This is a genomic window from Streptomyces monashensis (assembly GCF_001866665.1).
Lineage (GTDB): Bacteria > Actinomycetota > Actinomycetes > Streptomycetales > Streptomycetaceae > Streptomyces > Streptomyces monashensis.
Map to the genome: position 1 here is coordinate 1 of NZ_MLYO01000072.1, position 57,671 is coordinate 57,671.

At 73.1% G+C, this 57,671-nt stretch carries 47 protein-coding genes and 1 pseudogene (1 of these 48 running past the window's edge); 30 read left to right on the plus strand and 18 right to left on the minus strand.

Annotation, left to right across the window (positions count from 1 at the left end; translation table 11 throughout):
- The 10 genes and pseudogenes from BIV23_RS36170 to BIV23_RS36210 all read left to right on the plus strand — a co-directional run.
- Positions 1–598 (plus strand): alpha-glucosidase C-terminal domain-containing protein (locus BIV23_RS36170; protein WP_143079185.1); only part of this gene is annotated, 598 nt, incomplete at its 5' end.
- Positions 595–2,310 (plus strand): maltose alpha-D-glucosyltransferase, encoded by a 1,716-nt coding sequence (gene treS / locus BIV23_RS36175; protein WP_071385205.1) that lies wholly within the window; start codon positions 595–597, stop codon positions 2,308–2,310. The genes BIV23_RS36170 and treS, both read left to right, overlap by 4 nt.
- Positions 2,311–2,340: 30 nt before the next feature.
- Positions 2,341–3,705 carry a maltokinase N-terminal cap-like domain-containing protein gene (locus BIV23_RS36180; protein WP_071385206.1) on the plus strand — a complete coding sequence of 455 codons (1,365 nt, stop codon included), beginning with the start codon at positions 2,341–2,343 and terminating at the stop codon, positions 3,703–3,705.
- Between the two features lie 4 nt (positions 3,706–3,709).
- Positions 3,710–5,926, plus strand: coding sequence for a 1,4-alpha-glucan branching enzyme (gene glgB / locus BIV23_RS36185; RefSeq protein ID WP_071385207.1), 2,217 nt, complete (start codon positions 3,710–3,712; stop codon positions 5,924–5,926).
- A gap of 92 nt (positions 5,927–6,018) precedes the next feature.
- Complete coding sequence (locus tag BIV23_RS36190) at positions 6,019–7,107, plus strand: glutamate--cysteine ligase 2 (protein ID WP_071385208.1); 1,089 nt, start codon at positions 6,019–6,021, stop codon at positions 7,105–7,107.
- A gap of 202 nt (positions 7,108–7,309) precedes the next feature.
- On the plus strand, positions 7,310–9,208 hold the full coding sequence (locus BIV23_RS36195) for an AMP-dependent synthetase/ligase (protein WP_071385209.1): 1,899 nt from the start codon (positions 7,310–7,312) through the stop codon (positions 9,206–9,208).
- A 242-nt stretch (positions 9,209–9,450) separates the two neighbouring features.
- A complete protein-coding gene (locus BIV23_RS36200; protein ID WP_071385210.1) occupies positions 9,451–10,827 on the plus strand; it encodes an NAD(P)/FAD-dependent oxidoreductase in 1,377 nt (458 codons plus the stop codon).
- 15 nt (positions 10,828–10,842) lie between these two features.
- Positions 10,843–10,989, plus strand: a pseudogene (locus BIV23_RS47465) (DUF4287 domain-containing protein); the annotation flags it as partial.
- Positions 10,990–11,085: 96 nt separating this feature from the next.
- Positions 11,086–13,335, plus strand: a complete 2,250-nt coding sequence (locus tag BIV23_RS36205; protein WP_071385211.1) for an FUSC family protein — start codon at positions 11,086–11,088, stop codon at positions 13,333–13,335.
- Between the two features lie 281 nt (positions 13,336–13,616).
- Complete coding sequence (locus tag BIV23_RS36210; RefSeq protein ID WP_071385212.1) at positions 13,617–14,075, plus strand: cyclic nucleotide-binding domain-containing protein; 459 nt, start codon at positions 13,617–13,619, stop codon at positions 14,073–14,075.
- Positions 14,076–14,204: 129 nt separating this feature from the next.
- Here the strand turns inward: BIV23_RS36210 and BIV23_RS36215 are convergent, their stop codons facing one another.
- Positions 14,205–15,506: an MFS transporter gene (locus tag BIV23_RS36215; RefSeq protein ID WP_071385213.1), complete on the minus strand. Its 1,302-nt coding sequence runs from the start codon at positions 15,504–15,506 to the stop codon at positions 14,205–14,207.
- Between the two features lie 62 nt (positions 15,507–15,568).
- Between BIV23_RS36215 and BIV23_RS36220 the strand changes: the two genes are divergently transcribed.
- Both BIV23_RS36220 and BIV23_RS36225 read left to right on the plus strand, forming a co-directional pair.
- Positions 15,569–15,850, plus strand: coding sequence for an ArgP/LysG family DNA-binding transcriptional regulator (locus BIV23_RS36220; protein WP_071385214.1), 282 nt, complete (start codon positions 15,569–15,571; stop codon positions 15,848–15,850).
- 336 nt (positions 15,851–16,186) lie between these two features.
- Positions 16,187–16,438, plus strand: coding sequence for a WhiB family transcriptional regulator (locus BIV23_RS36225; RefSeq protein WP_071385215.1), 252 nt, complete (start codon positions 16,187–16,189; stop codon positions 16,436–16,438).
- A gap of 37 nt (positions 16,439–16,475) precedes the next feature.
- On the opposite strand, the gene BIV23_RS36230 is transcribed toward BIV23_RS36225, so the two are convergent.
- Genes BIV23_RS36230 through BIV23_RS36245 form a run of 4 tightly spaced genes read right to left on the minus strand, consistent with a single transcriptional unit; the run spans position 16,476 to position 21,300 of the window.
- Positions 16,476–18,314 carry an ATP-binding protein gene (locus BIV23_RS36230; RefSeq protein ID WP_071385216.1) on the minus strand — a complete coding sequence of 613 codons (1,839 nt, stop codon included), beginning with the start codon at positions 18,312–18,314 and terminating at the stop codon, positions 16,476–16,478.
- A 35-nt stretch (positions 18,315–18,349) separates the two neighbouring features.
- Positions 18,350–19,054, minus strand: coding sequence for a response regulator transcription factor (locus tag BIV23_RS36235; protein ID WP_071385217.1), 705 nt, complete (start codon positions 19,052–19,054; stop codon positions 18,350–18,352).
- Between the two features lie 29 nt (positions 19,055–19,083).
- Entirely contained in the window at positions 19,084–19,830 is a 747-nt protein-coding gene (locus BIV23_RS36240) for a L,D-transpeptidase family protein (RefSeq protein ID WP_071385375.1), read from the minus strand.
- 42 nt (positions 19,831–19,872) lie between these two features.
- Positions 19,873–21,300: a M1 family metallopeptidase gene (locus BIV23_RS36245; protein ID WP_071385218.1), complete on the minus strand. Its 1,428-nt coding sequence runs from the start codon at positions 21,298–21,300 to the stop codon at positions 19,873–19,875.
- Between the two features lie 166 nt (positions 21,301–21,466).
- Here BIV23_RS36245 and BIV23_RS36250 point away from each other — a divergent pair, with 166 nt between their 5' ends.
- Positions 21,467–21,766 carry a DUF488 domain-containing protein gene (locus BIV23_RS36250; RefSeq protein WP_071385219.1) on the plus strand — a complete coding sequence of 100 codons (300 nt, stop codon included), beginning with the start codon at positions 21,467–21,469 and terminating at the stop codon, positions 21,764–21,766.
- Between the two features lie 27 nt (positions 21,767–21,793).
- Here BIV23_RS36250 and BIV23_RS36255 read toward each other — a convergent pair whose 3' ends face one another.
- Together BIV23_RS36255 and BIV23_RS36260 are read right to left on the minus strand one after the other, a co-directional pair.
- Complete coding sequence (locus BIV23_RS36255; RefSeq protein ID WP_071385376.1) at positions 21,794–23,467, minus strand: FAD-binding dehydrogenase; 1,674 nt, start codon at positions 23,465–23,467, stop codon at positions 21,794–21,796.
- Positions 23,468–23,502: 35 nt separating this feature from the next.
- Positions 23,503–24,141: a TetR/AcrR family transcriptional regulator gene (locus tag BIV23_RS36260; protein WP_245790822.1), complete on the minus strand. Its 639-nt coding sequence runs from the start codon at positions 24,139–24,141 to the stop codon at positions 23,503–23,505.
- Between the two features lie 125 nt (positions 24,142–24,266).
- Between BIV23_RS36260 and BIV23_RS36265 the strand changes: the two genes are divergently transcribed.
- From BIV23_RS36265 to BIV23_RS36275, 3 genes are all read left to right on the plus strand, one after another.
- Positions 24,267–24,896 carry an alpha-ketoglutarate-dependent dioxygenase AlkB gene (locus BIV23_RS36265; protein ID WP_071385220.1) on the plus strand — a complete coding sequence of 210 codons (630 nt, stop codon included), beginning with the start codon at positions 24,267–24,269 and terminating at the stop codon, positions 24,894–24,896.
- 85 nt (positions 24,897–24,981) lie between these two features.
- The gene (locus BIV23_RS36270; RefSeq protein WP_071385221.1) at positions 24,982–25,728 is read left to right on the plus strand and encodes an MBL fold metallo-hydrolase; all 747 of its coding nucleotides are present in this window, start codon (positions 24,982–24,984) and stop codon (positions 25,726–25,728) included.
- 278 nt (positions 25,729–26,006) lie between these two features.
- The gene (locus BIV23_RS36275) at positions 26,007–27,242 is read left to right on the plus strand and encodes a DUF4032 domain-containing protein (protein ID WP_071385222.1); all 1,236 of its coding nucleotides are present in this window, start codon (positions 26,007–26,009) and stop codon (positions 27,240–27,242) included.
- A gap of 1 nt (position 27,243) precedes the next feature.
- Here the strand turns inward: BIV23_RS36275 and BIV23_RS36280 are convergent, their stop codons facing one another.
- Complete coding sequence (locus tag BIV23_RS36280; RefSeq protein ID WP_071385223.1) at positions 27,244–28,110, minus strand: universal stress protein; 867 nt, start codon at positions 28,108–28,110, stop codon at positions 27,244–27,246.
- Between the two features lie 352 nt (positions 28,111–28,462).
- On the opposite strand from BIV23_RS36280, the gene BIV23_RS36285 reads away from it, so the two are divergent.
- The 3 genes from BIV23_RS36285 to BIV23_RS36295 are packed head-to-tail and all read left to right on the plus strand — an operon-like array spanning position 28,463 to position 31,986.
- Positions 28,463–30,139 (plus strand): NAD(P)/FAD-dependent oxidoreductase, encoded by a 1,677-nt coding sequence (locus BIV23_RS36285; RefSeq protein ID WP_071385224.1) that lies wholly within the window; start codon positions 28,463–28,465, stop codon positions 30,137–30,139.
- A 36-nt stretch (positions 30,140–30,175) separates the two neighbouring features.
- Complete coding sequence (locus tag BIV23_RS36290) at positions 30,176–31,630, plus strand: ATP-binding protein (protein WP_071385225.1); 1,455 nt, start codon at positions 30,176–30,178, stop codon at positions 31,628–31,630.
- Positions 31,627–31,986, plus strand: a complete 360-nt coding sequence (locus tag BIV23_RS36295) for a UBP-type zinc finger domain-containing protein (RefSeq protein WP_071385226.1) — start codon at positions 31,627–31,629, stop codon at positions 31,984–31,986. Before BIV23_RS36290 ends, BIV23_RS36295 begins: the two co-directional genes overlap by 4 nt.
- Positions 31,987–32,008: 22 nt before the next feature.
- On the opposite strand, the gene BIV23_RS36300 is transcribed toward BIV23_RS36295, so the two are convergent.
- The 5 genes from BIV23_RS36300 to BIV23_RS36320 all read right to left on the minus strand — a co-directional run bounded on the left by BIV23_RS36300 (position 32,009) and on the right by BIV23_RS36320 (position 40,555).
- Positions 32,009–33,226 carry an SGNH/GDSL hydrolase family protein gene (locus BIV23_RS36300; RefSeq protein ID WP_071385227.1) on the minus strand — a complete coding sequence of 406 codons (1,218 nt, stop codon included), beginning with the start codon at positions 33,224–33,226 and terminating at the stop codon, positions 32,009–32,011.
- Positions 33,226–35,574: a glycosyl hydrolase family 95 catalytic domain-containing protein gene (locus BIV23_RS36305; RefSeq protein ID WP_071385228.1), complete on the minus strand. Its 2,349-nt coding sequence runs from the start codon at positions 35,572–35,574 to the stop codon at positions 33,226–33,228. Before BIV23_RS36305 ends, BIV23_RS36300 begins: the two co-directional genes overlap by 1 nt.
- 14 nt (positions 35,575–35,588) lie before the next feature.
- Positions 35,589–37,391 carry an alpha-galactosidase D gene (locus BIV23_RS36310; RefSeq protein ID WP_071385229.1) on the minus strand — a complete coding sequence of 601 codons (1,803 nt, stop codon included), beginning with the start codon at positions 37,389–37,391 and terminating at the stop codon, positions 35,589–35,591.
- 36 nt (positions 37,392–37,427) lie between these two features.
- Positions 37,428–38,615 carry an ROK family transcriptional regulator gene (locus BIV23_RS36315; protein ID WP_071385230.1) on the minus strand — a complete coding sequence of 396 codons (1,188 nt, stop codon included), beginning with the start codon at positions 38,613–38,615 and terminating at the stop codon, positions 37,428–37,430.
- A 161-nt stretch (positions 38,616–38,776) separates the two neighbouring features.
- Entirely contained in the window at positions 38,777–40,555 is a 1,779-nt protein-coding gene (locus BIV23_RS36320) for a M4 family metallopeptidase (protein WP_071385231.1), read from the minus strand.
- Between the two features lie 309 nt (positions 40,556–40,864).
- On the opposite strand from BIV23_RS36320, the gene BIV23_RS36325 reads away from it, so the two are divergent.
- From BIV23_RS36325 to BIV23_RS36365, 9 genes are all read left to right on the plus strand, one after another.
- Positions 40,865–42,046 (plus strand): serine hydrolase domain-containing protein, encoded by a 1,182-nt coding sequence (locus BIV23_RS36325; RefSeq protein WP_071385232.1) that lies wholly within the window; start codon positions 40,865–40,867, stop codon positions 42,044–42,046.
- A 66-nt stretch (positions 42,047–42,112) separates the two neighbouring features.
- Positions 42,113–43,534: a CAP domain-containing protein gene (locus tag BIV23_RS36330; RefSeq protein ID WP_071385233.1), complete on the plus strand. Its 1,422-nt coding sequence runs from the start codon at positions 42,113–42,115 to the stop codon at positions 43,532–43,534.
- Between the two features lie 56 nt (positions 43,535–43,590).
- Positions 43,591–44,268: an AIM24 family protein gene (locus BIV23_RS36335; RefSeq protein ID WP_071385378.1), complete on the plus strand. Its 678-nt coding sequence runs from the start codon at positions 43,591–43,593 to the stop codon at positions 44,266–44,268.
- A 181-nt stretch (positions 44,269–44,449) separates the two neighbouring features.
- Entirely contained in the window at positions 44,450–45,490 is a 1,041-nt protein-coding gene (locus BIV23_RS36340) for a tetratricopeptide repeat protein (protein ID WP_071385234.1), read from the plus strand.
- Positions 45,487–46,518 (plus strand): polyprenyl synthetase family protein, encoded by a 1,032-nt coding sequence (locus tag BIV23_RS36345; protein WP_079173630.1) that lies wholly within the window; start codon positions 45,487–45,489, stop codon positions 46,516–46,518. Before BIV23_RS36340 ends, BIV23_RS36345 begins: the two co-directional genes overlap by 4 nt.
- A gap of 104 nt (positions 46,519–46,622) precedes the next feature.
- Positions 46,623–47,591, plus strand: a complete 969-nt coding sequence (locus tag BIV23_RS36350) for a threonine/serine dehydratase family protein (RefSeq protein ID WP_071385235.1) — start codon at positions 46,623–46,625, stop codon at positions 47,589–47,591.
- Positions 47,592–47,737: 146 nt separating this feature from the next.
- Positions 47,738–49,312 carry a serine/threonine-protein kinase gene (locus BIV23_RS36355; protein WP_071385236.1) on the plus strand — a complete coding sequence of 525 codons (1,575 nt, stop codon included), beginning with the start codon at positions 47,738–47,740 and terminating at the stop codon, positions 49,310–49,312.
- A gap of 64 nt (positions 49,313–49,376) precedes the next feature.
- Positions 49,377–50,456, plus strand: coding sequence for a hypothetical protein (locus BIV23_RS36360; protein WP_425443563.1), 1,080 nt, complete (start codon positions 49,377–49,379; stop codon positions 50,454–50,456).
- Positions 50,457–50,659: 203 nt separating this feature from the next.
- A complete protein-coding gene (locus BIV23_RS36365) occupies positions 50,660–51,073 on the plus strand; it encodes a VOC family protein (RefSeq protein ID WP_071385237.1) in 414 nt (137 codons plus the stop codon).
- 16 nt (positions 51,074–51,089) lie between these two features.
- Here the strand turns inward: BIV23_RS36365 and BIV23_RS36370 are convergent, their stop codons facing one another.
- Together BIV23_RS36370 and BIV23_RS36375 are read right to left on the minus strand one after the other, a co-directional pair.
- Positions 51,090–51,644 carry a DUF6328 family protein gene (locus tag BIV23_RS36370; RefSeq protein ID WP_245790823.1) on the minus strand — a complete coding sequence of 185 codons (555 nt, stop codon included), beginning with the start codon at positions 51,642–51,644 and terminating at the stop codon, positions 51,090–51,092.
- Positions 51,645–51,699: 55 nt separating this feature from the next.
- Positions 51,700–52,683, minus strand: coding sequence for an aldo/keto reductase (locus BIV23_RS36375; protein WP_071385238.1), 984 nt, complete (start codon positions 52,681–52,683; stop codon positions 51,700–51,702).
- A gap of 148 nt (positions 52,684–52,831) precedes the next feature.
- On the opposite strand from BIV23_RS36375, the gene BIV23_RS36380 reads away from it, so the two are divergent.
- Both BIV23_RS36380 and BIV23_RS50795 read left to right on the plus strand, forming a co-directional pair.
- Positions 52,832–54,583, plus strand: a complete 1,752-nt coding sequence (locus BIV23_RS36380) for a cholesterol oxidase substrate-binding domain-containing protein (protein WP_071385239.1) — start codon at positions 52,832–52,834, stop codon at positions 54,581–54,583.
- A gap of 38 nt (positions 54,584–54,621) precedes the next feature.
- The gene (locus BIV23_RS50795; protein WP_177240159.1) at positions 54,622–54,792 is read left to right on the plus strand and encodes a hypothetical protein; all 171 of its coding nucleotides are present in this window, start codon (positions 54,622–54,624) and stop codon (positions 54,790–54,792) included.
- A gap of 193 nt (positions 54,793–54,985) precedes the next feature.
- Here the strand turns inward: BIV23_RS50795 and BIV23_RS36385 are convergent, their stop codons facing one another.
- From BIV23_RS36385 to BIV23_RS36395, 3 genes are all read right to left on the minus strand, one after another.
- Positions 54,986–55,579 (minus strand): TetR/AcrR family transcriptional regulator, encoded by a 594-nt coding sequence (locus tag BIV23_RS36385; protein WP_071385240.1) that lies wholly within the window; start codon positions 55,577–55,579, stop codon positions 54,986–54,988.
- A complete protein-coding gene (locus BIV23_RS36390; RefSeq protein ID WP_071385241.1) occupies positions 55,576–57,072 on the minus strand; it encodes an MFS transporter in 1,497 nt (498 codons plus the stop codon). The genes BIV23_RS36385 and BIV23_RS36390 overlap by 4 nt, the downstream gene beginning before the upstream one ends.
- Before the next feature lie 113 nt (positions 57,073–57,185).
- Positions 57,186–57,671: the 3' portion of a lipase family protein gene (locus BIV23_RS36395; RefSeq protein WP_177240160.1), read on the minus strand. It continues 336 nt past the right edge of the window; only the last 486 of its 822 coding nucleotides appear in the window; its start codon lies beyond the right edge, outside the window — the gene reads right to left on this strand; its stop codon occupies positions 57,186–57,188.

A 57,671-nucleotide genomic window follows, 5' to 3' on the forward strand; every position in this document is an offset into this window, starting at 1 on the left:
CAACACCCCGGACATCCTGCACGCCTACCTCCAGCACGGCGGCCGCCCCGCCTTCGAGGTCCGCGCCGTCCTCGCCGCCACCCTCTCCCCCGCCTGGGGCGTCTACAGCGGCTACGAACTGTGCGAGAACACCCCGCTCAAGGACGGCAGCGAGGAGTACCTCGACTCCGAGAAGTACCAACTCCGCCCCCGCGACTGGGAATCCGCCGAACGGCAGGGCCGCAGCATCGCCCCCCTCATCACCCGGCTCAACACCGTCCGGCGCCGGCACCCCGCGCTGCAGCGCCTGCGGAATCTGCGTTTCCACCCGACCGACAACGACGCCGTGCTCGCCTACAGCAAGAGCACGGGGACGGACACGGTCATCGTGGTCGTCAACCTCGACCCGCATCACACCCAGGAGGCCACGGTCTCGTTGGACATGCCGCAACTCGGCCTGGACTGGGACGCCGCCCTGTCCGTACACGACGAACTGACGGGCGAGACGTTCCACTGGGGCAGGACCAACTACGTGCGTCTCACGCCCGGCGGCGCGCCGGCGCACGTGCTCCACGTCGGGCGATCGACGCCCCAGATCGGAGGGCCCGCAGCGTCATGACCGTCAACGAACCCGTACCCGACACGTTCGAGGACACGCCCGCCAAGGACCGTGACCCGGACTGGTTCAAACGCGCCGTCTTCTACGAGGTCCTGGTCCGCTCCTTCCAGGACAGCAACGGCGACGGCATCGGCGACCTGAAGGGCCTGACGGCCAAGCTGGACTATCTGCAGTGGCTCGGCGTGGACTGCCTGTGGCTGCCACCGTTCTTCAAGTCCCCGCTGCGGGACGGCGGTTACGACGTCTCCGACTATACGGCCGTCCTGCCCGAGTTCGGCGACCTCGCCGACTTCGTGGAGTTCGTGGACGCCGCCCACCAGCGCGGCATGCGCGTCATCATCGACTTCGTCATGAACCACACCAGCGACCAGCACCCGTGGTTCCAGGAGTCCCGCAAGAATCCCGACGGCCCCTACGGCGACTACTACATGTGGGCCGACGACGACAAACAGTACGAGGACGCCCGGATCATCTTCGTCGACACCGAGGCCTCCAACTGGACGTACGACCCCGTACGCGGCCAGTACTACTTCCACCGCTTCTTCTCGCACCAGCCGGACCTCAACTACGAGAACCCCGCGGTGCAGGAGGAGGTCCTGGCGGCCCTGAAGTTCTGGCTCGACCTCGGCATCGACGGGTTCCGGCTCGACGCGGTCCCCTATCTCTACGCCGAGGAGGGCACCAACTGCGAGAACCTGCCCGCCACGCACACCTTCCTCAAGCGCGTCCGCCGGGAGATCGACGCGATGTACCCGGACACCGTGCTGCTGGCGGAGGCCAACCAGTGGCCCGAGGACGTGGTCGACTACTTCGGCGACTACGGCACCGGCGGCGACGAGTGCCACATGGCCTTCCACTTCCCCGTCATGCCGCGCATCTTCATGGCCGTACGCCGCGAATCGCGCTACCCGGTCTCGGAGATCCTCGCCAAGACCCCCGCCATCCCCTCGAAATGCCAGTGGGGCATCTTCCTGCGCAACCACGACGAGCTCACCCTCGAAATGGTCACCGACGAGGAACGCGACTACATGTGGGCCGAATACGCCAAGGACCCACGGATGCGCGCCAACATCGGCATCCGCCGCCGCCTCGCCCCCCTCCTCGACAACGACCGCAACCAGATCGAACTGTTCACCGCGCTCCTGCTCTCCCTGCCCGGCTCGCCGATCCTCTACTACGGCGACGAGATCGGCATGGGCGACAACATCTGGCTCGGCGACCGCGACGCCGTCCGCACCCCCATGCAGTGGACCCCCGACCGCAACGCCGGCTTCTCCAGGTCCGATCCGGGGCGCCTGTACCTGCCGACGATCATGGACCCGGTCTACGGCTACCAGGTCACCAACGTGGAAGCCGCGATGTCCTCGCCGTCGTCGCTGCTGCACTGGACCCGGCGCATGATCGAGATCCGCAAGCAGAACCCCGCCTTCGGACTCGGCTCGTTCACCGAGCTGCCGTCCTCCAACCCGGCGGTGCTCGCCTTCCTGCGCGAGTACGGCGACGACCTCGTGCTGTGCGTCCACAACTTCTCGCGCTTCGCCCAGCCGACCGAACTCGACCTGCGCGCCTACGACGGCCGGCATCCGGTCGAGCTGATCGGCGGGGTGCGGTTTCCCGCCATCGGTGAACTGCCGTACCTGCTCACGCTGCAGGGCCACGGCTTCTACTGGTTCCGGCTCACCCGGGTCGCATCCCGCATCGGCAGCCGCTGAACGCCCGACGCCGAGGAAAGGACGCGCGTCATGCCGAAGACCATCACTGTCGGACCGGGAACCGCGGCCGGTCGGGGCGGGCCGCCGGCCTCACTGGGCGGGCTGTTGCGCGAGTGGCTGCCGAGGCAGCGCTGGTTCGCGGGCAAGGACCGGCCCGTCACGGATCTGTCGGTGCTGCACGGGGCGGAGCTGTTCCCGGGGTGTCTGCATCTGCTGGTGCGCGCCTCGCACGCGCCGGTGCCCACGCCCGGCGGCACTCCCCCGCCCGGCGACTGCTACCAGCTGCTGCTGGCCTTGCGCGAGCAGCTCGCCCCGCGGCTGGAACAGGCGTTCCTCGGCCGCGCCGAGCAGGGACCTTTCGCCGGGCTCGCGGTGTACGACGCGCTGCACGACCCTCGCTCGGCACATCTGCTGCTGGAGCGGCTGCGGCACCCGGGCGCGGCGGGCCCGCTGCGGTTCGAGGCGGACCCGGCCGTCCAGGTGCCCGGCGGGCTGCCGCCGCGGCTGCTGGACGCCGAGCAGTCCAACACCTCGCTCGTGTACGGCGACGCGTACATCCTGAAGGTCTTCCGGCGCATCCAGCCGGGCGTCAATCCGGATCTGGAGGTGTCGGCCGCGCTGGCCGCGCAGGGGTGCACCCGGGTGCCGGCGCCGGTGGCCTGGTTCGGCACGAGCGCGCCGCAGCCGGCGACGCTCGGGGTGCTCCAGCCGTTCCTGCCGGACGCGACCGACGGCTGGACGCTGGCGCTGCGGGCGCTCGCCGCGGGCGAGGACTTCACGGCCGAGGCCTGGGAGCTGGGCCGGGCGATGGCCGAGGTGCATCTGGCGCTGGCCGAGGCGTTCGGTCCGGCCGGGCCGGGTGAGAACGACCGTACGGCGCAGGCGATGTCCGCGCGGCTGGACGCGGCCGCACACGCCGTACCGGGGCTGCGGCCGTTCGTGCCGGGGCTCCGGGCCGCGTTCGGGGCGCTCGCCACCTGTGACGCCGGGCCGCCCGCGCAGCGGGTGCACGGCGATCTGCATCTCGGGCAGGTGCTGCGGGCCGGCCGTGACTGGTTCGTCATCGACTTCGAGGGCGAGCCGTCCCGGCCGCTCGCCGAACGCAGGGCCCCGCAGTCCCCGGTGCGGGACGTGGCGGGGATGCTGCGCTCCTTCGACTACGCGGCCCGGCAGCGCCGCCCCTGGCGACCCGAATGGGCGCGCCGCTGCCGGGAGGCGTTCTGCGCGGGCTACGCGGCCCGCGCGGGCTGGGATCCACGCAAGAAGCACGCGCTGCTGCGCGCGCACGAGACGGACAGGGCGGTCTACGAGGTGCTGTACGAGGCGAGACACCGGCCGGACTGGCTGCCGGTACCGATGGCGGCGATCAAGCGGCTCGCCGTGTGGGGAGGCTGACGGCATGGCTCTGCGCGACACCTCGCTCCCCGAGGCCGCCGGTCCGACGCCGGTCACGGCCGTCCCCCTGGATCCGGCCGAGCGCGGCCGGCTGCTGGGCGGTGCCCATCACGATCCGCACGCCCTCCTGGGCGCCCATCCGGTGCCGGGCGGCACCCTGTTCCGGACGCTGCGCCCGAACGCCCGCGCGGTGAGCGTCGTCCTGGCCGACGGCACGCACCATCCGCTGGTGTCGGAGGGCGGCGGCCTGTTCGCGGCCGTGCTGCCGCTGCCGGAGATCCCGAAGGCGTACACGCTGCGGGTGGCGTACGACGACACCGAGCAGGAGGTGCACGATCCGTACCGCTTCCTGCCCGCGCTCGGCGAGTTGGACCTCCATCTGATCCGGGAGGGCCGGCACGAGCAGTTGTGGCAGGCGCTCGGCGCCGAGCCGATGACGCACCAGGGGGTGACCGGCACCCGCTTCACGGTGTGGGCGCCGAACGCCCAGGGGGTGCGGGTGGCCGGGGACTTCACGTACTGGGACGGCACCCAGTACCCGATGCGCTCGCTCGGCGCGTCCGGGGTGTGGGAGCTGTTCCTGCCCGGGATCGGCGAGGGCGCCCGGTACAAGTTCGAGATCACCTCCCGGCACGGCGACCGGTTCCTCAAGGCCGACCCGATGGCCCGGTGCACGGAAGTGCCGCCGGACACGGCGTCGGTCGTCACGGTGTCGCGCCACGAGTGGGGCGACGCGGAGTGGATGGCCCACCGGGGTGACACGCCCGTGCACCGGGCGCCGTTCTCGGTGTACGAGGTGCATCTCCCGTCCTGGCGGCCCGGTTTGACGTATCGCCAGTTGGCTGACGAACTTCCCGCATATGTCATGGAGTTGGGCTTCACGCACGTGGAGCTGATGCCGGTCGCCGGGCATCCCTTCAGCGGGTCCTGGGGGTACCAGGTCACCTCCTACTACGCGCCGACGCCCCGGCTCGGCTCGGCGGACGACTTCAAGTTCCTGGTGGACGCGCTGCACCGGGCCGGGATCGGCGTGATCATGGACTGGGTGCCGGCGCACTTCCCGAAGGACGACTGGGCGCTGGCCCGGTTCGACGGGGAGCCGCTGTACGAACCCGGGGACTGGCGGCGGGCGGAGCATCCGGACTGGGGTACCTACGAGTTCGACTTCGGCCGCACCGAGGTGCGCAACTTCCTCGTGGCCAACGCCGTGTACTGGTGCCAGGAGTTCCATATCGACGGGCTGCGCGTGGACGCCGTCGCGTCGATGCTGTACCTCGACTACTCACGGGACTCCGGCCAGTGGCAGCCGAACGTCTTCGGCGGGCGGGAGGACCTGGACGCGGTCGCCTTCCTGCAGGAGATGAACGCCACGGTCTACCGGCGGTGTCCGGGCGTGGTGACGATCGCGGAGGAGTCCACGGCCTGGGACGGGGTGACCCGGCCGACGGACGGCGGCGGGCTCGGCTTCGGGCTGAAGTGGAACATGGGCTGGATGCACGACTCGCTCCAGTACGTCCAGAAGGAGCCCGTGCACCGCAAGTACCACCACCACGAGATGACCTTCTCGATGGTGTACGCCTACAGCGAGAACTACGTCCTGCCGATCTCCCACGACGAGGTCGTGCACGGCAAGCAGGCACTGGTGTCGAAGATGCCCGGCGACTGGTGGCAGCGCCGCGCCAACCACCGGGCCTACCTGGGCTTCATGTGGGCCCACCCCGGCAAGCAACTCCTCTTCATGGGCCAGGAGTTCGCGCAGGGCGCCGAGTGGTCCGAGGCACACGGCCCGGAGTGGTGGCTGCTCGACGACGACTACCACTCGGCCGGCGACCACCGGGGCGTGCGGGACCTCGTACGCGACCTGAACAGCGGGTACCGGGCGACACCGGCCCTGTGGCAGCGGGACACCGATCCGGGCGGTTTCCGGTGGGTGCTGTGTGACGCTGCGGACGACAACGTATTCGCGTTCCTTCGCTTCGACGCCGAGGGCTCGGCGCTGCTGGCGGTCTCCAACTTCTCGCCGGCCGTCCGCGCCGACTACCGTCTGTGGGTTCCGGATTCCCTCCCGGCCTGGCAGGAGGCCCTGAACACGGACGACGCACGCTACGGCGGCAGCGGCGTCGGTGCCGGACAGCCCGGCGCGGTCCTCCGGCCGGAGGACGGATTCCTCCGGGTCACGCTGCCGCCGCTCGCCACTGTCTGGTTGACGCCTGTGCGCTGAACCCGCAGGAGTCGGCCGGACGCCCGAGGGGCAGTCAGGGTCGTACAGACTTTCGTCTGCCCCTCACGGTCTGAGCAGAAGGGCGGCCCCACGTGCGCACTGTCGGTGTGGAGGAGGAACTCCTTCTGGTCGATCCGGACAGCGGCGAGCCGAAGGCGCTGTCGACCGCCGTGCTGACCCGGGCGGTCCAGGACGATCCCGGACAGGACCTGTTCCAGCTGGAGCTGTTCGGGCAGATGCTGGAGCTCGCCACGCATCCGCACACGGACATGGCCGAGCTCGGCGCCGAGATCGTGCGCTCCCGCAAGGAGGCGGCGCGGGTCGCGGGCGAGGTGGGCTGCGCGGTCGCCGCGCTGGCCACGTGCCCGATACCGGTCACGGGCGCGCTCACCGCGGACGACCGCTACCGGTGGATGGCCAGGCGGTACGGGATCGCCACCCAGGACTGGCTCGTCTGCGGCTGCCACGCGCATGTGGCGGTGGACTCCGACGAGGAGGGGGTCGCGGTCCTCGACCGGCTGCGGCCCTGGCTGCCGGTCGTGCGCGCGCTCAGCGCCAACTCGCCGTACTGGCAGGGCCGGGACACCGGGTACGCCAGCTTCCGCAGCCGGCTGTGGAGCCGTGGTCCGTCGGCGGGGCCGACCGAGCTGTTCGGCTCGCCCGCGGGCTACCACCGGCAGGTGGCGGACATGCTGGCGAGCGGGGTGATCCTGGACCACGGGATGGTGTACTTCGACGCGCGGCTGTCCGTGAAGTACCCGACGGTGGAGATCCGGGTGGCGGACGTGTGCCTGCGCGCGGAGACCACGGTGCTGGTCGCCGCGCTGGTCCGCGCCCTGGTGGAGACGGCCGCGCGGGACTGGCGGGCGGGCCGGCCGCCGGCCGGCCACAGCGTGAGCCTGCTGCGGCTGGCCGCCTGGCACGCCGCCCGCTCCGGTCTGGAAGGGGAACTGCTCGACCCCGCGACGATGCTGCCCCGGCCCGCACCCGAGGTGGTGCGCGCGCTGCTGGAGCACACCGGGGAAGCACTCTCCGACAGCGGGGACACGGCCCTGGCCGAGGAGGCCGTCGGCGAACTGCTGGACCGCGGGACGGGCGCGCGCGAGCAGCGCGGGGTGCTGGAGCGGGTCGGCAGTCTGCGGGAGGTCGTCACCGAGTGCGTACGCCACACCCAGGGCTGAACGCCCGGGCCGAGCCGGACCTACGATGTGCCGTGTCCATGCCGTGGAGGTCGTGCGGCACCCGCAGTGACACGGCCAGATCATCAACCGATCACGACTTCTCCGTTCCCCGCACCGGACGCGCTCGTCTCGGCTACATTCGAGCACCGCCGACCACAGAGCCGATCGGTGGTGTGACCCTCCGTACATCCAGGAGCAGCGCATGCGCGACGTCGCCCTCGCTCCCGCCGTGGCCCCGCCGCTCGTCGGGGGCCTCGCCGACAGCGTCTTCGAGACCGCGGAGCACAGCCCTGCCCTGCCGCTCCTCGCGTACCGCGCGGACACCGCCGCCGGCGGCTGGCGGGAGATGACCGCGGTCGAACTGCGCGACGAGGTCGTCGACGTGGCCAAGGGGCTGATCGCCGCCGGGATCTCGCCCGGCCACCGGGTGGCCGTGATGGCCCGCACCCGCCACGAGTGGACGGTCTTCGCCCACGCGCTGTGGACCGTGGGCGCGGAGGTGGTGCCGGTCCATCCGTCCTCCTCGCGCGACCAGGTCGAGTGGATACTGCGGGACGCGGGCTGTGTCGCCGTGCTGCTGGAGGACGAGCAGGGTGTCATGACCGTCGGCACGGTGTGCACCCGGCTGCCGCGGCTGCGCCACGTGTGGCAGCTGGACGCGGGCGCGCTGCCCGAACTCGTCGAGCGGGGCGCGGCCGTGCCGTACACCACCGTGGAGTCGCTGCGCCGGATCGTGCTGCCGGACGCCACGGCGGCCGTCGTCTACACCTCCGGCACCACCGGCCACCCCCAGGGCTGCGCGCTCAGCCACCGCTCCCTCGCCTACCCCTGCGACACGATACTGGCCGGCTGGGCGCACGCCGCGGCGCCGCCGGGTGAGCAGCCGACCGTGCTGGCGTTTCTGCCGTTCTCGCATGTGTACGGCATCATGATCATGCTCATCTGCGTCCGCGGCGGGGTCCTGATGGCGCACGAGCCGGAGCTGTCCGAGGCGGCGCTCGCCTCCGCGCTCGGCACGTTCCGGCCGACGTATCTGTACGGTGTGCCGTCGGTGTTCGAGAAGCTCTACAAGATTTTCCTGCGCACGGCCGAACAGACGGGCCGGGGTGCCCTGTTCGAGCGGGCCGCGCAGACCGCGCGGGACTTCGCCGCGGCCGAGGAGCGCCGGCGGCTGGGCACGGGGCCGGGGCCCGGGCTCGAACTGCGCCTCCAGCACGCCGTGTTCGAGCGGACGGTGTACCGAAGGCTGCGCGCGGCGCTCGGCGGCCGGGTGGTGCGCGGCACCTCCGGCGGTTCCTCGCTCAGCCGCGAACTGACCCTGTTCTACGAGGGGATGGGCGTCGTCGTCAACGACGGCTACGGCCTCACCGAGTCCTCCGGCGGGATCACCATGCAGCCGCTCGGCCGGGAGAAGTCCGGGACCGTGGGCCGGCCGCTGCCCGGCACCGACGTCCACGTGGCCGACGACGGGGAGATCCTGGTGCACGGTCCGTCGGTGTTCCAGGGCTACATCGGTGACGAGGCGGCGAGCCGGGCGACGCTGCGCGGCGGCTGGCTGGCCACCGGGGACATCGGGCGGCTGGACTCCGAGGGCTATCTGACGATCACCGGGCGCAAGAAGGACATCATCGTCACGAGCGGCGGCAAGAGCGTCGCCCCGGCCCCGCTGGAGCAACGGCTGCGCATGCACCCGCTGATCCACCAGGCGGTCGTGCTCGGCGACGACCGGCCGTGCGTGGGCGCGCTGATCACGCTGGACCCGGAGTTCCTCGCACACTGGCGGGCCGCCCTCGCGCTGCCGGGCGGCAGCCCCGGCCGGGAGGGCCGGGAGGAGAACGCGCTGCGGGAGGAGATCGCACGGGCCGTGGCCTCCGCCAACAGCGCCGTGTCCCGGGCGGAGTCCATCCGCGTCCACCGCGTCCTGCCCGAGCCGTTCGCCGTGGCGGACGGGCTGCTCACCCCGTCGTTGAAGCTGCGCCGGGACGTGATCGTGCGGCACTACGCCGCCGAGGTCGAGGCGATGTACCAGGCGCGCTCGCGGGCCGGGTCGGGGGTGCGGGAGCCCGCGGACTGGGACGAGCCGGACGACGTCTTCCGCTGAGCGGACCCGCTTGATCCGCTCAGCGGACACGCCCTGACCGGCGCCGACAGTTGTCCGACGGTTTTCCGTGCGACAACCGCTCACCCGGCCCTGATCGGGTGCATGCTGGTGGCCACGCGTTCGTCTGCCTGCCGCACCCGGCTGGCGGAACGGCTCGGTGCGCGGTGGGATCGGACATGGTGCGAGGCGGTCCAGGGCATGCGAACGGCGTCGAGTCGGACCGCCTGGAGCCGCAGAAAGGGATGAACACCGTGACACGACCCAGGATCCTGGTGATCGGCGCCGGCTTCGCCGGAGTCGAGTGCGTCCGCCGCCTGGAGCGGAAACTCGCCCCCGACGAGGCCGACGTCACTTTGGTGACGCCGTTCTCGTACCAGCTCTATCTGCCGCTGCTGCCCCAGGTCGCCTCGGGCGTGCTCACGCCCCAGTCGATCGCGATCAGCCTGCGCCGCAGCAGGAAGTACCGCACCCGGATCCTGCCCGGCGGCGCGATCGGCGTGGACCTGAAGGCCAGGGTGTGCGTCGTCCGCACCATCAACGACAAGCTCGTGAACGAGCCGTACGACTACCTGGTGCTGGCCCCGGGCAGCGTGACCCGGACCTTCGACATCCCGGGGCTGACCGATCACGCCTTCGGGATGAAGACGCTCGCCGAGGCCGCCTATGTGCGCGACCACGTCATCACCCAGCTCGACCTCGCCGACGCCAGCGACGACCCGGCCGAGCGGGCCGCGCGGCTCCAGTTCGTGGTGGTCGGCGGCGGATACGCGGGCACCGAGACCGCCGCCTGTCTGCAACGGCTCACCCACGCCGCCGTGCAGCGCTATCCGCGCATCGACCCCGGCCTGATCCGCTGGCACCTGATCGACATCGCGCCCCGGCTCATGCCGGAGCTGGGCGAGAAGCTCGGCCGCAGCGCGCAGGAGATCCTGCGCCGGCGCGGTGTCGACGTCTCGCTGGGGGTGTCGATCGAGAAGGCGGGCGCGGAGGAGGTCACCTTCACCGACGGCCGGGTGGTGCCGACGCACACGCTGATCTGGACCGCCGGGGTGGTCGCGAGCCCGCTGATCGGCACGCTCGGCGCGGAGACGGTGCGCGGACGGCTCGCGGTCACCGCCGAGATGACCCTGCCCGGGCACGACGGGGTGTTCGCGCTCGGGGATGCGGCGGCGGTGCCCGACCTGGCCAAGGACGAGACGGGCGCGGTCTGCCCGCCCACCGCGCAGCACGCCATGCGCCAGGGCAAGAAGGTCGCCGACAACGTCATCGCGACGCTGCGGGGCGAGCCGCTCGTGCCGTACGTGCACAGGGACCTGGGCCTCGTCGTCGACCTCGGCGGCAAGGACGCCGTGTCCAAGCCGCTCGGCGTCGAACTGCGCGGGGTGGCCGCCCAGGCCGTGGCCCGTGGCTACCACTGGTCGGCGCTGCGCACCAACGTGGCCAAGACCCGGGTCGCGACCAACTGGCTGCTGAACGCGGTCGCGGGCGACGATTTCGTCCGCACCGGATTCCAGGCCCACCGGCCCGCCCGGCTGAAGGACTTCGAGTACACCAACTCGTACCTGACACCGGAACAGGTGCGGGCGCGGGTGGAGGGCGGGGCCGAGCCGGAGAGCTGACGTGACCCGGGTCACCGGCCGGTCGCCGAGTGGCAGGAGCTGATCCGCTCCTCGCCGCTGACGAAGCACACGGAGCTGGTGGGCTGGCTCAAGTCCGAGCACGGGCTCGGCCACGGGCACGCCAATGCCCTGGTCGCCGCGACCCTGGCCGAGAGGAGATAGTTCGGGCACTCGTGCGATGCTGGAACGTAGATCGATTTCTGGCACGGGAGAGAGCGCGGCGGCGTGAGGGCAGCGGGACGGTCGGGACGGGTACGGATGCGGGACCGGCTCGCGGCGTCCGATCCCGGGCTGCTGCGGCTCACCGCGGGGCTGCGCACGGTCACCGCGATCGCGCTCACCCTGGCCGTCCTGGCCGCCCTGCGGGTGCCGGTGCCGCAGCTGGTCGCCGGCGCCATAGCGGCGATGGTGGCGACCTTCGCCATCCGGGAGACGTCGCGCGCCCAGCAGGCGATCACGCTCGCGCTCGGCCTGCCGGTGGCCCTGGCCTCGGTGTCGCTGGGCGCGCTGCTGAACCAACGGGTCGTCGTCGGCGACCTGTTCTTCGTCGCCCTCATCTTCAGCGCGGTCTACGGCCGCCGCTTCGGTGACCGCGGCACGGCGCTGGGCCTGATCGGCTTCCAGGTCTACTTCCTCTCCCTGTTCGTCCACGCGACCACCGCCCTGCTGCCCGCGCTGTGCGGGGTCATCTGCGTCGCGTTCGCCTCCAGCGCCCTCGCGCGGTTCGTGCTGCTGCCGCAGACCCCGGCGGGCACCCTGGACCGGCTGCGGCGGGCGTTCCGCGCCCGGCTCGCCCAGTTGATCGCCGTACAGACCGAGTTGCTGGACGCGGGTCCGGACGGCGTGGACACCGTTCTGGAGGATCTGCGCACCGCGACCGCCCGGCTGCACGAGACGGCGCTGATGATCCAGGGGCGGCTGGAGGACGGCACCTCCGAACCGGCGGTGGCCCGGCTGCTCCAGCGGCGGATCGCCGACGCCGAGATCGCCTCCGAGCGGCTCGGTCTGCTGCTGCTCACCGCGCGCAGCGCCGAGCGGACCGACACCCTGACCCTGCACCTGCCGGGCGCCCATCTGCCGTCGGGCGGTGCCCTGCCCGTGCGGGACGAGGCGACGCAGACGCTGCGCCGGGATCTGGAGGCGCTGCGGCTGCTGATGCTGCGGCCGGTGGGCGAGGCCCGCGGCACCGCACTCGCCCATCTGCGCAACCGGCTGCTCGGCTACCGCGACGAGGAGAACCTGCCGCAGGCCTCCCCCGCCGTGCAGGACGTCTTCCGTGGTCTCGGCGAGGCCGCCCGGGCCGCGCTCGGCCTGCGGGTGGCCCTGGACGGGGCGCTGGACGAGTCCGACGACAGCCCGGCGACCGTCCGCTCGCGGGCGGAGCTGGACGCGGAGGACGCCGCGATCGAGGCAGTCGAAGTGGGCGCGGAGAGCGGGGGCGAGGAGCCGGAGCCGGGCGGTCTGCGCCGGCCCACGACGCGGGCCGCGGTCCAGGTGGCCGTCGGCTCCTCGCTGGCCATCGCGGGCGGCGAGCTGCTGTCCAGTCAGCGCTGGTACTGGGCGGTGCTGACCTGCTGGATCGTGTTCCTCAACACCGCCTCCACGGGCGAGATCCTGGTCAAGGGCTACCGCCGGCTGCTGGGCACGGTGCTCGGCGTGGTGGCCGGCATCGGGCTCGCCGGGCTGGTCGGGCACCACACCTGGACGGCGTTCGCGCTGGTGCTGCTGTTCATCTTCGCGATGTTCTACACGGCGCCCCTGTCGTACACGCTGATGTCGTTCTTCGTGACGGCGATGCTCGGGCTGCTGTACACGCTGCTGAACACCTACAGCCTGTCGGTGCTGGTGCTGCGGATCGAGGAGACGGCGCTCGGTGCGGCCTGCGGGGTGATCGCGGCGGCGGTGGTGCTGCCGATCCACACCGACCGCCGGACCAACGAGCTGCTCGTCGAGGTGCTGGAGCGGCTGGGGGTCGTCACCCGGGCCGCCGTGGAGCAGCTGAGCGGCGGGGCGGGTGCCGATCTGGTGGAGCAGGCACGCGAGCTGGACCAGGCGCTGGCCGACCTGCGCGCCGCCACCGACCCGCTCACGCATCCGATCACCCCGATGCGCTCCCGACGGGACACCGCCCGGTACGTGGTGGCGCTGCTGGAGACGTGTGCCTATCACGCGCGTTCCCTCGCGGCCACGGCCGAGCTGCTGCCCACGCACCCGTCGATAGCGGCGGACCCCCGGCTGAGCGGCGCGTGTGCGCGGATCCTGCACAACATCGGGGCGATCGCCGAGCATGTCGCCGATCCGCGCTCCCCGGCCACGACCGAGACCGGCCCGAGCATCGCCTCGATGCTGGAGCCGGGCACCCTGCGCACCCCGCGCTACGGCCGGGTGACCGACCGGGTGCTGCGCCACCTCCAGCGTCTGGACGAGGCGGTTTCGGGTCTGGCCCGGCCGCTGGGCGTCCCCCGGCCGGCTGCCGGTACAGGCGGGAAGGTGAAACCGGTCACGTGACCCGTTCGGGATGACGCACCGGCGCCCCAGATGGTTTATCGTTCATACATACGTGATGCCGGAGCGGAGCGGAACCGTCCTTCCCTCCGTCTGTGCGTCACCTCAAGCGGCCCTGGCCGGCCTCCCCCGTCCGGCCAGGGCTTTCTCATGCCCGCACGCGCCACCGGACAGGTGATCCGGCACCCGGCTCCGTGTCCTTCGAGGTGCCCCGGTCGGCGGCAGCGGCTGAAATGGGCTTACGCACATCACCCGGAACCGCCGCCGGCGAGGAGCCCCGCGCCATGACCAAAGCGATCAAACTGCTCACCGCGCTGCCCCAGGCACAGCGCGAGCGCCTGATGGAGCTGGCCGAGGAGGTCTCCTTCCCGGAGGACACCCGCATCTTCGAGGCGGGCGGCACCGCCGACCGGTTCTGGGTGATCCGGTCGGGCGCGGTCCACCTGGACACTGACGTCACCGCGCGGCAGCGGGTCACGGTGGCCACGCTCGGCGCGGGCGACCTGCTCGGCTGGTCCTGGCTGTTCCCGCCGTACGCGTGGGACTTCGGCGCGGTCGCGTTCAGCAACGTACGGGCCTACCAGTTCGACGGGCCCGCGGTGCTCGCGCTGTGTGTGGAGGATCCGCTGCTCGGGCTGTCGCTGGTGCGGACGGTGGCCGAGATCCTCGCGGGCCGCCTGGAGACGACCCGCGGCAAGCTGATGGACCAGTACGCCATCCGCCGGCGCAGCGGCCTGATCTGACACCGGGTGTGACGCGGACGGGCCGGGCCTGTCATCGAACTGCCTCCCGCTGCCTCCGGCCGGGAGGCGCCCACGGTCGCCGGGGGGACGGCGGGAGTCCGACGACAGGACCTGGCGGTCCGCCGCGGGTCAGATCCGGTAGCGCCGCAGTGCCGGGACCGCGGCCGCCAGGATCAGCATCACCACGACGACCAGGGCGCCGCCGCCCGCCACGGCCGCCCGGGGGCCGAAGACGGAGCCGGCGGTGCCGTGGAACACGTCGGCCAGGCGGGGCCCGCCCGCGACGACGACCGTGAACACGCCCTGCATCCGGCCGCGCATCTCGTCGGTCGCGGCGGACAGCAGGATCGCGCCGCGGAACACCATCGAGACCATGTCGGCGACCCCGGCCAGGGCGAGGAAGGCCATGGCGGCCCAGAGGTTGCCGCTCAGCCCCGACGCAGCGACCGCCGCGCCCCAGCCGACGACCGCCCCGATCACCATCCAGCCGTGCCGCCGGGCCCGCGAGAACACCCCGGAGAACAGGCCGCCGAGCACCGCGCCGACCGGGATGCCGGCGAACAGCACACCGAGGGCGAGCCCCTCGCCGTACGACTGGTAGGTCTGCGCGGCCAGTTGCGGGAACAGGGCGCGGGGCATGCCGAACACCATCGCGACGATGTCGGCGAGGAAGGACAGCAGCAGCACCTTGTGCCGGGAGATGTAGGCGAAGCCCTCGGCTATCTGCCGTATCCCGGCCCGGCGGGCGGGTGCGTCGCCGAGCGGCGGCAGCGCGGGGAGCCGGAAGACGGCCCAGACGGTGACGCACAGCGCGAGGGCGTCGACGAGGTACAGCTCGGGCAGCCCGATGACCGGGATGAGCACACCGGCGAGCAGCGGACCGGCCACCAGGCCGGTCTGCATCACCGTGGAGCTCAGGGCGTTGGCCGCGGGCAGCTCCTCGGCGGGCACGAGCCGGGCGACGGAGGCGTTGCGGGCCGGGGAGTTGAGACCGAAGAAGGCCTGCTGGAGGGCGAGCAGCAGCATGAGGACGACGACCGAGTCCAGGCCGGCGATCGCCTGCGCCCAGAACAGCAGCGAGGTCACCGCGATGCCGCTGTTGGTGACCAGCAGCAGTCTGCGCCGGTCCACGGTGTCGGCGACGGCCCCGCCCCACAGCGCGAACACCACCATGGGCACGAGCCCGGCGAGGCTCGCGTAGCCGACCCAGGCCGAGGAGTGGGTGATGTCGTAGATCTGCTTCGGTACGGCGACGGCGGTGAGCTGGCTGCCGACGGCGGTGACGACGGTCGACGCCCACAGGCGCCGGTAGGCGGGGATCCGCAGGGGGCGGGTGTCCATCGCCCAGCGCCGCCAGCCGCGCCGGGGCGGCGCCTTCGCCTCCTCCCGTATCGGTCCCGGTTCGGTCGTACTGCTCTCGCTCGTGTCCACAGGTGTCCTGATTGCTCGCTGCATCTTTTCCGTTCCAGAGCCTGACTATCTCAGCAACACCCGTGTACCCCGAACCGGTTGTCTCAGGATTCGAGCCGCACCGGGAGGACGAGGGCCACACGGTCCGCCCGCTCGGCCGGTTGCGCTGTCTGCCGGTCGCCGCGCCGGAGTTCACCGACCGTCATCCGACCGGGGTGCTGCCCGAGCCGCTGCCCGCGGCCCCCGCCGTGGTCTTCGGGCGCGAGGACGACTTCCAGGACGGCTTCGTCCGCCGGCTGGGCCGCGCGCCGCGAGCCCGCTGTGCCACTACGTGCCCATCTCCGAGGGGCTCGCCGACGCGGTGACGGCGACGGCGGCCGAGACGCTGCGCGGCTGACCCCGGCTTACCCCGGCGCCCGGTCCGTCACGGGACGGTGCCGGGCGGCGGACGGCGGAGTACGGTGGTGGACGGTCGCGCGGCGGACGCCGGTTCGTCCGGTCGTCGTCCCCAACTCCGCGCTCCCTGCTGCCCGGTCGGACACGGCTGCCCTCGGCCCTCGCGGCCCTCCGCCCCGTTTCCCGGCCCGCCCGGCGCGAGCGGCTCGCCCTCTGCCCGGTTTCCCGCCGCGCCCACCGGTCACTCGCATCCCGAGAACGGTTCCGATCCAGTCCAGTCCAGCAGACGCATCCAGGAGACCCCGATGGACAACTGGCGCGACCACGCCGCCTGCCGTCATGTGGACCCCGACCTGTTCTTCCCCGTCGGCACCACCGGACCCGCGCTGGTGCAGACGGAGCGGGCCAAGGAGGTGTGCGGGCTCTGCCCGGCCCGCGAACCGTGCCTGGACTGGGCGTTGGCCACGGGCCAGAGCACCGGCGTGTGGGGCGGGACGAGCGAGACGGACCGCCGGTCGCTGCGCCGACAGGCCCGCTCCCGGCCGCGCTCGCGCTGATCCGGAGCCGCTGCCTCGCCGTTCGCCGTCCGTGCCGTCAGGATCCGTCGGCCGGGGCCTCGATGCCGGGCAGCCGCAGGGTGAGGACGGCGCCCTGGCCGGGAGCGCTCGCGGCCTCGGCGGTGCCGCCGTGCGCGGCGACCAGATGGCGCACGATGGGCAGGCCCAGGCCGCTGCCGCCGGTGCGCCGGCTGCGGGACTTCTCCGCGCGCCAGAACCGCTCGAAGACGTGCGGCAGATCCTCGGCCGCGATGCCCGTCCCGGTGTCGCCGACGCGCAGCACGACGTCGGTGCCCTCGCGGCGGGCGGTCAGGGTGACCGTGCCGTCGGCGGGGGTGTGCCGCAGCGCGTTGGAGACCAGGTTGCCGAGGGCCTGCCGCATCCGCACCGGGTCGGCGTCCAGCCGGGCGGCGGGGTCGGCGGCGGGGTGCAGGGCGACCCCGGCGGCGACGCGGTGCGCGGCGGCCACCTGGTCCAACAGGTCGGCGGCGCGCTGCGGTTCACGGTGCAGCCGCAGCGTGCCGGCGTCGGCGGCGGCGAGGTCCTCGAGGTCGTCGATGATCCGCTGGAGGACGAGCGCCTCCTCGTGCAGCGAGTCCAGGAGGGCCGGTTCGGCCTCGACGACGCCGTCCCGGACGACCTCCGGCCAGCCGCGGATGTTGGTCAGCGGGCTGCGCAGCTCGTGCGCGATGTCGCTGACCAACGCCTTGCGCTGGGCCTCCAGGCGTTCGCGCCGCTCGGCCAGGTCGTTGAAGGCCTCGGCGAGGATACCCGTCTCGTCCCGTGTGGTCACCGGGACCCGTACGTGCAGCTCGGGCGGCGCCCCCGCGGCCTCGGTCAGCGCGCGCAGGGGCCGTACCAGCCGGACCGCGACGACGGCGGTGACGGCGACGGTGACGGCGAGGACCAGTCCGGCCGCGCCGATCACCTTGGCCTTGTTGGCCGTCGACATGTCGACGCGGCTCGGGCTCTGGGCGCCGATGCCGAGGAACAGCTCGGCCACCGGGGCGACGTACGGCTCCAGTTGGGTGCGCCGGGCGGTCAGGAGGCATGTCCGGGCCGCGCGTTCCGTGGCCGCCGGGCTCGCCCTGGTGGTCCTGCTGACGTACTTGGCGATGAGGTGGTCACCGGAGAAGGGGTCCTTGGCGGCGGGGCCGTAGAGGGGGAACAGCGGGCCGACGATGTCGAGTCCGGCCTTCTTCAGGCAGGGGCGGGCCAGGTCCGTGAGCGCGTCCTGGGCCCTGCTCTCGGTCGGCGTGGGCGCGCCCAGCCTGCCGTCCTCACAGTCGGCGGCGCCGTAGCCGGCGGGGTCGGCGCCGTCCGCGGTGGTGACGACGGGCCGCCCGCTCGCCGTCCGGACGATGCCGGACTGCAGGCCGTGGCGTGCGGAGCACCGCTTGCGGGTGGCGGCCAGCGCGTCCGGCTTCGCCCGCTCCGCCGCCGGGAGCCTGTAGGGGCCGACCGCCCGCGGGTCGATGCCGCTGAGCTGGGCGCCGGTCTCGCTGTATGTGTCGGTGCGCAGCGGGTCGACGGTGGCGGCGGGCCGGGGTGGCAGCGGGGTGCCGCGGGGCGCGGAGTCGGCGAGCACGGTGCGGTCGGCCGTGGTGAGCGCGATCCGGCGTCCGGTCCTGGCCGCCAGGTCCTGGCCGGTGCGCCGGGCACCGGACCAGCCGGCGTGGGTCGCGGCGTACCCGCTGAGTTCGGCCAGGATGCTGTTGTCGGCCGCGAGGTCCTGCCCCTGCTCCTCCTGGAGGGCGCTGGTCGTCGTCGTGACCGCGAGCCAGGCGGTGGCGGCCACCGAACAGACCGCGATCAGGGCGGAGACGAAGAGCAGCCGGACGAGCAGCCGTTTGCGCACCGGGATCCGCCGCCGCACGCGCGTCTCCCGCCCCGTTCGCGACCGCCCGCGCGTCACGGCCGGATGCCGGTCAGCTTGTAGCCGACGCCGAAGACGGTCAGCAGGCGGACCGGGCGGCGGGGGTCGGGTTCGATCTTGCGGCGGAGGTTCATGATGTGCACGTCCACGGCGCGCTCGGTGGAGGCCCGGTCGAAGCCGCGGGTGCAGTGCAGCAGTTGGCGCCGGGTGAAGACACGGTCCGGCTCGCCCGCCATGGCCAGCAGGATCTGGAACTCGGCGGGCGTGCACTCCACCGGTGCGCCGTCGCAGCGCACCTCGTGCCGTTCGGGGTCGATGGTGAGCCCGGCGGCCCGGACGACGAGGTCGCCGTCGCGGGCGCCGGCGCCGCGCCCGCTGCGCCGGAGCACCGTACGGATGCGGGCCATCGGCTCGCGCGGGCTGTAGGGCTTGGTCAGGTAGTCGTCGGCGCCCAGTTCGAGGCCGAGCAGCACGTCGTCCTCGGCGGCGCGGGCGGTGAGCATGACCACCGGGATCTCCGGGTCCGCGCCGCCGCGCAGCACCCGGCACACGCCGAAGCCGTCGACGACGGGGAGCATCAGGTCGAGGACGACGAGGTCGGGCCGCAGCCGCCGGGCGGCGTCCAGCGCGGCGCCGCCGTCGTGCACCACCGTGGCGGTGTGTCCCTCGGCCAGCAGCGAGCGGCGGATCAGCTCGGCCTGTTTCTCGTCGTCCTCGGCGACCAGCACATATGCGCACACGAGTTCGGATCCTGAGCGGCGCGGGCGGCTCAGCCGGCCGGCCAGTCGGCGTATCCCATGACGACGACCGGATGCCGGGCCGGGTCGAGGGTGCGCAGCAGGTCCCTCATATGGGCCTTGGAGACGCTGACGCAGCCGTGGGTGGGAACGCCGTGGTCGACGTGGAGCCACACTCCCCCGCCGCGTTCCGCTCCGAGCGGCCGGGTCCGGTCCAGGGGCGAGGTGCCCGGCTTGCGGTTGTGGTCGATGGCGACGACGTGGTCGAAGCAGCCGTCGAGCGGTTCGCCCTCGAAGCCGCTGCCGGGCGAGTGGAAGCCGGCGGACCGGTGGCAGGGCAGTCTGGTGCCGGGGTCCGGGAGCAGGCCGCCGGCGTCGGAGAGGGTGTGGACACCGAGCGGGGAGCACAGGTCGCCGAGCATGTGATGGGCGCTCCAGCCGTGTAGGGCGTTGTGGGCGGGCCAGGTGGCGCCCGCCTGCCACCCGGTGTCGGTGTCGGCGCGTTCGTGCAGGACGACGGTGGACAGCGGGGAGTCCTCGCCGCGCCCGGAGACGACGACGGCCTGCGAGCAGCGCGCGGGTATCGCGGCCTGCCGGGTGGGGCCGAGGCCGGGTATGCCCTGCGGTGCCTGGGCGGCCCGGACGTGGGGGGTGGGGGTGCCGGTGGGCGCCGGACGGTCGGCCCGCGCCCGGCGCTCGGTCGCCTCGGCTCCGCCGCCGCAGCCGGTGAGCAGCAGCGGGGAGGCGAGGAGCGCGACGGCGGTTCTGCGATGGATCATGGTGCCGACCTTGGCCGACACTTGTTTGAAAAGAGTGAGGATTCAGGCGCGGTTCGGCTTTCCCCTGGTGAACAGCCAGGTGTGGAACAGCCCGTCGAGCCGCTTCCCGGACGCCCGCTCGGCGAGCTGCGTGAACTGTGCGGTCGTTCCGTGGCCGTCGCGGTGCTGTGCCGCCCAGTCGCGCAGGATGCGGAAGAAGTCCCGGTCGCCGACCGCCTTGCGCAGCTCGTGCAGGGCCATGGCGCCGCGGGCGTAGACGGGCTTGCCGAAGATGTTCTTGCCGCTGCCCGGGTCGCCGGGCGGGTACGCCCACAGCGCGTCGCCGGGCGGGGTGGCGTAGAGGGCGTCGAAGGTCTTCTGGGCGCTGTCGCCGCCGTGCTGCTCGGTGTAGAGCCACTCGGCGTAGGTCGCGAAGCCCTCGTTGAGCCAGATGTCCTTCCAGGTGGTCAGCGACACGGAGTCGCCGAACCACTGGTGGGCGCTCTCGTGGACCAGGGTGGTCAGGTCCGGCGCGGAGTCGTACAGCGGCCGGGTCTGCGTCTCCAGCGCGTAGCCGATGCCCGGGGCGTGGTCGACGATGGCCCCGGCGGTCCGGTAGGGATACGGCCCGAACAGCCTGCTCTCCCAGGCGAGGACGGACGGCAGCTGCGCGAGCACCGGTGCGGCGGCGCTCGCCTCCCGCGGGTCCACGGCGTTGTAGACCTCGATGCCGTCGCGGGTGGTGAAGCGCTGGACCTGGAAGGTGCCGATGGTCGCGGTGGCCAGGTACGCCGCCATCGGGCGGTCCTCGCGCCAGTGGAACGTCGTCCGCCCCTGTGCGGTGTGCTGCGCGGCCAGTGAGCCGTTGGCGACCGCGGTGCGGCCCTGCGGGACCGTGATCGTGATGTCGTACGACGCCTTGTCCTTCGGGTGCGCGTCGGCAGGGAACCAGGTCATCGCGCCCTGCGGTTCGCCCGCCACGAACGCTCCGTCGTCGGTGGGGATCCAGCCGTCCTGGGAGCCGTCCGGGTCGGTGACCGGCTTCGGGGTGCCCTGGTAGGTGACGGCGATCCGGAACGCGCGGCCGGCGGGCAGGGAGCGGCGCGGGGTGACGACGAGTTCCTGGCCGGCGCGCCGGAAGGCCGCCGGGGTGCGGTCGACGGTGACGCCGGTGACGGTCAGGCCCGTCAGGTCGAGGTCGAAGCGGTTCAGCCGCTGAGTGGTGCGGGCGGTGAGGACGGCCGTGCCGTCGAGGTGCCGGCGCGTGATGTCGTAACGCAGCGTCAGGTCGTAGTGCTGTACGTGGTAGCCGCCGTTGCCGCTGAGCGGGAAGTAGGGGTCGCCCGCGCCGGGCGCGCCGGCCGTGCCCGGTGCCGAGGGTGCGGCCGCGCCGACGAGGGCCGCGAGGGCGACGGGGACGGTGGCGAGGACCGCCCGCCGGCGCGGGACGGTGGTGGCGCGCCGGGCGGACGGTCTGGGGGATGGCGTCACATGGTCTCCTCGGGGAGCGGCCGGTGATCGTCTGGCCGACAGAGTAGGCGCCGTCCGGTCCGCGTGATGCGCTCCTTCACGTCACGTTACGCCGCGTCGCACCGGGTGGCCGCAGTCCGCGGCGGTGAGGCTCGCGACACCGTCCGCGCCCCGGGAGGGGCCCGATGTGAGCGTGCGTACGCGCCGGATCTACGACGGGCCCGACCCCGACGACGGCGTGCGGGTGCTGGTGGACCGGCTGTGGCCGCGCGGCGTCTGCAAGGAGGAGGCGCACGTCGACGAGTGGCCGAAGGGGCTCACGCCCTCGACCGCGCCGCGCACGCAGGAGCTGAAGACTCCTGAGGCCGCCGAACTGCTCGACGGTCTCAGGAAGGCGGTCCGCAAGGGCCCGGTGACGCTGCTGACGGCGTCGAAGGAGCCCGCGCACAGCCAGGCCCGGGTGCTGCTGGACCTGCTGAAGCACTGACTCCTCCGGACCCCCTTCGCGTACCCGTCAGCCCGTCTGCCGGGCGGCGTGCCGGCCCGCCGCCCGGCCGGAGAACAGGCAGCCGCCGAGGAACGTGCCCTCCAGCGCGTTGTAGCCGTGCACTCCGCCGCCGCCGAAGCCGGCCACCTCGCCCGCCGCGTACAGCCCCTCGATCGGGGTGCCGTCGGCGGCCAGGGCGCGGGAGTCGAGGTCGGTCTGGATGCCGCCGAGGGTCTTGCGGGTCAGCACGTGCATCCGCACGCCGATGAGGGGCCCGGCGGCCGGGTCGAGGATGCGGTGCGGGCCGGCGACCCGGCCGAGGCGGTCGCCGATGTAGCGGCGCGCGTTGCGGATGCCCTGGACCTGGGAGTCCTTGCTGTAGGGGTTGGCGATCTGGAGGTCGCGGGCCTCGATCTGGCGGCGCACCTCGGCCGCGTCCAGCAGCGGCTTGTCGGTGAGGGCGTTCATCTTGCCGACCAGCTGCTCCAGACTGCCCGCGGTCACGAAGTCCGCGCCCCGGTCGAGGAAGGCCTGCACCGGTCCGGGCGCGCCCTTGCCGAGCAGCCGGTCCTTCAGTACGGCGCCCCGGTCCTTGGCGGTGATGTCCGGGTTCTGCTCGGAGCCGGAGAGCGCGAACTCCTTCTCGATGATCTTCCGGGTGAGGATGAACCACGAGTGGTCGTACCCGGCGATGTCCTCGGTGGTGCGCAGGTACTTGAGGGTGCCGAGGGTGTCGTAGCCGGGCAGGCAGGGGTCGGGCAGCCGGCGGCCGAGGGCGTCCAGCCAGATGGAGGACGGGCCGGGCAGGATCCGGATGCCGTGGCCGGGCCAGATCGGGTCCCAGTTCTGCAGGCCCTCGGTGTAGTGCCACATCCGGTCGCGGTTGACCAGGCGGACGCCCGCGCCGGCGCTGATGTCGAGCATGCGGCCGTCGACGTAGGCGGGGACACCGGTGACCATCTCGGCGGGGGGCGTGCCGAGCCGCTCGGGCCAGTAGCGGCGGACGATGTCGTGGTCGGCGCCGATACCGCCGGTGGTGACGACGACCGCCTGGGCGGTGAGTTCGAAGTCGCCGGCGCGGTCGCGGTTGGAGGCCACCCCGCGCGGCGAGCGGTCCTCGGCGAGCACCGTGCCGCGCACCCCGCGGGCCGTGCCGTCCTCGATGACCAGCTCGTCCACCCGGTGGCGGTGGTAGAAGGTGAGCAGCCCGTCCCGGGCGGCCTGGCGGGCGTACGTCACGAACGGCTCGACCACGCCGGTGCCGGTGCCCCAGGCGATGTGGAAGCGGGGCACGGAGTTGCCGTGGCCGTCCGCCCGCAGGTCGCCGCGTTCGGCCCAGCCGACGGTCGGCAGCAGTTCGATGCCGTGCCCCTGGAGCCAGGAGCGCTTCTCGCCGGCCGCGAACTCGACGTAGGCGCGCGCCCAGCGCACCGCCCACGAGTCCTCGTCCGCCAGCCGGTCGAACTGCGCGCTGCCCTGCCAGTCGTTCCAGGCGAGGTCGAAGGAGTCCTTGATGCCGAGGCGGCGCTGCTCCGGGGAGTCGACGAGGAAGAGCCCGCCGAAGGACCAGAACGCCTGGCCGCCGAGGTTGGCGGCGTTCTCCTGGTCGACCAGGGCCACCCTGCGGCCCCGGCGGTTGAGTTCGTGCGCCGCGACGAGCCCGGCGAGGCCCGCTCCGACGACGATGACGTCCGCGTCCATGGCGACTGTGTCCTTCCTGACGGTGCTGGCGGTGCTCATACGGGGGTGCGGCTGCCGTCGGTCAGCAGCGCGGTGAGCAGCTGCTTCAGCCAGGCCCGCGCGGCCTCGACGTCCTTGTCCAGCAGCAGTTGGGTGGTGACCCCGTCGTACGCGGCGACCACGGCGTGCGCGGCACTGTCCACGTCGCCGAGCACGGCGGGCAGTTCGGTGTGGCCGCGGGCCCGGAAGAGCCGGTCGGCGACGGCCTCCCGCAGGCGTGCGCGGTGGTCGAGGAGGGCCCGGGCGACGTCCGGGTCGCGGGCGGCGTGCACCAGGAAGTCGGTCTTGACCAGCAGCCAGTCCACGTCGAGCAGCAGGACCTCGGTGACCCGGTCCACGGCGGCCGGCACGTCGAGGCCGGGCCCGTCCTGGGCCAGGGCCTCGGCGACCTGGGCCGCGATGACGTCGGCGCGGTCCTGGTAGAGGGCGAAGAACAGCTCGTCCAGGGTGGCGAAGTTCGAGTAGAAGGCGCCGCGGCTGTAGCCCGCGGCGTCGCAGATCTCCTCGATGGAGACGCGGCCGAAGCCCTTGGCGGCGAACACCGTGAAGGCGGCGTCGAGCAGCCGGGCCCGGGTCGCGACGCGGCGCCGGGTGACGCGTCTGGGTGTGTCGCCCAGCGGCATCGACATCGGCATCGGCCCTCCATTCGATACATGAATGTATTCGATACACCGATGTATCGAAAGGGGCACGCGAAGACCTCCGCTCCTCCCACAAAGGAAATGGGAACGTATTTTCGATTACGAGGTACGCTGGACGCATGTCCACGCACCTCCAGGGCTCCCTGTTCGACCAGACCGACGAGCTGCGCCTCGGCCCGCTCGCCGGGCTGAGCCGGACCGAGCTGGGCGCCGGCGCCTGGATCGATGTGCTGCCGGGGTGGCTGAGCGGGGCCGACGCCCTGTTCGAACGGCTCGTGGCGGACGTACCCTGGCGCGCCGAGCGCCGCACGATGTACGACCACGTGGTGGACGTGCCGCGGCTGCTGGCCTTCTACGCGGCCGGGGAGCCGCTCCCCCATCCCGTGCTGGACGAGGCACGCGACACCCTGTCCCGGCACTACGCCGAGGAACTGCGGGAGCCCTTCACGACGGCCGGGCTGTGCCTCTACCGCGACGGCCGGGACAGCGTGGCCTGGCACGGGGACCGGATCGGGCGGGGCGCCCGCGAGGACACGATGGTCGCGATCCTCTCCGTCGGCGCGCCCCGGGACCTTCTGCTGCGGCCCCGGGGCACCGGCGGCGCGACCGTCCGGCGCCCGCTCGGGCACGGCGACCTGATCGTGATGGGCGGCTCCTGCCAGCGCACGTGGGAGCACTGCGTGCCGAAGAGCGCGCGGGCCGCCGGAGCGCGCATCAGCGTCCAGTTCCGGCCGCGCGGCGTGCGGTGACGTGTGGGGCACCCGCCGGTGCGCGACGGCTCCCGATCTGGTTGGCTGTCCGACGACGACCAGCGGCCACCGGGGCGGGGAGACCATGCGGGCAGAAGTACACCACGTCGCCGACGGCACCTATCTGGTACACGGCAACAACGTCAACTGGGTGATCCTCAAGGACGGCGACGCCGTCACGCTGGTGGACACCGGCTATCCCGGGGACCGGCAGGGGGTCCTGGAGTCCCTGGCCGCGGTGGGCAGTTCGCCGGAGGCGGTCGCCGCCGTGCTGATCACCCACGCGCACAACGACCATCTCGGCTCGGCGGAGTACCTGCGCGCCACCCACGGCACCCCGGTCGTCCTGCATCCCGTCGAAGTCCGGCACGCGCGCCGGGAGTTCCTGCAGCAGGCCGCCGTCGGCGACGTGGTGCGCAGCATCTGGCGGCCGGGCGTCCTGCCCTGGGCCGTGCACACGCTGCGGGTCGGCGGCATGGAGCAGCACCCGGTCGCCGCCCCCGAGCCGTTCCCGGCCGACGGCCCGCTGGATCTGCCCGGCCGTCCGGTGCCGGTGCACACCCCCGGCCACACCGACGGCCACTGCGTCTACCACCTGCCCGACGCGGGGGTCGTCATCTCCGGCGACGCGCTGGTCAGCGGGCACGCGATCTCGCGGATCAAGGGCCCGCAGCTGCTGACCGACTTCTTCCACCACGACCGCGCCCAGGCGCTCACCTCCCTGAAGCCGATCGGCGAGCTGGCGGGCGACATCCTGCTGCCGGGCCACGGTCCGGTCCACCGGGGCTCGGTGCGCGCGGCGGCCGAACTGGCGCTGGAGCGGGCTTCCTAGGGCCGCGGCAGGCAACGTTTGCCCGTCAAGGAGCGGCGTCCGGTGCGTGCTCTGGGGGTCCCCCCGGCCGAAGGCTGGGGGAGTGCCGGCCGGAAGCCCTCGTACTGGACGTACTCGGGCTTTCGGCCGGTGGGGCGAGTGGGGGCACCCCCGGCCGCAGGCTGAGGGAGCGTGCAGGGCGTCGCGACGGGGCGAACGTTGCCTGTTGCGGCACCAGGGCCGGTCAGGCGGGGAAAGAGCTTTCCGGAACGTCCGCGCGGGGCCTTAGGGTGCGTGGCATGGCCCTGCAGATCAACGCCACGAACCCGGAGCACCCCGCGCTCCTGCTCGCCCTGCCCTGGGACGTGCCGCTTGAGGAGTGGCCCGAGGAGTACCTCGTACCGCTCCCTCGTGGCATCTCGCGGCACGTGGTGCGGTACGCGCACGCCGGTGACGAGGTGATCGCCGTCAAGGAACTGGCCGAGCGGCCCGCGCTGCGCGAGTACGAGCTGCTGCGCGACCTCGACCGGCTCGGCATCCCGGCCGTCGACCCGCTCGCGGTGGTCACCGGCCGCACCGGCGCCGCGGGCGAACCACTGGAGCCGGTCCTGATCACGCGGCATCTGCGCGGCTCGATGCCGTACCGGTCGATGTTCGAGACGACCATGCGCCCGGCGACCATGCACCGGCTGATGGACGCCCTCGCCGTGCTGCTGGTCCGTCTGCACCTGGCCGGGTTCGCCTGGGGCGACTGCTCGCTGTCCAACACTCTCTTCCGGCGTGACGCGGGCGCCTACGCCGCCTATCTCGTCGACGCCGAGACCGGCGACCTGCACCCGCGACTGAGCCCCGGGCAGCGGGAGTACGACCTCGACCTGGCCCGGGTGAACATCAGCGGCGAGCTGCTGGACCTGGAGGCGTCCGGCGCGCTGCACCCGTCGGTCGAGCCGGTGGGGTTCGGGCACGAGATCTGCACCCGGTACCAGGGGCTGTGGCAGGAGCTGACCCGGACCTCGGTGTACCCGGCGGGCAAGTACCACTACATCGAGCGCCGCATCCGACGGCTGAACGAGCTGGGCTTCGACGTGGCCGAGATGCAGATCGAGCACTCCTCGAACGGCGACTCGGTCACCTTCGTGCCGAAGGTCGTGGACGCCGGCCACCACCAGCGCCAACTGCTGCGGCTGACCGGCCTGGACACCGAGGAGAACCAGGCTAGGCGGCTGCTGGGCGACCTGGAGAGCTGGATGGCCACCCAGGACGACTACGCGCCCGGCGATCCCCTCGCCGCCCGTCCCGAGGTGCTCGCCCACCGCTGGGTGCGGGACGTGTTCCGGCCGACCGTGCGGGCCGTGCCGCCGGACCTGCGCGGCTCGATGGACCCGGCCCAGATCTACCACGAGCTCCTGGAGCACCGCTGGTACCTGTCGGAGCACGCTCAGCACGACATCGGCCTCGGCACGGCCGTCGAGGACTACATAGAGAACGTCCTGCCCAGCGCGCGGGCGGCGCTGGAGCCCGCCGGCCCCGAGTAGGTCAGTCGTGCGGGACGACGGCGACCGGGCACCCGGCGTGGTGCAGCACCCCGTGTGCGACCGACCCGATCCGGGCGCCCACCGCGCTGCGGTGCGCCCGGCGCCCGACCACCATCAGCTGGGCCCGGCTCGCCGCCTCCAGCAGCACCTGGCCCGCGCTGCCCATCTCGACCTGCTCGGCCACCGGCACCTCGGGGAACCGCTCCCGCCAGGGCTTCAGCGCCTGGCTCAGGGCCTCCCTCTCGTACGGTTCGAGGCCGCCGGCGTCGTCCAGCAGCTCCAGCGAGCCGGGGCTGTAGGCGAAGACCGGCGGCAGCGTCCACGCCCGCACGGCCCGGACGGTCGCACGGCGCGCCGCCGCCGTCTCGAACGCGAACCGCAGCGCGGCCGCGCTGTCGTCGCCGTCGCCCTGCTGGCCGACCACGACGTCCCGCCCGGCGGCTTCGGCCGCCGCCCTGTCCCCGGCGCGCACGAGCACGACCGGCCCGCTCGCCTCGGCGATCACCTGCCGGCCGACGGAGCCGAGCAGGAACCCGACGAGCGGGCCGTGCCCCCGCGAGCCCAGCACCAGCATCTCGGCCTCCGCCGCCGCCCGGGCCAGCGTGTGCACGGGCTCGCCCTCGACGACGTCGACGGCCGGGTGGAGGCCCGGATGCCGTTCGGCGACGCCCCGCACGGCCTGCGTCACGCCGTCCGACACCCAACCCTGCTGGGTGCTCCGGTCGGCCGTGGCGAGCTGCTCGGTGTAGCGCCACGCGTGCACCACCCGCAGCGGCAGCCCCCGCCGTACCGCTTCCCGGGCGGCCCAGTCCAGTGCGGCCAGGCTCTCCTCGGAACCGTCCACCCCTGCCGTGATCGGGCGTGTCATGCGTGGGCCTCCTCGTCGCCGCGGCGCGTCCTGCGGGACGATCATCTCGCGGCCGCGGCACCGGCGCAGAGACACGGGCACCGGCCCGCGGCCCACACCGACGGGTTCGGGAACCGGCCCGTGCCGGAGCGGCTGCTCGGGCTCATCGGCCGGAGCGGCCACGAACCGTGGACGGTGCCCGCCGGCCCCGAGCGCGACGAGTTCCGTGTGCTCGGGCAGCGCCGGCCGGACTGATCACCGTCTCCTCGGTATCCCGGGGCGGACCGGCGCGATCGAACATACGATGGCTGAGAACCGGTGCGGCGTTCCCCGGACGCCGGCCGCGGGAACCGAAGCTCGGGGTGGGAGAGGCATGACACAGGCCGCCGAGACAGCGCGGACCGTCATCCTGACCGTGGACGACGACCCGGGCGTGTCCCGTGCCGTCGCACGCGATCTGCGGCGGCGCTACGGCGAGTCGTACCGGATCGTGCGGGCGGAATCCGGCCAGTCCGCGCTGGAGGCGCTGCGTGAGCTGAAGCTGCGCGGCGATCTGGTGGCGGTGATCCTGGCCGACTACCGCATGCCGCAGATGAACGGCATCGAGTTCCTGGAGCTGGCGCTCGACGTGTATCCGGGGGCGCGGCGCGTGCTGCTCACCGCGTACGCGGACACGAACGCGGCGATCGACGCGATCAACGTGGTGGATCTCGATCACTATCTGCTCAAACCGTGGGACCCGCCGGAGGAGAAGCTCTATCCGGTGCTCGACGATCTGCTGCAGGCCTGGCGGTGCAGCGCCTACCGGCCCGTGCCCAGCACCAAGGTGGTCGGGCACCGCTGGTCGGCCCGTTCGTCGGACGTGCGCGAGTTCCTGGCCCGCAACCAGGTGCCGTACCGCTGGTACTCGGTGGACGAGCCGGAGGGGCACCGGCTGCTGGCCGCGGCCGGGCAGGACGGTCAGCGGCTGCCGCTGGTGATCACCCCGGACGGCACCGCCCTGGTCGAGCCGGAGGCCCCCGAGCTGGCGGCGAAGGTGGGCCTGGCGACGACGCCCATGGCCGATTTCTACGACCTCGTCGTGATCGGCGGCGGGCCCGCCGGGCTCGGAGCCGCCGTGTACGGGGCCTCCGAGGGGCTTCGGACCGTGCTGGTGGAGCGGTCGGCGACCGGTGGGCAGGCCGGGCAGAGCTCGCGGATCGAGAACTACCTGGGCTTCCCCGACGGGGTCTCCGGCGCCCAGCTCACCGAGCGGGCGCGGCGGCAGGCGGCCCGGTTCGGCGCCGAGATCCTGACCGCGCGGGAGGTGACCGGGCTGGAGGTCAACGGCGCCGCCCGCGTCGTCCGGTTCGCGGACGGTACGGCGATCGCGGCGCACAGCGTGATCCTCGCGACCGGCGTGCAGTACCGGCAGCTGGACGCCGCCGGCTGCACCGACCTGACCGGCTGCGGGGTGTTCTACGGCTCGGCGCTGACCGAGGCGGCGGCCTGCCAGGGGCAGGACATCTACATCGTCGGCGGCGCCAACTCGGCGGGCCAGGCGGCGATGTACCTGTCCCGGGGCGCGAAGTCGGTGACGCTGCTGGTGCGCGGACCGGATCTGTCGGCGTCGATGTCGTACTACCTGATCCAGCAGATCAACGAGGCGCCGAACATCTCGGTGCGCCCGCACACGGTCGTGGAGGCGGCGCACGGCTCGGACCACCTGGAGCAGGTGACGCTGCGGCACACGGGGACCGGGGAGCGCGAACGGGTCGACGCCCAGTGGCTGTTCGTGTTCATCGGTGCCGCCCCGCTGACGGACTGGCTGGGCGATTCCGTGCTGCGCGACGAGCGCGGGTTCATCCTGGCCGGGCCCGACCTGAGCCCCGACGGGAGCCCGCCGCCCGGCTGGGAGCTGGACCGGCCGCCGTACCACCTGGAGACCAGCGTGCCCGGTGTGTTCGTGGCGGGTGACGCGCGCGCCGAGTCCGCGAAGCGCGTCGCGTCCGCCGTCGGCGAGGGAGCCATGGCCGTGATGCTCGTCCATCGCTATCTCGAACAGTCATGAACGGTCTGAAGCAGCCATGAACGGTCTGGAGAGGTCATGAGCGGTCGGATCATGCCGTGCAGTCCGAAGGAGATCAGCTCGCTGTTCCTCTTCGAGAAGCTGAGCCCCGAGCAGCTCGGGCGGCTGTGCAGGGACGGGCGGGTGGAGCTGTTCGAACCCGGCCCGGTCTACACCGAGGGCGACGCCGCCACGTGTTTCTTCGTGATGATCGAGGGCACGGTGGTGCTGTCCCGCCGGGTCGGCGGCGACGACGTGGAGGTCACCCGTTCCTCCCAGTCCGGGGTGTACGCGGGCGCGATGCAGGCCTACATCGGCGACCGGGTGCGGCAGGTCTACAACAACTCGATGCGGGTGACGGTGCCGACCCGCTTCTTCGTGCTGCCGGCGGACGTCTTCGCGGAGGTCATGACCGACTGGTTCCCGATGGCCGTGCATCTGCTGGAGGGGCTGTTCTTCGGATCGAAGAGCGCCCAGGCGACGATCGGGCAGCGGGAGCGGCTGCTGGCGCTCGGCTCGCTGTCGGCGGGGCTCACGCACGAGCTGAACAACCCCGCGGCGGCGGCCGTGCGGGCCACGGCCACGCTGCGCGAACGGGTCGCGAAGATGCGGCACAAGCTGGCCGTGATCGCCGAGGGCCCCTTCTCCCGCGAGGCGTTGGCGAGCCTGATCGAGGTCCAGGAGCGCACCGCCGAGCGGGTCGCCAAGGCCCCGGTGCTCAGCCCGATCGAGGCCGCCGACCGCGAGGACCTGCTGACCGACTGGCTGGACGACCACGGCATGGACAACGGCTGGCAGCTGGCGCCGACCTTCGTGCAGGCCGGGCTCGACGTCGACTGGCTCGAGCAGGTCGCGGCGGCCGTGGACACGGAGATCCTGCCCGGAGCGGTCGGCTGGCTCAACTACACCATCGAGACCGAGCTGTTGATGAACGAGATCGAGGACTCCACCACCCGGATCTCGCATCTCGTGGACGCCGCCAAGCAGTACTCCCAGCTGGACCGGGCGCCGTACCGGGTGGTCGACGTGCACGAACTCCTCGACAGCACCCTGCTGATGCTCTCCGGCAAGATCGGCGCGGGCATCGAGGTCGTCAAGGAGTACGACCGTACGCTCCCGCCGGTGCCCGCCTATCCGGCGGAGCTGAACCAGGTGTGGACCAACCTGATCGACAACGCGGTGTCCGCCGTCAACAGCGCGGGCGGCACGGGCACGTTGACCGTGCGCACGGCGCTCGACCACGAGCGGCTGCTGGTGGAGTTCCGGGACACCGGTCCGGGCGTGCCGCCCGAGAACAAGGACCGGATCTTCGACCCGTTCTTCACCACGAAACCGGTCGGCGAGGGCACCGGGCTGGGTCTGGACATCTCCTGGCGGATCGTCGTCAACAAGCACCACGGCTCGCTGCGCGTGGAGTCGGTGCCCGGCGACACCCGGTTCCAGGTGCTGCTGCCGCTGACCGCCGAGACACCTGACGAGGAGGAGACGGTATGAGCGCGACCGAGGGAACAGAGGCGATCGACCCGGCCGTCCCGCCCAGCGGCACCGGGTGCGTGGAGTGCGAGGAGGCCGGCGGCTGGTGGTTCCATCTGCGCCGGTGCGCGCGGTGCGGACACATCGGCTGCTGCGACGACTCCCCCGAGAAACACGCCACCGCCCACTACCACGCCACGGGACACCCGGTGATCCGGAGCTTCGAGCCGGGCGAGGAATGGTTCTGGGACTACGCCAAGGACGAGTTGTACGTCTCCGGGCCCGAACTCGCCCCGCCGGCCTGCCACCCCGCCGACCAGCCGGTACCCGGCCCGGCGGGACGGGTACCGGCGAACTGGGCCGAGACGCTGCGCTGAGCCGTCGGCGGGCCCGGCGGGCTCAGCGGGCGCAGTTCAGGCGGCCCAGGTCGACGGCGTCGGCCATGGCCTGCATGCCCTTGTCGTTGGGGTGCAGATGGTCGCCGTCGTCGAAGAACGGCAGGATCCGTTCCGGGTCGTAGGGGCTGCGCAGGACCCGGTCGAAGTCGGCGAGCGCGTCGACGTCACGGGTGGTACGCAGGTACCGGTTGACCTGCCGGCGTACGGTCTCGGCGGCCGGGTCCCAGTCGGGCCAGCCCTTGAACGGGCCGACGGTGGCGGCGACGACGCACTTACCGGCCGCGTGCGCCCGCCGGGTGATCTCCCGGTAGCCGGCGACGAGTTGGGCGGCGGTGACACCCGTGTGCGCCTTGATGTCGTTCACGCCCTCGAAGAGGAACACGGTGCGCACGCCCGGCAGGGACAGCACGTCCCGGTCCAGCCGGTGCAGTGCGCTCTGGCCTGCTCCGTCCGCGAGAACCTGGTTGCCGGAGATCCCCTCGTTCGCGACACCCTTGAGGTCGGTGCGGGCGGTGTTCAGGCGCCGGGCGAGGTAGTCGGGCCAGCGGCGGTTCAGGTCGGTGGTGGAGTGCCAGCCGTCGGTGATGGAGTCGCCGAGCGCGGCGACGGCCCGGACGGCGGCGCGGGAGGGCCGTACGGAGACGGCGTCGAGATACCACCAGGACCCGGTCGTCCCCGTCCAGTCGGCGCCGCTCTCCTCGGCCGTGTGGTCACCCCGGCCGGTGTACGACGTCTGCATCGCCATCCCGTGGCCGGTCGCGGGGCCAGCCGCGTGCGGGGTGTGCAGGCTGACGGCGAGGTCCGTGCCGGGCGGCAGCGTGCCGGGCAGCGGATCGCTCCAGACGACGGCGCCCGGCGGCACGGTGACCGAGCGGGCGCCGCCGAAGGTCAGCCGCCGGTTGCTGCCGTGCCGCAGAGCGGCGCCGTGGTCGCGCCGGCCGGCCCAGACGCTGTCCAGGGTCAGCGGGCGGTCGCCGAAGGCGTTGGTCACGCGGACCCGCAGACCGCTTCCGCCGACGCTGGTGTGCACGATCATCCGGTAGCTCTCGTCCGCCGCGCCCTCGCTCATGCGGTCGGCACTGGCGGCCCAGGTGACGACTCCGGTGGCGCGGGTGACGGGCCCGGGCAGGGCGGCGGCCTGAGCGGGCAGGGACTGGCAGACGGCGGCTGTGAGCAGGGCGGCGACGACGCGGCAGCCGCGTCCGATCCTGCCGCTCATCACGCGAAGTCCCGGAGTGTGACGGACTCGCCGGGCCGTACGCGGACGGTCCGGGACGTGCCTGCGTACCCCACGGAGGTCATCGTCCCGCCGATGCTGCAGATGCGCACCTCGGTGGGTCTGCCCTCCCGCCAGGCGAGGTCGACGACGAACCCGCCGCGGGCCCCGGCCCCGGTCACCGAGCCGGCGGCCGCCCAGGCGTCCGGCAGGGCCGGGAGCAGTTCGAGGTGTCCCGGCCGGGAGTACAGCAGCATCTCGGCGACGGCGGCCGGGGTGCCGAAGTTGGCGTCGATCTGGAAGATGCCCCGGCCCTGGGAGACCTCGTAGATGTCGAAGAGGTTGGGGGCGGTGCCGTTGCTGCCGCTCTCGGAGGGGCGCAGGTTGTTGACGACGAGCCGGTAGGCGTTCTCGGCGTTCTTCAGCCGGGCCCAGCACAGGGCGCGCCAGGCGTTGGCCCAGCCGAAGCTGTTCATGCCGCGCGCGGTGAGCAGGGCGGTGGCACCGGCGACGATCCCGGCGGGGGTGGAGCCGTCGGGCCGGATGCGGTCGCCGGGGAAGAGGCCGATCAGCGGGGACAGGTGCCGGTGCGTGGTCTCGCCGAGGTTGTCCGGGGACATCCACTCCTCCAGCCACCCGGTCTTCGGGCTCACCACCGGCAGGTACAGCCGCTCGCGCAGGGTGCCGACGGCGGCCGCGTAGTCGGAGTCCCGCCCCAACCGGGCAGCGGCCGTCCGGTAGTTGCCGAACAGTGCCCACACCAGTTCCTGTGCGTAGGTGATGCCCTTGGCGTCGAGCGGGCCCTGTTCCGGGGACCAGTCGCTGTCGGCGATCAGGACCTCCTGGCCGGTGCCGGGCAGCGTGGTGGGGAGCAGGCGGGCCTCCCAGAACTCGCAGGCGCCCTTCAACAGCGGGTAGATCTTGGCCAGATGGGTGCGGGAGCCGGTGAACTCGTAGTGCTCGAACAGGGTGTTGGCGAGCCAGGCGTTGCCGGCGGGGTGCCACCACCAGCCGCCCCCGCCGTGGGGGTTGGTGGAGATGGCCAGGGTCCAGCCGGCGTTCGTTCCGCCGGAGTTGCGGTAGCGGTTGCGCGGGTCGCCGAACAGGCGCCGGGTGAGGTCGGTCCAGGACGGGAGCTGGGCGAGGCAGTAGTCGGTGAGGGCGTCGAAGCACGGGGTGAGGCCCGCCCGGTCGGCCATCCAGTAGTTCATCTGGAGGTTGATGTCGGTGTGGTAGTCGCCCATCCAGTCCGGGTCGTTGCCGTCGAGCCAGAGCCCCTGGAGGCCGAGCGGCAGGCTGCCCCGGGAGCCGGAGATCATCAGGTATCGGCCGAACTGGACGTAGGCCGCTTCCAGTTCGGGGTCCGGTGCGCCGTCCCGGGCGCGGGCCTGGATCCGCTCCCAGGTGTCCCGTGCGCGCTGCTCGGCGGTCGAGGTGCCGAGGGAGAGGCCGAACCGGTCGAAGAGGGCGCGGTGGTCGGCGGTGTGCGTGCGCAGCAGGGTGGCGGCGGAGTGGCGGGCGGCGGCGCGCACCTTGCCGCGGGCCAGCGTCAGGGGGTCGAGGGACGGGTCGCGGTAGTGGGCGGCGGGGTCGGGCGCGTAGTTCGTGCCGCCGCTCAGGATCACCGTCAGCTCCCGGCAGCCGGAGAAGGTGATGCGGGGGCCGTCGACCCGGACGCTGCCGCCGTTGCCGTGGGCGGTGACGGCGGCGCCGTACGTCAGCCCGTTGGGGAACGCCCCGGCAAAGGAGTCGGCCGCGCCCCCGGTCTCTCCGTGGGTGCCGTCGAGGGTGACGGTGCCGGTGTACTGTCCGCCGCCGCTCTGCGTGAGGTGCAGGACGAGGACGTCGTCGGGGCGGCTGGCGAACAGCTGCCGCCGGTAGGTGACTCCGGCGCGGACGTACGACGTCGTCACGACGCCCTGGGCGAGGTCGAGGGTGCGGCGGTAGCCGTTGACGGCGGACAGGTCGTGGTCCGGCACGTCGACGGTGAGCCGGGCGAGCAGGGTGAGGGAGCCGAAGTCGTCGCGGCCGTAGGGGAACTGGCCGTCGGAGTCGAGGGTGTCGTTGCGGCCGCCGGTCCACATCGTGGCATCGGTGACGAGCAGCAGTTCCCGGCCGGGGTCGTTGGTCGCGAGGGCGCCGAGCCGGCCGTTGCCGATGGGCAGGCCCTGGGTGATCAGCGACTTCTCATCGGCCGGTGCCTGCCACCAGAGCTGGTGCCGGGGATCCGCCACGGGCCCCTCGGCCGGGCGCCGCGGCGCGGCGGTGGCGGTGAACGCGGGCAGCGTGACGAGCGCTCCGGTGGCGGCGGCGAGGGCGAGGAAGCCGCGTCTGCTGGGAGGGGTGTCCATGGCGGGCTCCGATCTCACTGGCGCGGCGATACGGGGACGTCGATGCGGTCGATGTCCGGTGCGTAGTTCGAACCGCTGTCGAACGTCACGGTGTTGGCGCCTGCTTTGAGGGTGACGGGGACGCTCACGGTCTCGACGGTGCTCCAGTCGCCGGTCGAGGGGAAGCGATGGGACACCGCCGCACCGGAGTTGGCCGAGATGTTGACCGACCGGGCGTCCCCGCTGACGTACGCGACCTTGACGAGATACGTGCCGGGTCGGTCCACGACGATGTCGTTGAAGCGGAGGGCGCCGCCGAGGTAGAGGTTGCCGACCTTCTTGCCGCCGGAGCAGGCGGAGCAGTCGGCGACGGAGGCGTTGCCGGTCAGGGTGTTGGCGGCGGACTCGGCCTCGTGGCCGGTGGTCCGCAGCGCGCTGCCGTGCGGGGTGACGGTGAACAGGCGGGAGCCGTGCGCGGGCAGGGCCTCGGTGATCCTGTTCTTGTACGAGCCCACGTTCTCGTGGTTCCACAGGTCCCGCACGGACGCCCTGCCGGTGAAGCCGAGGGCGGAGAAGTCGGCGGTGACGGCGGCGGGGTGGTCGGCGAGGTTGAACAGGGCGACCGTGTACGTCCCGTCGGGGCTCTTCGCCGCCCAGACCTGCTGCGGGTCGGAGGGGGTGACCGGCCGGGCGGGCGGGGTGCCGCCCTGGTCGACGGCGATGACCTCGCGGTTGGTGAGGAGCTTGACGCCGTAGTCGTCCAGCCTGGTGAGGTCGTCGCCGGTGTAGAGAGGCGACTTGGCGATGGCCCACAGCGTGGCGTAGCTCTGCCGCTCGGCCTCGGTCAGGCCGTCCATGGCGCCGTTGCCGATGTCGAGGGAGTCGAGGTCGTTCCAGCCGCCGGGGCCCGCGTGCCGCGTCCAGCCGGGGGTGTCGTCGAAGCGGTCGTCGACGGAGTTCTCCCAGGTGACGAGGGTGTTGCAGTAGCACTCGACATCGGTGTCGATGCGCCAGCCGTCGGAGTACTTCTTCCAGTCGGCGGCGTGGCCGATGTCCAGGGACCAGGAGAGCTCCAGATGGACGGGACGGCCGGTGGCGGCGAGGGCCTGCTGCCAGGCGGCCACGTCGGCGACGTTGTCGTAGTTGTCCCCGCTCTTGAAGGAGCCGGGGCCGACGCCGTCGAGCTTGAGGAAGTCGTAGCCCCAGGAGGTCAGCAACCGGGCCTGCGAGTCGATGTACTTCTGGGCGCAGGGTTTGGCCAGGTCGAGTTTGTAGGCGCTGTCCCAGCCGTTGGTCGTGCGCAGGTCGTTGTAGACGATGCCGGCGGTGGTGCAGCCGTCGGCGTGCCAGACGGGCACCTTGCCGTCGCCGTAGGCCTCCTTCTCCAGGCCGACCGGCAGATAGATCCCGGCCTTCAGGCCGAGCGCGTGGATGCGGTCGGCGACCGCCTTCATGCCGTGCGGGAAGCGGACCGGGTCGGCCTGCTGGCGTGCGTAGCCGTCGTACCCGGGCTTCCAGCTGTTGTCCCGCCACCAGCCCGAGTCGATGTCGATGTAGTCGTAGCCGTACGGCTTCAGCTTGGTGGCCAGGGCGCCGGCCTGCTTCAGGACGTTGGCCTCGGTGAGGTAGCTGTAGTCGCCGTCCGGGTTGAGGCCGGGGTACTTGGAGGACTGCATGCTCCAACTGGACCAGCCCATATAGGGCTTGGTCGCCATCACCGGCTCAGGCGCCGCGTGTGCGGTGGCCGGGACGGCGGTCGCGAGGCCCGCGGTGAGGGCCAGGACGACGGCGGCTCTGAGCCCGCGGGCGGGCAGCACGGAGTGCGAGGGTGACCGCATGGGCCGTACCTCCAGGGTGGGTTCGGGCAGGGCGGTTCAGCCCTGCCCGGTGCCGGGGGTGTGGGTGATGAAGGACTGGATCGCGGCGGCCGCGGCGCCGCGTGCCCACTCCTCGAAGGGCAGCGGGCGGGTCAGGACGTCGCACCGGGCAGCGGAGCCGAATGCGGCCGTGGTGAACGCCCGGCGGATCTGGTCGGCGAAGAGGTCGTAGGCCGCGAGGCCCTCGCCGGAGATGATCACGCGCTCGGGGCCGAGCAGGTTGGCCACGGTGGCGATGCCCCGGCCGATGGCCTCCCCGGCGCGCTCGTACACCTCGCGGGCGCCTGGCACGCCGTCGCGTGCTAGGGCCACCGCCTGTGTGACGCCGGTGACATGACGGTCCGTCACCGCACGCATGCGGGCGACGATCGCGGACTCGCCGGCGATCGCCTCGACACAGCCGCGGTTGCCGCAGTGGCAGGCGGGTCCGGCGGGGTCCACGACGACGTGGCCGATCTCCCCGGCCACGCCATGGGCACCGGCGACCACCCGCCCGTGCACGACGAGCCCGCAGCCGATGCCGGTGCCGACGGTCACGAGGGCGAAGTCCGCGAGCCCGGCGCCTGCGCCGAACCACTGCTCGGCGACGGTGAGCGCGCGCACGTCGTGGTCGACGGTGACCGGCAGTCCGGTGGTGGTCGCGGCGAGGTCGGCGAGGGGCACGTCCCGCCAGTCCAGGAACGGCGAGTAGCGTACGACGCCCTCGGCGCGGTCGACGTCGCCGGAGACGGCGATGCCGAGCCCGGCCACCGGCGCGTCCGACTCGGCCGCGTGCGCGAGGAGTTCCTGGACGAGCTCCGCGATCGAGGCCAGCACGGGTCCGGGCGCCCGGTCGGGCAGGGGCCGGCGCCGGGCGACCCGGATGCGGCAGCACAGGTCCGTCAGGACCGCGATCAGCTCGCCGCCGGTGACCTTCACCCCGAGGAACAGGGCCCGTTCGCCGTTGACCCGGACCAGGGCGGCGGGGCGGCCGGGGGTGGGCCGGGCGTCGTCGTCGGCGCCCTCGGCCAGGTATCCGGCGGCCAGCAGGGGACGTACGGCCTTGGTGACGGCGGCCGCGGACAGCCCGGCCCGGCGGCCCGCCTCCAGCCGGGTCAGCGGGCCGTGGGACAGCACCGCCGTGAAGACCTGCGCGGCGGCCGGCGTGTGGGCGGGGAACGCCTCGGCGTGCGGGGTCGAACGCATGGCCGGGAACCTAAGGCCGTTATTTTCCGCTGTCAATAAAAGAAACAGGTGCTGTTACGGAGGCAGTTGGGGCAGCCACGGGCGTCCGCGCGGACAACTGCGCGGCCCGGACACGCGGATGCCCCGCACGAGGCGGGGCATCCAGGGGTACGGCGCGCGCGTCAGGGACGGGCGGCCGGGGTGTTGGCGGCGGTGACGTTGACCGCGGCCCACGCCTTGTCCACCGTCTTGTACTCGGTGCTGTTCGCGCCGTACAGGTCCTTGGCCGCCTGCAGCGTCGCGACGCGCGCGCCGTGGAAGTCGGTCGTGGAGACCATGTAGCGGGTCAGCGCACGGTAGAAGATGGCGGTGGCCTTGGTGCGGCCGATGCCCTTGACCGTGGAGTGGTTGGAGGTCGGCGAGTCGTAGGCGACGCCGTTGATCGTCTTCTTGCCGCTGCCCTCGGCGAGGAGGTAGTAGGCGTGCGAGGAGACACCGGAGCCCGCGTGCACCTCGGTGTAGTAGGTGTCCGGCGTCCAGGAGTCGATCGTGCCCTCGAGCTTGTCGAGCGAGGGGTGGTCCAGGCGGCGCAGGAACTTCTGCGCGAGGCCCAGCTTCTCGCCGATCAGGTAGTCCGGCGTGTCGTTCTTGTTGTTGGCGTAGAACTCGACGTTCGAGCCGAAGACGTCCGCGAGGGACTCGTTCAGCGCGCCGGGCTCGCCGTACTGGTTGCCCTGCGCGTCGACGTAGGTCGGCTCCAGCTTGGCGGTCGCGTCGACGACGCCGTGGGTCAGCTCGTGACCGGTGACGTCGAGGACGACGAGCGGCTTCTTGAAGGTCTTGCCGTCGCCGTCGCCGTACAGCATGCAGTTGCAGGTCGGGTCCCAGAAGGCGTTGGCGACCCTGCTGCCCCAGTGGACCATGCCCTGGGCGGCCTTGCTGTTGTCGGCTATGCCCTTGCGGCCGAAGGTGGACCGGTAGAAGTCCAGCGTCTTCGTGATGCCGTACTGGGCGTCCGCGGCGGCGCTGGCCCGGTTGCCCGTCGTGCCGTTGCCCCACACGTCGGTGGTGCTGGTGAACGTCGAACCCGCGCTGAACTTCTCGGTGGTCGAGCCCTTGGCGTCGCGCGTCTCGGTGCCGTACCGGGTCGGGTCCTTGAGCAGGTAGTGACCCTTCGAGGTGGCCGTGGTGGTCAGGCCGACGGTGCCCACGAAGAGGGTCTTGCCGGTGCCCTTGCCCGCCGTGGGGTACGGGGCGACGCCGGAGGCGGCCAGGGCGGAGTCGGGCGCGGCGGCTGTGCCGGTGGCCGGGTCCAGCGTCTGGCCGTGCTTGCGCAGGTCGGCGAGCAGCTTCGGGGACAGGAACTCGTCACTGTCGGGGGTGTTGCTGCGCACCTTGCCGGTGACGGCGTCGACGACGACCGTGTTGGTGCCCTGCTGGTCGGTCACCGTCACCTGGTAGGCGAGGGCGGAGGCGCCGGCGCGGGCGTCGACCACGAGCCGGGCGCTGCCCGCGTCGCCCTTGGCGACCTGGGCGGCCTTGGCGGCGGCCTGCTGCGCGGTCAGCCTGGCCCGGGTGGTGGCCGGCGTGACGGTGTGGCCGGCCGCACGGGTCACGCCCGTGTAGGCGAGCTCGGCGTCGAGGTGGACGACGAGGTCGCCGCCGAGCACCGGCATGCCGCTGTGGGTGCGGGCGAAGCGGACGTGCCGCGCGCCCTCGGGGTCGATCATCACGTCCTGGGCGTGCAGTTCGTCGCCCTGCGCGACGCCGGTCGCCGAGGCGTGGGTGAAGGCCGCGGTCCGCGCCGCCTTCACCACCGCCGCCGAGGTGTTCGTGCCGGCGGACGCGGCGGACCGCTCCACCCCCGTGTCGGGGCCCGCGAAGGCCGTACCGGCCAGGCCCGTGGCAGCGGTCGTCACCGCGACGGCGACGGCGACGCTGCGTATGTGCGGTCTACGCACTGATCAGGGTTCCTTCGTTCGAAGGCGGCCGGGATCGCCAACCGCCTTGCGGCGTGGCACGGTTCGGCGCCACGGGGACCGGACCGGCCCCGAGGGGTAACCCTTACGGATCAGTCATGTGCACGTAAAGACGGAATGATCGATTTCGCAATATTCCATGACAATCCTTTACGAACATGCGCCACAGAGTGATCACAAGCTGACCAACTGTGTGTCGGCTGTGGAGACGGCGACCCAATCCCCTAGGTTCCAGGGCCGGAATGTGATCGATGTCGCATCACATGTCGTACGGAGGGAAGTGGGTGCCGGATGGTCTCAGCAACGGTGGGTCGGGGCGCGGTCCTCGGCGCGGTCGTGCTCTCGCTCCTCGCGGTTCCGGCACGGGCCGCGACGGCGGAGCCCGACACCGCGGAGCAGGCGGCGCTCGCGGCGCCCGACACCGCGGGCGTGGCCGCGGCGCTGCGGTCGGCGGTGACCGCGGGCGCGCCGGGCGCCATGGCGCGGATCGACGACCACGGCACGGCGTACGGGCTGACGCGCGGCCTCGCCGACCGGAGCACCCGGCGGGCCCTGACCACCGACGACCGGTTCCGCATCGGCAGTGTCACCAAGACCTTCTCGGCCGTGGTCCTGCTCCAGCTCGTCGACGAACACCGGCTGTCGCTCGACGCACCGGTCAACCGCTATCTGCCGAAGCTGCTGCCGGACGACCGGATCACCGTCCGCCATCTGCTCAGCCACCGCAGCGGCCTGTACGACTACACCAACGACATGTTCGCGGACAGCGAGTCCGGCTTCGAGGCGGTGCGGAACAAGGTCTTCACCTACCGCCAGCTGGTCGACCTCTCCCTGAAGAAGCCCCGCACCAACGCGCCCGGCGCCGCGTACGCGTACTCCAACACCAACTTCGTGGTCGTCGGGATGCTCATCGAGAAGCTCACGGGGCACTCCGTGCGGACGGCGTACGAGGAGCGCGTCTTCAAGCCGCTCAAGCTGCACGACACGTTCTACGTCCACCCGAGGACCACGATCCCGGGCCGGTACGCCCGCGGATACCTCGACCCCGGCCGGGCCGGCGCCCCGCTGATCGACGCCACCGCACAGACGGTGTCGTGGGCGCAGAGCGCGGGCGCGATCATCTCCAGCACACGGGACCTCGACACGTTCTACTCCGCCTTGCTGCGCGGCAGGCTGCTGTCCGCCGCGCGGCTCCGCGAGATGGAGCGGTTCAGCCGGGTCGACAGCACGACGGCGTACGGGCTGGGGCTGCGCAGGCGCTCGCTGCCGTGCGGCGTGTCCGTGTACGGGCACACCGGGATCGTGCAGGGGTACTACACCTACGCCTTCGCCACGAAGGACGGCTCGCGCAGTCTCGCGGCCGTCGCCAACACGTCGAACAACGGGCAGGTGCAGCAGGCGATGTGGGGTGTGCTGGATTCGGCGTTCTGCGGGAAGTCCGCGAAGGCGAGCGACGGGAACGGGAAGAAGTAGGAAGGAGCAGGAGGTCTCGTCCGGGACGCGGGAACCTCCTCACGGGCGCACGGCGTTCTCCCAGGCATGACGTCCGAGTTGGTGCCCGGCGCGAATCTGGTCCTGCCCGACGGCCCGGTCCGGCTTCGGGTGGCCGGTGCGTTCGATGTGTCCGCGCTGGTCACCGGGGCCGACGGGAAGGTCGGGTCCGACGCGGACCTCGTGTTCTACAACCAGCCGCGGGCGCCCGGGGTTCGGCTGCTCGGTGACACCCTGACCGTCGAGCCGGGGCGGCTGCGCGGCGGTGCGTGCCGCGTCACCGTCGTCGTCAGCGCGGCCGAGCCCGGTGCGGCGCTCGGGCGGCTGCCCCCTCCGCGGCTCGAGGTCGGCGACGGCAACGGGCGGCCGGTGGCCCGCTTCACGCCGCCGCGCCCCGGACCCGAGACCGTGCTGCTGCTCGCCGAGTTGTATCCGCGGGCCGGCTGCGGCTGGAAGCTGCGGGCGATCGGGCAGGGGTACGCGGACGGGCTGGCGGGGCTCGCCCGGGACTTCGGGGTGGACGTCACCGACGACGGCGGGCAGGGCGGCATGGGGGACGGCTCCGGCTCCGGCTCCGGCTCCGGCTCCGGCTCCGGCTCCGGCTCCGGGGCGGCCGTACCGGCGCCGCGCCCGCCCGGCCACCGGCCCGCCGGGTTCTCCGCCCCGCCCGGCTCCCGTCCCACCGCCGGCTCCGTACCGCCCGCCGACGACCGTTTCCTCCTGTTGGTCAACTCGGCTCGTGCGCAGGCGGGTTCGCCCGGTGTCGCCCTCGATCCACGGCTCCTCACCGCCGCGCGCTCGCACGCCCGGGCCATGGCGGAGGCGGGGCGGCTCGGGGCCGAGGGGCGGGACGGGGTGTCCGTGCACCAGCGGATCACCGGCGCCGGGTACGCGTACATCGGCGTCGGCGAGCATCTGGTCTCCGGGCCGCGTTCCCCGGCGGAGTTCGTGGAGTACTGCCTGGGATCCGGGCGGGCCCGGCGGACGCTGCTCGACCCCCGGTTCCGGCATGCCGCCCTCGCCCACACCGATGCCGGCGACCGGTACTGGACCGCGCTCTGGGCCGCTCCGCTGACGCCGGACGCCCTGTCCCGTACGGCGGCCGAGGTGGTCGCGCTCACCAACACCGAGCGGGGCCGGGCCGGGCTGCCGCCGCTGGCCGTCGATCCGCTGCTCACGGCGGCCGCGCAGGCACACTGCGCGGACATGATCGCCCGTGACTTCTACGACCACGTCAGCCCCGACGGCACCCGGCCCTGGGACCGGGCCGCCGCCGCGGGCTCCCGGCTGCGCACGATCGGCGAGAACATCGCCTGCGGCCAGCGCTCCCCCGCCGAGGTCGTGGAGGGGTGGATGAACAGCCCCGGGCATCGCGCCAACATCCTCAAGCGGGACTTCGGTCACCTGGGCGTCGGCTTCGCGGGCGGCGGCCGCGCGGGCACGTACTGGGCCCAGTTGTTCGGTGGCTGACCGGGCACTTTCCGTCATCTTGGCGGAATGATGGCTTCCGGGACACGATGCCCGGCATGAAGGGTGACCTCTTTTCCAGTGAGCGCGTGGTGCAGCCCGCCACGCAGCCGGGCATGTCCGTCGAGAACGCCAAGTGCGTCCGCTACACGGTGAACGGCGAGATGTACGCCCGCCAGGGTGCGATGGTCGCCTACCGGGGCGACCTGAAGTTCGAGCGCAAGGGCCAGGGCGTGGGCGGCATGCTCAAGCGTGCGGTCACCGGTGAGGGGCTGCCGCTCATGGCGGTGCGCGGGCAGGGCGAGGCCTGGTTCGCGCACGAGGCGCAGAACTGCTTCATCGTCGAGATCGAGCAGGGCGACCGGTTCACGGTCAACGGGCGCAACGTGCTGTGCTTCGACCCCTCGCTGTCGTACGAGATCAGGACCGTGAAGGGGTCCGGCATCGCCGGCGGCGGACTGTTCAACAGCGTGTTCTCCGGGCAGGGTCGGCTCGGGCTGGTCTGTGAGGGCAATCCGCTGGTCATCCCCGTTTCCCCGCAGTCCCCGGTGTTCGTCGACACGGACGCGGTGGTCGGCTGGACAGCCCGCCTGGAGACCTCGCTGCACCGCTCCCAGTCCATCGGCTCGATGCTCCGCGGCGGTTCGGGCGAAGCCGTGCAGCTGATGCTCCAGGGCGAGGGCTTCGTCGTGGTGCGGCCGAGCGAGGCGACCCCGCAGAAGGCGCAGCAGCACTGAACCTCCACAACGTGATCCGTGCCGCACGGGCAACCCCCGCCACCGCACCTGCGTCTTGATCGACAACAGACCGATGGCGCCCCGGCCTCCGGGCCGGGGCTCTTTTCCCACCCCTATGCACGGGATGTATACCCAAGAGGTATACATATAGCGTATACACGTCGTGTATAGAAAGGCGCATATGTACGGCAAGGCTTTCGCCCCGGAGTACCAGGGCTCCCTGACCTCCCTTTCTGTGAACTCCTCGCTGGTCGACGTGCTGGCCGAGGGCACCGAGCGGCTGCGCGCGGCCGAGCGGTCCGGACAGCCCGCCGAGGCGGCCCGCTGCGGGCTGGCCGTCGCCGAGGCGCAGCGGCGGCTCGGCCGGATCGAGGACGCCGACCGGGCCTGGAAGGCGAGCTACCGCGCCGCCCGTGCGGCCGGCGACACCGGCGCGATGGCCTGGGCACTGTGGAGCGGCGGCACCCTCGCCCGCCAGCGCGGGGCGTTCCCGCTGGCCTGGCGGCTGCTCGGGCTCGCGGCCGAACTCGGCGAGCGCGGCGGGGACATCGTGGTCCGCGGCTACTCGCTGGCGGGCCTCGCGGAGACCGGCCGCATCCAGGGCGACTACGACGCGGTGGGCCGGCTGCACGAACAGCTGCTGGCAGAGGCCCGCAAGCGCGGGGAGGCCCGGCACACGGTGTGGGCGCTGGAGGGCATCGCGCAGATGCACCGCAACACCGGCGACCACGACCGGGCGTACGCGCTGTTCGAGGAGGCCGCGGAGATAGCCGAGCGGGCCGAGGACCGGCGCGGGCACGCGTGGGCGCTGCGCGGGCTGGCCGACATCCTCTCGGTGCGCGACCAGGACACCGAGCGGGCGCTGGAGCTGCTGTCCCGCGCGGAGGCCGGGTGCCGGGCGATGAACCTGTCCTCCGCGCTCGCCTACAACCACAAGATGCGCGGCAACGTCCTGTACCGCGCCGGTCGGCACACCGAAGCACGGGACATGTACGAGCTGGCGCTGGAGGAGTTCCGCGCGATGAGCGAACCGCGCGGCGAGGCGCTGGCCCGGCTGGGCCTGGCCAAGTCGCTGGCCCGGCTCGGCCGGGACCACGCCGAGACGGCGGCCGAACTGGCCGACCTGGCCAGGACGTTGGAGCGCAGCGGACTCAAGCACGCGCGGGAGATGGTGGTCCGGGCGCAGCAGGAGTTCGGCCTCGACGCGGCGGCCGTACGGTGAGCGCGTGGCCCGTGACGGTGCAGGCGCCGCCCTCCGTGCCCGAAGTCCTCGGCCGGTGCCGGGAGTTGGTGCTCCCGGCGCTCCAGGAGGCGGTGGGCGGGCTGCATCCGTGGGTGGCCGAGATGGCCGCGTACTCCTTCGGCTGGTGCGAGGTCGGCGGGGCACCGGCGGCCGCGCCCGGCGGCAAGGGCGTACGCCAGGCGCTCGCGGTGCTGGGCGCCGAGGCGGCCGGCGCCGACGGCCGGGCCGGCGTCCCGGCGGCGGTCGCGGTCGAGCTGGTCCACGCCTTCTCGCTGCTGCACGACGACATCATGGACGGCGACGGGACCCGGCGCCGCCGCCCGGCCGTGTGGAAGGCGTACGGCACCGGGCCTGCGGTGCTGGCCGGGGACGCCCTGTTCGCCCTCGCCGTGGAGACCCTGGCGCGCGCTCCGCAGGGTCCGGGGGCGGTGCGGCTGCTGTCGGCGGCCCTCGCCGATCTGGTACGCGGGCAGGCGGACGACCTGCTGTTCGCGACCCGGCCCCCGGCCGGCCCGGAGCGGGTGACCCCCGAGGAGTACCGGGCGATGGCGGAGGGCAAGACGGGCGCGCTGCTGGGCTGCGCCGTCGCGCTGGGCGCCGCGCTCGGCGGGGCGCCCGAGGGCGTGGTCGGCGCGCTGGAGCGGGCCGGTCGGCAGCTCGGCGTCGCCTTCCAGCTGGTCGACGACGTCCTGGGGATCTGGGGCGATCCGGCCGTCACGGGCAAGCCTGCGGGCGGTGATCTGCGCGAGCGCAAGATGACGTACCCGGTGCTGGCCGCGCTCTCCTCCCCCGTGGCCCGCGGGCTGCCCGAGCTGCTCGGCCGCCCGGAGCGGGCCGAGGAGGCCGCCGCGCTGATCGAGGCGGCGGGCGGCCGTACGGCGGCGCTGGCACAGGCCCGACGGCACACGGAGGCCGCGCGGGGGACGCTCGCGCAGGCGCCCCTGGCACCCAGGGCCGCCGGGGAGCTGCGCACGCTGCTGGACCATCTGGCGGGCCGCGAGCTGTGAGGCCGTGGCGCCGTCCGTTCAAACGGTGTTGACCTGGGCAGTCCACACGGGTCAGGGTGCGGGGGACGCGGGTTCCCACCCCCGCGCCGGAAGGGTGAAGCACCGTGATCGGCATCTCGGACATCGAAGCGGCGGCGGAGCGGATCGCCGGACACGTGGTACGGACGCCGACCGTACCGAGCCCGGGGCTGACCGAACTGCTCGGTGTCCCGGTCACCGCCAAGCTCGAACTGCTCCAGCGCACCGGCTCGTTCAAGGCGCGCGGCGCGACCGCGAAGCTGCTGTCGCTGAGCGGGGCCGAGCGGGCGGCGGGCGTGGTCGCGGTCAGCGGCGGCAACCACGGCATCGCCCTCGCGGTGATGGCGGCGGCCCTCGATGTGAAGGCGACCGTGGTGATGCCACGGACCGCACCCGCCCGGTCCCTCGCGCTCGCCGAGGCCGCCGGGGCGTCGGTGCGGCTGACCGACGGCATGGACAGCGCGTTCGAGCTGGTGACGAGGCTGCGGGACGAGGGGCTGACCCTGGTCCATCCGTTCGACGACCCGGTCGTGATCGCGGGGCAGGGCACGGTCGGGCTGGAGCTGGCGCAGGACACGCGGGACACGGCCGGGCTGACGGACGTGATCGTCAGCATCGGCGGGGGCGGGCTGATCGCGGGCGTCGCCGCGGCCCTCGCCGCCCTGCGTCCCGGGGTGCGCGTGTGGGGTGTGGAGACCGAGGGTGCCGAGGCGATGTCCGGTGCGCTGAAGGCGGGCGGACCGGTGCCGGTGCCGCTGTCGTCGCTCGTCACCACGCTCAGCGCGCCCTCCGCGTCCCAGCTGACGTACGACCATGTCGCCGCGCTGGTCGAGGAGGTGCTCGTGGTCCCGGACCGGGACGCCGTGCAGGGCTGTCTGGACCTCGCCGAGCACGCCAAGGTGTGGGCCGAGCCGGCCGCGGGCTGTCTGCTGCCGGCGGCCCGGCAGGTGCTGGCGCGGGTCGGCGACGGGGCCCGGCTCGGCCTCGTGGTGTGCGGGGGCAACACCACACCCCGCGAACTCATGGGCTGGGCCGACCGGTTCGGGCTGGGGTGAGCGCGACGGGGCGCGTTGCGGAAGCCCCGGAGCGGGGCGCTCCCGGAATCCGTGGAAAAAAGGGGGCGCATCCGGGAATTCTTTGAACGCACCCCCGCGCGCCCTGCGTACCCCTGGGAGACACGGGACAGGGGTTTCAGCGAGGGATGACCATGGTCGAGGCGCACGTCTCCGCACACGAGTTGGTCGCCGGCCGGTACCGGCTGCTGGAGGTCTTCGCCCGCGAGACGAACCGCCTGTGGTGGTACGCCGAGGACGTGGCGGCCGAACAGCCCCGGCTGGTGGCGCAGACCGCCCTGCCGGCGGACTGCGACGGGGACACCGTGCACCGGGTCACGGCCCGGGTCATCCGGACCTCGGAGACCGTGCGGCGGCTGTGCCCCGGCCGGGTCGCGGTGGTCGTGGACGCCGTGGTCGAGGCCGGCACGCTGTGGACGGTCACCGAGTGGATCGACGGCACGCCGCTCACCGAACTCCTCGACCACGAGGGCCCGTTCAGCCCCGCGCGGTCGGCGCGGATCGGCCTGGAGCTGCTGGAGGTGCTCCAGGCCGCGCACGACGGGGGTATCACCCACGGGGAGTTGAGCCCCGGCCAGGTCTTCGTCCCGGAGGGCGGACCGGTCGTGGTCACCGGGTTCGGGCTGGCCGGGGCGACCCTGGTGCCACGGCTGACGGCACCGTCGTACGCCTCGCCGGAGCAGGCCCGCGACGAGCGGATCGGCCCGGCCGCGGACCTGTGGGCGCTGGGCGCGCTGCTGTACACGATGGTGGAGGGCCGGCCGCCGTTCCGGGACCGGGGCCGGCCCGAGGCCACCCTGAAGGCGGTGGACCGGCTGCCGCTGCGCACCCCGCTGCGCGCGGGCCCGCTCACGCAGGCCGTGCAGGGGCTGCTGCGCAAGAACTCGCGGGAACGGCTGCCGCGGCCGGAGACCCGTGAGGCGCTGACCCGCGCTCTCGACGAGGACGCCGGCGCCGGCCTGCCGACGGGCCCCGAGCCCCGGCTGCGCGGTGGGTACCCGCGTCTGCTGCGGCTCCGCGGACCGGGGCGGAGCCGGCGGGCGCTGGCCGCGGGCAGCGCCGTGGCCGTGGTCGCCGTCGTGGTCGCCGCCCTGGCCGTCACCCACCAGCTGCCCGGCACCGCCACCCGCGCGGCGCACGCGCCGTCGCGCCCCACCGCCTCGGCCGCCCCTCCCACCGCGCCGCCGACGGCGGCCGCCTCGCCCTCCCCCTCCGCCACGGCACCGGCCGGGCTGCCGGCCGGCTATCACCGCTCCATCGCACCGGAGGGTTTCTCGGTGGCGCTGCCGGACGGCTGGAAGCGGCTCCGCACCGAGCGGGCCGGGGCGCGCTACCGCATCACGTTCGGCGCGGGCGGGGCCGCCCCCACCCTGGCCGTCACCTACAGCGAGCACGTCGGCCCGGACCCGGTCGCCGTCTGGCGCGACGACGTCGAACCGTCCCTGCTGCGGCTCCCGGGCTACCAGCGCGTCGGCGCCCTGCGGGCCACCACCTACCAGGGCCGCAAGGCCGCCGACCTGGAGTGGCTGGCGGGTACGGGGGACGCCCGGGTGCACACCTTCGGCCGCGGCTTCCTGATCGGCGGCGACCGGAGCTTCTCGCTGCGCTTCACCACCCTCGCCTCGGCCTGGGACGACGCCGCGAACCGGCTGGCCCTGAAGACGTTCCTGGCGACGTTCCGCGTGGCCGATATGCCCCGATAGGCTTTCCTGTCCGCGCCCGCTCCCGGGTGCGGTCCGTCGAGTCATCCTTGCAGGAGAGCCATCCGTGACCCTGGTCATCGACCCGTCCGAGACATCCGAGACGTCGGAGAGCATCGCCGCGGCCGAGCCGGCCGCGGCGCCGCTGTCCGACCTCGTGGCACGCGACGCCCGTGAGTTCGGCGTCTACGCGCGCACCGGAGGCTGGGCCTTCGCGCTGATGGTGGCGCGCAGTGTGCGGCCGGGCGGGCAGGCCGCCGGTGAGACGCCGAAGGTGTCGGCGAAGGAGTTCGCGCGCCTGGCCGACTGCTCCCCGGAGCGGGTCATGCGCTACTACAAGGCCTGGGACCGGGCCGCCGACGACGCGCTCGTACCGCACTTCGAGACCCTCGAACCCGGCCAGCACGTCGAACTGCCGGACGCGGACGTGTGGTTGGACTACTACGTCTCCCGAAACAGCGCGGCCTCCGAGCGCGGCACCGCGATCGCCGAGGCCGCGGAGGCCGAGGGCATCCGCCCCACCAAGGCGCTGGAGGTCGCCGAGAACCCGACCGCGCTGCGCGCCGCGATCCTCGCCGACCCCTCCACCGCCCGCGCGGCCCGCAGCGCCCTGCTGGACCGGCTCCGGGAGGACCCCGAGCTGCAGGCCGAGCTGGCCCGTGACGTCGTCCGCACCGACGACCTGAAGAAGGCCGTCGCGACCGAGAGCCGGGCCGCCGACCGGATCGGCTACGTCCGCCAGATCGCCGAGTCCGGACGGATCAAGACCCCGGCCGGGCAGACCGTCGACGCCCCCGTCGAGCTGCGCGAGGAGGCCGAGCGGCATCTGTCGCTCATCGACGAGCTGGCGGACGACGAGGACACCGGCGAGTGGGCCACCGAGGCCTACGACACGATGAGGTCGCTGGTCGCCGGCGCGGTCGAGGCCGATCCCGAACTGCGCGTCCAGGAGCAGCGGACCCGGTTCTACAGCAGCCTGCAGAAGGCGACCAAGGCGTTCGAGGAGCTGACCTTCGACGACGCGCAGGACTTCCAGGAGGAGGACATGGACGAGGCGGTCCAGCGTCTGGAGGAACTGCAGCAGGCCATCGGCACGTGCCTGACGGCGCTGCGGGGAGCGCGCGGGGGACGGCCGCCGCAGGACTGAACGGGTTGCCCCGGCCGATGCTGATCACTAGAGTCGGCCGGGTGACTGCCGGGTCGGCCTTGGGCCATACACGAGTGAGGGTCCCGGCCTCGGCGTGAGCGCGAGGCGGGCGAGAGGCCCGCCGCCGTCTCCGAGTGCTCCTGCCCCGGCGCCCGTACGGCGCCGTTTCCAGCGCATCCCGACACCCGGAGACACACCCGCCGATGCAGACCACCGCACCGCACCTGCCCACGACCGCCGTCCGCCTCGACCACACCGCCGTGCTCGCCAGGGACCGGCGGCTGTCGGCCGAGTTCCTCGCCGCCGTCCTCGGCCTGGCGGTCGGCGCCCCCTTCGGGCCGTTCCTCCCCGTCGACCTCGGCAACGGGGTCACGCTCGACTACTACGAGCAGCGGGACGAACCGGTCCAGCCGCAGCACTACGCGTTCCTCGTGCCCGACGAGCAGTTCGACGGCATGATCGCCCGGCTGGACGCACTCGGCGTCCCGTACTACGCCGATCCGCACCACGGCGAGCCGGGCCGGATCAACCGGCTGTTCGGCGGCCGCGGAGCGTACTTCGCCGACCCGTCGGGCCACAACATGGAGATCATGACCCGGCCCTACGTCCGCCCGTAGCCCGGTCCGGCCGCCGTCAGTGCCCCGCCCCGCCGCCGTCGTCGCCGCTGCCGGTCGCTCGGCGCGGCACCGTGGCCCCGGCGTCGGGGCGGATCGTGTGGCGACACCGGATCCACAGGGGCACGACGTACCAGCACACCAGGTACCAGGCGACGACGCCCGCGACCAGCCAGGTCACCTCGCTGCCGTGCGTGGCCACCCGCAGGATCAGCAGGAGCGCGGACGTCGTCGTCATGAGCAACAGGAGCAGGCCGACGAAGGTCAGCCGGGAGGCGATCCGCACCGCCTGCGGCTTGACCCTGCGGCCGGAGACGAGGCGGTGCAGCGACACCGGTCCGATGAGGGCGCCGGTCGCGGAGGCGCCCAGGACGACGGTGACGATGTAGATGACCCGGTCGGCGTGGGCGAGGGTGGCGTACCGCTGCTGGAAGACGACCGTCAGCAGGAAGCCGAAGAGGATCTGCACGCCCGTCTGGGCGACGCGGACCTCCTGGATGAGTTCGCCCCACATCCGGTCGGCCCGCTCCTCCTCGGACTCGTCGCGCCCCGTGCGCCGCCCTTCCTCCGCCATGCGGTCCGTGTAACCGTCCGGCCGTTCCTTCAAACGACCGCCGTCCGGGCGGCGGCTACCAGCGCTGCTCGACCTGGTCCCTGATCCGGCGGTCGTACAGCTCGCGGATCGCGGTGCGGGTGTCCCCGGGCAGCGGCGGCAGCTTGGCGGCGGCCGCGTTGGCGCGGGCCTGCTCCGGACTGCGGGCGCCGGGGATGACCGTCGTCACGCCGTCCTGCTCGACGATCCAGCGCAGGGCCAGCTGGGCCGGGGTGTATCCCTCGGGGGCGAGCGCGGCGAACTCGGCGGCGGCCTCGACACCGGTGGCGTAGTCGACGCCGGAGAAGGTCTCGCCCTGGTCGAAGGCCTCGCCGTGCCGGTTGTAGGTGCGGTGGTCGTCGGCCGGGAACACCGTGTCCCTGGTGTACTTGCCGGACAGCAGGCCGGAGGCGAGCGGCACGCGCGCGATGATGCCGACACCGGCCGCGCGGGCGGCGGGGAGCACCTCGTACAGGGGCTTCATGCGGAACGGGTTGAGGATGATCTGGACGCTCGCCACGTGCGGCCGGGCGATCGCGGTCAGCGCCTCGGCGCAGGTCTCGACGCTCACCCCGTACGCCGCGATCCGCTCCTCCTCGACGAGCGCGTCCAGGGCGTCGTAGACCGCGTCGGAGGAGTAGACGGGGGTCGGCGGGCAGTGCAGCTGGACCAGGTCGATGCGGTCGACGCCGAGGTTGCGGCGCGAACGGTCGTTCCAGGCACGGAAGTTGTCCAGGACGTAGTGTTCGGGGAGCTGCTCTGCCCGGCGGCCCATCTTGGTGGCGACCAGCACGTGCAGATCGGGGCGGCTGCGCAGGAAGGAGGCGATGGTCTCCTCGCTGCGCCCGTCGCCGTACACGTCGGCGGTGTCGAAGAAGGTGACCCCTGCCTCGGCCGCCGCCTCCAGGACGGACAGGGCCTCCTTCTCGTCCACGTGGCCCCAGTCGGCACCCAGCTGCCAGGTACCGAGACCGACCACCGAGGCCCACTGGCCCGACCTGCCGAATTCGCGTTCGTCCATGGCGTCAGTGTGCCATCCGGCACCGGTCCGCGCGGAACAGGCCGCTCCGGCAGGACTCCCGGGCGCGGACCGCGCGCCTTTCACCCGCTCGGGTGATGTCGGTGGACGACAGCACGATGGGCGTACAGCGCGCCCCTACCGTGAGCCCGTGACCGAACGCTTCACGGACGCCCCGGACAACTCTCTTTCTTCATACGGCAGTTCATGGCCCGTCAGCCGACGCGGCCTGCTGCGCGGTGCGGCCGTCGCCGCCGCGTGGGCCGCCGTGCCGGTGCTGCTCGCGGCCGACCCGGCGGCGGCCGCGGCCGAACTTCCCGGGTTTCCGGCCGAGGTGAGGCTCTACCGCTCGGCGTACCGCAACTGGGTGGGTGAGATCACCGCCGACGGACTGTGGGCCTGCGCCCCGGCCGGGCCGGAGCAGGTCCTCGCCGTGGTCGACTGGGCCTGGCGCCGCGGCTGGCGGGTCCGCGCACGGGGCCGCTCGCACGGCTGGTCGCCGCTGACGATCACCGAGGGGACGACGGCCGGCACCCGGACCCTGCTGGTCGACACCGCCTCGCAGCTGACCGGCCTGGCCCTGGAGTCCGGTTCGGCGGTCCGCGCCGGCGCGGGCGTGACCATGGAAGCCCTGCTCACCTTCCTGGAGGGCCACGGGCTGGGCCTCACCGCGACGCCCGCGCCCGGAGACCTGACCCTCGGCGGCGCCCTGGCGATCGGCGCGCACGGCACCGCCGTACCGGCCGACGGCGAGCACCCGGCGCCCGGCACGACGTACGGCTCGCTGAGCAATCGTGTGCTGGAGCTGACGGCGGTGGTGTGGGACGCGGACCGCGGGGCGTACGCGCTGCGCACGTTCCGCCGCGACGAGGCGGACTGCGCGGCGCTGCTGGCCCACCTCGGCCGGGCCTTCGTCACCGAGGTGGTGCTGCGGGCCGCGCCGGACGGCAACCTGCGCTGTGTCAGCCGTACGGACGTGCCGGCCCGTGAACTGTTCGCGGCGCCCGGTTCCGGCGGGCGCACCCTGGAGCGCTTCGTGCACCGCTCGGGCCGCGTCGAGGCGATCTGGTTCGCCTTCACCGCGTTTCCGTGGCTGAAGGAGTGGAGCGTCGCACCGGTGCGGCCGCCGGGCTCACGGCATGTCACCTCGCCCTACAACTACCCCTTCTCGGACAGCGTGCCCACGCCCGTGGCCGACCTGGTGGGGCGGCTGGTCGCGGGCGCGGGCTGGTCCCTGGCGCCGGAGGTGGGCAACGCGCAGCTCACGGTGGCGAGGCTCGGACTGACGGCCACGGACTCGGCCGACCTGTGGGGGCCGTCGAAGAACACCCTGCTGTACCTGCGGCCGACCACGCTGCGGGTCACGGCGAGCGGGTACGCGGTGCTCACCCCGCGGGCCGGCGTGCAGCGGGTGGTGCACGAATTCACCGGCCGCTACCGGGAGTTGCTCGCCGCGTACGCCGCACGGGGCCGCTTCCCGGTCAACGGCTCGGTGGAGATCCGGGTGACCGGCCTGGACCAGCCGGCCGAGGCGGGCGTGCCGGGTGCGCGGACCCCGCTGCTGTCGGCGCTGCGGCCGTGCGCGGAGCGTCCCGAGTGGGACACGGCGGTGTGGCTGGACGTGCTGACGCTGCCCGGCACGCCGTACGCGGAGGCGTTCCTGCGGGAGCTGGAGCGGTTCCTGTTCGGCACGTACGACGGCGGGTACGCCCTCGCCCGCGCGGAGTGGTCCAAGGGCTGGGCGTACTCCGACGACTCCGCCTGGAGCGACCCGGAGGTGCTCGGCACGGCCGTGCCCGGCACCTTCGGCCGGCAGGTGTGGGGGCAGGCGGTCGCGACCCTCGACCGTCTGGACCCGCACCGGGTGTTCGGCAACGCCTTCCTGGACCGCCTCCTGCGCTGAACCCGCCCCGAGCCGATGGCGGCCTGCCCGGTGACGTCGTGGCCCTCGCCCGGTTCCGCGAGCAGTCCCGTCGCGCGCGGCTGCCGCCGGGCGACGTGATGGCCAGGACGGCTGGAGGCGCGGTCGTCGCCGCCCCGCACCGGTGCTTCGGGCGGGCCACCGCCGAACTGCGCTTTCGCCGAGCCGGCGTTGAGGCGGGGGTGCCGTGACCCGGGCTGCCCCTCCCGTCCGAGGGCCTGCGTGAACCGGACGTCGGCGATCGCGGCAGGCATGCCGGGCAGCCGCAGCCGCATCCGAGCCAGGTCGCCCCCGCGGCCCGCGCCGGGGACGACGGCCCGCTGGTCGCGGCCTTCCGCGGGGCCGCCGGAGCTCTGCGCACCGGGCCGGACGAGGCGTGCCGGCTCAGCCTGCCGGGGTCAACTGGGCCTGGACGAGCGGCCCGTAGCGTTCCGCGACCGCGTCGGCGTCGGTGCCGCGCAGGTGCGGTCCGCGGGCGATGCCGTACATCACGCCGAGGCCGACGAGCGCGGCGACGGCCAGTTCGGCGCGCAGTCCGGGGTCGGGGCCGGTGAGCCGGGCGGCGAGGCGTTCGGTGACCTGGGCGCGGAAGTTGGCGCGCAGGACCTCGCCGTGGTCGCCGTGCAGCGGGGCGAAGGCGATGCGCAGCAGCGGGTCGGCGCCGCGGTCGCGCTGGCTGGCGAGGACGTGCCGGACCATGTGCCGGCCGAGGCCGGGCAGCGGCGCGTCGAGCAGGGCGTCCGCGTCGGTGTCGAAGGACATGACGCGGGCGAACAGGGCGTCCTTGTTGCCGAAGTACTTCACGATCAACGGCGGGCTGACACCGGCCCGTTCGGCCACCGCCTTCAGGGTGATGTCGGCGTGGGCCTGCCGGGCCAGGAGATGACGGGCGGCCTTGACGATGGCGGCCTTGGTGACCTCGGCGTCACGGCGGCCGGGGGCGCTGTCCGGCCCGGGTGGGGTGCTCACGGTGCTCATGTTCCCGCCCGCACCCCGCCCGGCGCGCCGCGGGTGGCGCGCCGGGCGCGGCGGCCGCCGTCGGCGGGGCCGCCGTCGCCCGGAATGGTCAGGGCGGCCGCGCAGGCGGCGAGGGCGACACCGCCCGCCATGGCGAACGCCAGCAGATAGCCGTGCAGGGTGGGGATCGAGGTGCCGCGCACGGGGCTGCTGTGGTGGACGAGGACTGCGGCGACAGCGGCGCTGGAGACGGCCTGGCCGATGGTGCGCATGAGGACGTTGACGCCGTTGGCGGAGGCGGTCTGGCTCGCCGGGACCGCGCGCAGGATCAGGGTCGGCAGCGCCGAGTAGGCGAGGGTGGTGCCGGTCGCGACGACCGTGGCGCCCACGACGATCATCCACAGGTCGCGACTGTCGGCGATGCGTACGGCGTAACCGCAGGCCATGACGGCGGCGCCCAGAGCGAGGGTGATGCGCGGGCCGCGGGCGGCGGAGATCCGGGCCGACAGCGGCGAGAGCAGCAGCATGGTCACCCCGCCGGGCAGCAGGCACAGGCCGGTCGCGACGATGGACAGGCCGAGGCCGTAGTCGGTGGTCTTCGGCGTCTGCACCAGCTGGGCGGTGACGAGGGAGTTGGCGTAGAAGGCGAACCCTGTCAGCAGGGCCGCCACGTGCGACAGCCCCACCCGCGGCCGGCTGACCAGCCCCAGGTCCACCAGCGGCCGTTCGGTGCGCAGTTGCCGCCACCACCACAGGGCGAGGACCACGAGGGCGGCGAGGAACAGTCCGAGGATCCGCGCGCTGCCCCAGCCCCAGGTGCCGCCCTGGGAGACGCCCAGCAGCAGGCACACCAGCCCGGCGGCGAGCCCCAGCGCGCCGAGCACGTCGAACCGGCCGGGCTCGCGCACCGGCGACTCCTTGACCGCCCACCAGGTCGCCGCGACGCCCAGCGTGCCGAGGGCGCCGGTGAGCCAGAACATCGTGTGCCAGTCGGCGTACTGGACCACCAGCGCGGCGAGCGGCAGGCCGAGGGCGGCGCCGATGCCGACCGTGGAGCTCATCAGGGCCACCGCCGAACCCCGGCGCTCCGGCGGGAGTTCGTCGCGCAGGATGCTGATGGACAGCGGGACGACGCAGGCGGCGGCGCCCTGGAGCGCGCGGGCGGCGATGAGCACGCCGATGTCCGAGGTCAGGGCGCACATCACCGAGCCGAGGGTCATCAGCACGAGCGCGGCCGTGAGCACCCGCTTCTTTCCGTACATGTCTCCGGCCCGGCCGAGCACCGGGGTGAGGACGGCGCCGGAGAGCAGGGTCGCGGTGACCGTCCAGGACACGGCCGCGGCGGACGCGCCGGTGAGCCGGGGCAGGTCCGGCAGCAGGGGGACGACGACGGTCTGCATGACCGCCATGAGGATGCCGCCCGACGCCAGCACCGGGATGGTGCACCGGTTCCGCGGCGCGCGGGCCGCCGCCGGGGCGCCGGACGGCTGGGGTATCGGGGCGGGCTGGTCCATCGGTGCTCCCGGGGACGGTGTGAGGAGACGTGAAAGAGGGTGAATTCCCATTCACCCTAGCGAGTGAATGGGAATTCACCAACGCCCTTCACCCGGCCCGGGTCGCGCTCCGATCAGCCCAGGTTCTGCTCCAGGGCCTTCAGGTAGTTGCGCATGAAGTGGTCGCGGATTCCGTCGGACGCGGGCGCGAAGACGTCCGCACTCGCTCCCGCGATCCGGTCGGTGAGTGCCGAGAACATCGGCATGCTGTCGTGCAGCTTGCCCTTGGAGTCGATGTAGCGCAGCCCCCGGACATGGGTGAAGACGGGCTCGGGCGGCAGCTGGGGCACGATGTCGTTGTTGTTGACGAAGCGGTACGTGCGCCCGCCGAGTCCCCGGTGGAACGCCTCGGCGAGGACCACGTCACAGGTGCGCGGCTGGCCGAAGGTGTAGATGCCGTCCGCCGCGAGGTTCGGGTCCTCCAGGTACATACGGGCGCCGGCGAGCATGGCGAGGGCGCCGCCGAGGCTGTGCCCGGTGAAGTACAGGGTCTGCCCGTCGGTGCGCAGGTCCTCGAGGGCCGCCTCGACGTCCGGGTAGACCGAGCGCAGGGCCTCGGC

Coding starts and splice junctions, on each gene's coding strand:
- treS (WP_071385205.1), top strand. CDS start 595: ATGACCGTCAACGAACCCGTACCCGACACGTTCGAGGACACGCCCGCC.
- BIV23_RS36180 (WP_071385206.1), top strand. CDS start 2,341: ATGCCGAAGACCATCACTGTCGGACCGGGAACCGCGGCCGGTCGGGGC.
- glgB (WP_071385207.1), top strand. CDS start 3,710: ATGGCTCTGCGCGACACCTCGCTCCCCGAGGCCGCCGGTCCGACGCCG.
- BIV23_RS36195 (WP_071385209.1), top strand. CDS start 7,310: ATGCGCGACGTCGCCCTCGCTCCCGCCGTGGCCCCGCCGCTCGTCGGG.
- BIV23_RS36200 (WP_071385210.1), top strand. CDS start 9,451: ATGAACACCGTGACACGACCCAGGATCCTGGTGATCGGCGCCGGCTTC.
- BIV23_RS36205 (WP_071385211.1), top strand. CDS start 11,086: ATGCGGGACCGGCTCGCGGCGTCCGATCCCGGGCTGCTGCGGCTCACC.
- BIV23_RS36210 (WP_071385212.1), top strand. CDS start 13,617: ATGACCAAAGCGATCAAACTGCTCACCGCGCTGCCCCAGGCACAGCGC.
- BIV23_RS36225 (WP_071385215.1), top strand. CDS start 16,187: ATGGACAACTGGCGCGACCACGCCGCCTGCCGTCATGTGGACCCCGAC.
- BIV23_RS36240 (WP_071385375.1), bottom strand. CDS start 19,830: ATGATCCATCGCAGAACCGCCGTCGCGCTCCTCGCCTCCCCGCTGCTG.
- BIV23_RS36255 (WP_071385376.1), bottom strand. CDS start 23,467: ATGGACGCGGACGTCATCGTCGTCGGAGCGGGCCTCGCCGGGCTCGTC.
- BIV23_RS36260 (WP_245790822.1), bottom strand. CDS start 24,141: ATGCCGATGTCGATGCCGCTGGGCGACACACCCAGACGCGTCACCCGG.
- BIV23_RS36265 (WP_071385220.1), top strand. CDS start 24,267: ATGTCCACGCACCTCCAGGGCTCCCTGTTCGACCAGACCGACGAGCTG.
- BIV23_RS36270 (WP_071385221.1), top strand. CDS start 24,982: ATGCGGGCAGAAGTACACCACGTCGCCGACGGCACCTATCTGGTACAC.
- BIV23_RS36275 (WP_071385222.1), top strand. CDS start 26,007: ATGGCCCTGCAGATCAACGCCACGAACCCGGAGCACCCCGCGCTCCTG.
- BIV23_RS36280 (WP_071385223.1), bottom strand. CDS start 28,110: ATGACACGCCCGATCACGGCAGGGGTGGACGGTTCCGAGGAGAGCCTG.
- BIV23_RS36285 (WP_071385224.1), top strand. CDS start 28,463: ATGACACAGGCCGCCGAGACAGCGCGGACCGTCATCCTGACCGTGGAC.
- BIV23_RS36290 (WP_071385225.1), top strand. CDS start 30,176: ATGAGCGGTCGGATCATGCCGTGCAGTCCGAAGGAGATCAGCTCGCTG.
- BIV23_RS36295 (WP_071385226.1), top strand. CDS start 31,627: ATGAGCGCGACCGAGGGAACAGAGGCGATCGACCCGGCCGTCCCGCCC.
- BIV23_RS36300 (WP_071385227.1), bottom strand. CDS start 33,226: ATGAGCGGCAGGATCGGACGCGGCTGCCGCGTCGTCGCCGCCCTGCTC.
- BIV23_RS36305 (WP_071385228.1), bottom strand. CDS start 35,574: ATGGACACCCCTCCCAGCAGACGCGGCTTCCTCGCCCTCGCCGCCGCC.
- BIV23_RS36310 (WP_071385229.1), bottom strand. CDS start 37,391: ATGCGGTCACCCTCGCACTCCGTGCTGCCCGCCCGCGGGCTCAGAGCC.
- BIV23_RS36315 (WP_071385230.1), bottom strand. CDS start 38,615: ATGCGTTCGACCCCGCACGCCGAGGCGTTCCCCGCCCACACGCCGGCC.
- BIV23_RS36325 (WP_071385232.1), top strand. CDS start 40,865: ATGGTCTCAGCAACGGTGGGTCGGGGCGCGGTCCTCGGCGCGGTCGTG.
- BIV23_RS36330 (WP_071385233.1), top strand. CDS start 42,113: ATGACGTCCGAGTTGGTGCCCGGCGCGAATCTGGTCCTGCCCGACGGC.
- BIV23_RS36335 (WP_071385378.1), top strand. CDS start 43,591: ATGAAGGGTGACCTCTTTTCCAGTGAGCGCGTGGTGCAGCCCGCCACG.
- BIV23_RS36340 (WP_071385234.1), top strand. CDS start 44,450: ATGTACGGCAAGGCTTTCGCCCCGGAGTACCAGGGCTCCCTGACCTCC.
- BIV23_RS36355 (WP_071385236.1), top strand. CDS start 47,738: ATGACCATGGTCGAGGCGCACGTCTCCGCACACGAGTTGGTCGCCGGC.
- BIV23_RS36365 (WP_071385237.1), top strand. CDS start 50,660: ATGCAGACCACCGCACCGCACCTGCCCACGACCGCCGTCCGCCTCGAC.
- BIV23_RS36370 (WP_245790823.1), bottom strand. CDS start 51,644: ATGGCGGAGGAAGGGCGGCGCACGGGGCGCGACGAGTCCGAGGAGGAG.
- BIV23_RS36375 (WP_071385238.1), bottom strand. CDS start 52,683: ATGGACGAACGCGAATTCGGCAGGTCGGGCCAGTGGGCCTCGGTGGTC.
- BIV23_RS36385 (WP_071385240.1), bottom strand. CDS start 55,579: ATGAGCACCGTGAGCACCCCACCCGGGCCGGACAGCGCCCCCGGCCGC.
- BIV23_RS36390 (WP_071385241.1), bottom strand. CDS start 57,072: ATGGACCAGCCCGCCCCGATACCCCAGCCGTCCGGCGCCCCGGCGGCG.